Genomic DNA, 57,671 nt, shown 5'->3' on the forward strand with positions numbered 1-57,671 from the left:
ATCTCAAGATCAAAGCCTTGTTCAATAAAGATTTGCGATGGTGTTTTCCCATTTTTGTACTCCGTCACTGCTTTTATCTTAAATTCCGAACTATAGGAGATTGACCTTTCAGAAGTCCTCAACACATTAGGATTCTTTTCAAGCTCTTTCATTTGGAAATCATTATAAATATTCTTACTCATGATAAATCCTCCGTCCCTATTCATTAAATCTATTGAAACACAAAAAACCCCGGATAGGGGCACTTTTTTATCAGTGTCCGCTATCCGGGGTATAGTTCACAGCAAGATGCCGGCTTCTTTTTTTAACTTAGGTTTTGATCATCGCTCGTTTTTCTTTGTGTATTTTCTGGAGCAACCTTTGAAAGCTGGTCCATTGGCTCCATCATTGATTCAAGCAGGCTTCCATCACGCTGTTTGCGATCATCCGATTTATGTGGCTTATTTGAATCAGCATTATTCATTTTTTCACCCCATTTCTCCCGGTAAAAGTCCTTTTGATAGAATAAACAACATGCCGCAAGATTATGCAAAAAATGCTATTGAATAAAATATACGGCCGGTTAAATTCCATTTTATTGGCAATAATGGAAATTAAAAGGCATAGATAGGATTTGGAGAAATGAATATGTCTACTATTCTGATGATAGGGATATTAATTATGGTCTCATTATTATTATTCATTTTATTATTTTTGCTTCTTGGCTGGCGCTGGATTATGAAACGGGTTGTTAAGCAGGCAGGGAAAATTATTATGACAGACAGCTATCAGGAAAATCTTTTGGAATTGATACCGGGTTTTCGGCATATGGGGGTGCAAAATGCACTTGAAAATAACCTCCGCGCCGAAACGGGTGACATTCTCCACCGTCCATTTGGGTCTACGAAAAAGTGGCCTCATTTTGAAGAAATTACTTTTATTCCGGCTCAAACATCGCCCTTTCCGATTGATGGGGATGAGGATGTTGATGTAAAGGTCACCATTGGTCCAAAAGCAAAAAAGCCTATGAAAATAAAAATTCCGCTGATGATCAGCGGGATGGCTTATGGGATCGCATTAAGCGAGGAAGTAAAAATTGCTTTGGCAACAGCAGCCAAGAATACTGGAACGGCCATTAATTCAGGGGAGGGCGGAATTTTGCCTGAAGAGATGGAAAGTGCCGGCAAGTATATTCTCCAGTTTTCAAAAACAGAATGGGGGAAGGAAGAAGAGGTCATCAAACGTGCCGATATGATTGAGCTTAAACTTGGCCAGGGTGCAATAGCAGGAATGGGAGGAAATATTTCTCCGGAAAATTTAACAGGGCGTGCCAGGGAAATCATGGGCCTGAAGGATAATGAGGTCGCCCATATCTTAGAACATTATTTTGAGAACCAGACTTTAAAGGATTTGAAGGAATTGGTGGAGGAGCTTCGGAAACTTTCCGGAGGTGTCCCGATTGGAGCAAAAATAGGGGCTGGCGGAAAAATAGAAGAAGATATTGACAACTTAATTGAAATGGGAGTGGATTTCATTGCAGTTGATGGAGGGCAAGGGGCATCAGTTGGTGCTCCCCCGTTATTAGCTGATGATTTTGGCATTCCTACCTTGCATGCTCTTGTCCGTGCTGCTAACCACCTTGAGAAAAGAAAGAAAAAGGGAGAGATCAGTTTAATTGTATCAGGGGGCCTATTTACGCCTGGACACTTTTTAAAGGTGCTTGCCTTAGGTGCGGACGCTGTTTATCTGGGATCCGTGATGCTGTTCACCGTTTCCCATAAACATACTTTAAATCCTCTGCCTTTCGAACCGCCTACTCAGGTTGTTTGGAACGAAGGGAAATTTAAGGATACTTTTAAAATTGAGGATGGAGCGAAGTCTGCAGAAAAATTTTTAACAGCAAGCACAGAGGAAATTAAAATAGCCTTGCGGGCAATGGGTAAGAAATCGCTTAAAGATCTTACAAAAAAAGACTTAGTTTCATATGATGAACTGACTGCAAAAATGATTGGAATCCCCTTCACTTTTCAGCCCTGGGAAGATCAATCTGACAACAGCGAAAAAGGAAGCAGCTGAAAAGCCTGGCAATTCTTGGCCAGGCTTTTTGCACTTTATTCATCAATATCCCTTTTTACTTTTCGCTTTTCCTGATAAAATCGGTATGGGTTTTGGGTTCTTAAATAAACTGGACGCAATTTATTAAAGGGCAATCTAATAAAGGAATCCTTCAAGTCACGATACCTAGGCGGATAAAATGGTTCCAAAAAGGGCCTTCCAAGGGAAGTAAGCCTTATCATATGGGTTAATAATAGGCAAGAACAAAATAAGACACCGACAAATCCCCAAAGGTTCGCGAAAAATAGGAACGGAAACCGCAAAAAACGGATGGAATTATTCATCTTGTAAACAGGTGTGGTAAATGAGGCAAGTGCAGCCAATGCTATGATAATGAGAAGGACATTACTTGTCAGCCCTGCTTCGACGGAAGCCGTCCCGATAACAATACCTCCAACAATACCAATTGTCTGGCCGACTTTTGTCGGCAATCTTGCCCCGGCCTCTCTCAAAAGTTCAATAACCAATTCAAGCAATAAAGCTTCATAAAAGGGCGGAAGAGGAATGTGCTGCCTTGATGCGACCAATGTTCCCAGCAAATCAGTCGGTATCAATTCCATATGGTAAGTAAGTGTTGCCACATAAATAGATGTTATCTGAATCGAAAAGATAACAGAAAACGCACGCAGAATTCTTACAAAAGATGCTATGATCCAGTTCAGGAAATAATCTTCGAATGAACTGAAAAACTCTGAAAACGTTGTAGGTGAAATTAGCACATGTGGAGAGCCGTCTACAACAATAACTATTTTTCCCTCCGCAAGGACAGCTGCAGCTCTGTCAGGCCTTTCTGTATCCAATAACTGCGGAAAAGGCGATCTGGAGTTATCCGAAATAAGCTGGACAATATAGGAACTGTCTGTAATTTCATCAAAATCGACATTCTCCAGACGCTGCTTTATTGTATTAATATTATCTTCATTTGTTATACCCGCAATATAAACAACCGCTACTGCCGTTCTGGAAATACTCCCCATTGAATATTCTTCCACGGTAAGTTCCGATATGGGCAGCCTTTTCCTAATTAAGTTTAGATTCTGCCCAATGGATTCAACAAAAGCTTCTTTCGGTCCAATTACGGTATGTTCAACCTCTGCATGAGTCAGTTTACGGACAAGTTCGTGCTGGGCAGATATAAAAGCAGCTTTTTTTTCTTCATTTTCCAACGTTACCATTATATAGCCACTTAGAAGCTTTTGCTCAGCATCGGAAAAATCCTCGCAAATATGTATATCTGCAGAAGGGAGAAGTTTTTTTAAGTCATCAATTTTACGGAAATTGCCTTGCTGCAGCCCTGGAAGTATACTCCTGCTAATCATCCTTTGGTCTGTTAATGTCTTAAAGAAGATGAAAGAAAAATCAGTGCCTGTTTGTCTATTTCTATAGCTTAACTTTTTATAATCATGAGATTTTGAAAAAGTTTGGTCCAATCCCTCAATATCAAACTCAGGCAAAGCTCTCTTCGTAATTAACTCTTTTTTCATATGATAATCACCGGTTCGTTTGACATCACCTTTTATTGTTTCCGCTTTTGGAAGGATTATGAATTTATTGGAGGAAAAGAATGGTGAGATGCAATGCAAGAAAAAAGCCTAACCGAAAAGGTGTAGGCTTTGGAGCTAAACAGGTTCTTCTTTTTTTTGTTTAAAACAGGCAGAAGCTAGCTGTTCAAGCATTTCAAATTCTATTTTATCAAAAATATCTAGACTGCTGCGCAAAGACTGGAGTGCACTATCGATTAGAAACTTTCTTGGTTTTTTCGAATGCAAGAGCTCTTCCTGGATAAAGTCCAAGAGTTCAATGCAATGAGTCTGATCCTTCTGCTGAACTGATTTTTTCAGTGTGGATATGGTTTTGCTTAGATTTTGTTTAAATCCCTGTTCTTGATCTTGTAAATGGTTAAAACAATTGTCAATCAATTCCGGTTTTAGAAGCTGTTCACCTGCAGAGCTAACCTCCTCGACAACCTTTGAAATTCGTTCCACACTATAACGGATCACATGATTGAGGCAGGACGGGTGTCCAAAGATTTTCGTATTATACTTTACGTTATGATGAAGTATTCCCAGGAACATAATGGCGCAGTCCAGCAGATATGGTTTCTTGTCTTCTCCAAAGATTTCAATAAAACGCTGAAATATCCAATGGACCATCCTTATTTGTCCTTCTTTTATAAACTGCTTAAGTTCCGGATCGTTTGAAACAAGCACTTCCTCAAACAGAGTGATTAAATTATTTGAGCGATTCATATTCATTTGGAATTCTATCTGCTGAGTAAAAACCTCAATGCTAGATGGATCTTTTCCAATTAGCAGCTGATTTCGCTCATATTCCATTTTTTTGTGCAATGTTTTAAAAATAGACATAAGCAGTTCGTTTTTCGAGGAAAAATAGTTATAAAAAGTTCCTTTTGATATTCCGGTGTATTCTAAAATATCCTGAATGGATGTAGCTTGGAAGCCTTTATCCAGAAATAATTGATGGGCTTTCTTAATTACATGCTGTTTTCTGTCATTCATTCATAATCACCTGTCATCTTATTTGGACCATCGGTATAATTCTATAGTACCTTATTCTGAGGAATTGTACAAACCCCCTATTTTTCAAGTTTTTTTTAGTTGCATTAATTGTACTCATGGTATATTATATGTTTTGTGTGTAACGGGAGTATAAAAGAATGAACTGATAGTACAGGAGGAAAAACAATGGAACATGAATTAAATCATAAAACAGATCGTCCCCCTTATGGCATTCTGGCTGTTTTAATGGTAGGGGCGTTTATTGCCTTTTTAAATAATACATTATTAAATATCGCTTTGCCTTCAATTATGGAAGATTTGGAAATAGAGGCAGCAACAGTGCAGTGGCTAACGACCGGATTTATGCTTGTAAATGGTATTTTAATCCCAGCTACTGCCTTTTTAATTGAAAAATACACTGTCCGCAGATTGTTTATTGTGGCAATGGGGTTATTTACAATTGGTACACTCATTGCAGGAGTTGCTCATGTATTCCCGATTTTGCTGGCAGGAAGAATGCTGCAGGCATCAGGTTCAGCAATAATGATGCCTCTTTTGATGAATGTGATGCTGATCAGCTTTCCAGTAGAAAAACGCGGTGCAGCAATGGGTGTATTTGGTCTGATCCTAATGTTTGCGCCTGCAATTGGGCCGACTCTATCAGGCTGGATTGTTGAACATTATGACTGGAGAATGCTATTCCACTTCCTATCGCCAATAGCAGGAGTTATTCTGGTGCTTGGAGCCATTTTGCTAAAAGATAAAAAGGATAAAGTAAATATCCGCCTGGATCTCTTTTCACTTATTCTTTCAAGCGTCGGTTTCGGAGGGATTCTCTATGGTTTCAGCTCCGCAGGAAACAGAGGCTGGGATAGCCCGCATGTATACTTGACAATTGCAATTGGTGTAGTTTCTTTAGTATGGTTCATTTTAAAACAGTCTAAATCAGAACGGCCAATGCTTAATTTTGGAGTATACAAGTACCCAATGTTTGCATTGTCTTCAGCCATTGCCATGACTGTAAATATGGCACTGTTTTCAGGTATGATCCTGATACCGATCTATGTTCAGACAATAAGGGGGATATCCCCATTGGATGCTGGCTTGATGATGCTGCCGGGCGCTATTGTCATGGCTATCATGTCACCAATAACAGGAAGGCTTTTTGATAAAATTGGCGGGCGTATCCTAGCCATCATCGGCTTATCCATTATTGTTGCAACCACCTACGTGTTTAGCAGGCTTTCTATGGAAACGACCTATACACAACTGATCATCCTTAACTCAATCCGAATGTTTGGTATGTCAATGGTTATGATGCCTGTTTCAACCAATGGGTTAAACCAGTTGCCAAGGCGTTTATATCCTCATGGCACAGCAATGAACAATACATTAAACCAGGTGGCCGGTGCCATTGGTACAGCATTATTGGTAACAGTCATGTCAACCAGGACGGAAACACATGCTGCAGAAATAGCCAAAGAAGCAGCTATGGCAAATGGAGGTACACAAATGACTGAAGCTGCAATGGCTGAAATGCAGCAGCAAGTGTTAATGAAAGCCATGCTTGGCGGAATTAATGACGCTTTCTTTGTTGCTACTTTTATCGCTGCAGTAGCCCTTGTTCTAGCGTTCTTTATTAAACGTGCGACCCCTGCAGAAGATCCAATTGAAGAGACAAAGAAGGAAAAAATGGTGCCAAAGCTTGCACGGAATTAATAGTTTAGAGGAAATCAGGAGGATTTCCTCTTTTTTATGGGTTCGGAGCAATGCTGAATCCGAACCCGTCTGGAAAACGTCTAAATAAAGGAAATATACTTTCGTAGTTGGAGGCTGACAAATGATAAAAGGGTTAAATCATCTTTTATTCTCAGTATCAGATTTAAACGCATCCATTCAATTTTACAAGAACGTTTTTGACGCAAGGCTGCTGGTAAAAGGGAGAACTACAGCCTATTTCGATTTAAACGGAATATGGCTGGCACTGAATGAGGAACGTGAAATACCCAGAAACGAAATAGGCCATTCATATACTCATATTGCCTTTACGATTGATGAGGAAGATTTCGAGAAGATGTACGAAAAACTTAGAATGCTGGATGTTCGTATTTTGAATGGCCGAAAAAGAGATGCGAAAGACAAACATTCTATTTATTTTACAGATCCTGATGGACACAAATTTGAATTCCATACTGGGACGCTTCAGGATAGGATGGCGTACTATCGGGCAGAAAAGGGTCATATGGAGTTTTTTGAATGAAAAAGCCTGCAAATGCTTCTTCGCATTTGCAGGCTTTGTTTTTATCTATTTTTTTCCTGTAAATTTAACTGATTGATGTCCGCTGTGAGGGTGTGGTGAATACAAAATATGGTCAAGATACAGAGCTTCAAGTTTTCGATCGCTAAGCCGAAACAAATTGTAATTATGCTGAAACTTTGAGATTGAAAGGAGCTTGTTTATTAGTGTCTCTCTAGTCATAAGTTTAAAACCCTCCCTATGAATCATGCTTAAAAAATGAACTATTTGTCATATTATAATTCCTATTTATCCTATTAGTCAAGTCGGAATTTAATCTGGATTTGAACCATTTATATAGTAAGCCAGTTTCTGTATTGTATGAATATTCTGCTTTTTATTGCCGTTAAAACATTTTAACATGCTAAAATATAATGGATGATATGTGGAAGAGGTGAATTCTTATGAAGCATACAGCACTGTTTATTAATAATCATTTGCTGGATTTAATATTTGAGAGTACATACTATGGAATCGTGATTGTGGATTCGGATGGGGTTATTCAGTATATGAGCAATAATTATTGTGACTTTCTTGGTGTAGAACGGGATGCTGTATTAGGAAAACATGTAACAGATGTAATAGAAAATACTAAAATGCACTTGGTTGCCCAAACTGGGAAGCAGGATATTGCAGATTTGCAATTTTTAAGAGGAGATTTTGTTATTGCCAACAGGATACCTATCATTGAAAATAATGAAATAGTTGGAGCGGTAGGTACAATTATTTTTCGGGATTTGGATGAATGGAAGAAAATGAATAGCCATATAAAAGGGGTTTTGTCAGAGCTGAATTACTATCGCAACGAATGGATTGAATCTAATGGTTTAAGGTACTCTCTTCATGACTTAATAGGTGAGACACAGGAAATTCAAGATCTAAAAGATAGAGTAATTAGAATCGCAAGAGGAGATATTTCTATCCTTTTAAGAGGTGAAAGCGGTACTGGGAAGGAAATTCTCGCTCAGAGCATTCATCAATTAAGCGAGAGAAGCGATAAACCTTTTGTAAAGGTAAACTGTGGATCCATCCCTGAGCATTTACTTGAATCCGAATTGTTTGGGTATGAAGATGGAGCTTTCACTGGAGCAAAGAAGGGCGGAAAAATCGGGAAGTTTCATTTGGCGGATGGAGGAACCATTTTCCTTGATGAAGTAGGAGACATGCCGCTGCATATGCAGGTTAAGCTTCTGCGTGTTCTTCAGGAAAGAGAGTTCGAGCCTATTGGTGCTTTGCATCCTCAAAAAATAAATGTCCGCGTAATTGCAGCCACTAATCGTCCACTTGAAAAAATGATAGAAGATAAACTGTTTCGAGAGGATCTCTTTTACAGAATAAATGCAGTCCAATTATTTATACCGCCATTACGATCCAGAAGATCCGATTTGCCATTGCTTGTAAATCATTTCTTAAGGAAGGTAACAAAGCGAATCGGAAAACGGGTTACTTGTGCAAGTCCTGAAGTATTAGCACTGATTAAGCAATATGATTGGCCAGGAAATATTCGGGAATTGGAAAATGTTATAGAAGCTTGTGTCCATTTAACGGATAGTGAAATGATAGGTGTTGATGAACTTCCAGACTATTTAAAAGGCCAGAAAAAGAAAATGGAAGTAACTAATTTAAAAAGTCTATTAGAAGAAACGGAAAAAAATGCAATTGAGTCTGCTCTGAAAAAAAATAATTATGATAAAAATAAAGCTGCGGAATCATTAGGAATAGGGAATTCTACCATATACGATAAAATAAAAAAGTATAAAATATCGTATTAAAAACAAAATCCGGGAACTCGGAAATTAATCCGAGTTCCCGGATTTTGTTTTTCGCCTTGATAGGCATGTAAATTACTAGGCTTAACTTAATCATTAATCTATTAATTTTTCTGAAAAATCGGAAAAATAACCAGCTACTCATTTATTAATGGCTTTATTTCAAGGTCTTTAATTTTGGCACGTTATTTGCATATGTAATTAACAAAGGCATGTACGCGCTTACAAGAAAATGGAGGAGGGTGCTTAGAATTGGATATTGGATATTTTACAAGGAGGATGGCTCAGGATTTTAATACTAGTAATCCATCAAAAATTGCAATTAAGGAGGAAGCAGGCAAGGAATGGACATATGAACAGCTAAATAAAATTTCGAACAGATATGCTAATAAGCTGCTGGAGCTAGGTGTACAAAAAGGCGATCGTGTTGGGGTTTTGCTATACAACTGTCTTGAATATTTTGGTCTCTATTTTGCGGTTGCCAAAATTGGAGCTATTGCCGTTCGGCTGAATTTCAGATTGAGCAGCACTGAATTTGAGTATGTATTAAACGATTCTGGTACAAAGGTATTATGTTTTCATTCAAAGATAAGTGATCAGCTTGAAAATATTCGTGGAAATATAGGTGTTGAAAAATATATATGCCTGCCGAATAACGAAGATTCTGTTCCAGTCTGGGCGCATAGTTGGGATTTACTAACTGAAGGCAGTTCAGATGAAATTAGTACAGATTCTATTAGAATAACCGACCCAGTGATGCTCATGTATACCTCGGGAACGACAGGAAGGCCGAAAGGTGCAATTTGGACACATGAAACTACTTTTTGGTTTTCCTCCATGCAGGCCCTGAAATGGGGGTTCAGGGGAAATGAAATAGGCATGACAACAGGGCCGCTCTACCATGTAGGTGCCATGGAGGATATAGCACTGCCCATTTTATTGATGGGCGGAACAGTCATTATAACAAAAAGCAAGGGTTTTGAAATAAGAAGGATCTTATCTGTTATTGAAAAGGAAAATGTCACAGACTGTTTTCTCTTTCCTTTCATGATTTATGAAATGCTGAACCTGGCTACTTTAAATAGCTATAAATTAGAGCATTTAAAAACAATTTATACAGGCGGCGACCCGTTAATGCCATGGGCACTTGAGAAGCTAAAGGAAATGTTCCCCGATGTTGGCGTTGTTCAAGTCTACGGCTTAACGGAAGGGACACCTATTGCAGCTTGCCTGGATCCTGAAGATGCATATGAAAAAGGCAACACTGTCGGGAAGCCATTGCCGCTTACGGAAATCAAAATCTTAGATCATGGAAACAATCCCCTGCCAGCTGGAGAAGTAGGTGAGATTGTCATTAAAAGTCCCGCTGTTTCAGCTGGTTATTGGCGAAAGCCAGATGCAACCAAAGCAACATTTGCTGGCGGGTGGTGCAAAACGGGGGACTTAGGAGTTTTTGATCAAGATGGATATTTATCAATTGCAGGAAGGAAAAAAGATATGATCCGAAGCGGCGGTGAAAATGTATATGCTGCTGAAATCGAGGATGTCCTATATAGGCTAGATGGAGTAAAAGAAGTGTCGATCATTGGTATACCTGATCCTAAATATATAGAAGCCGTATGCGCAGTAATCGTTAAAAAAGAGGGGTGCATCCTTACTGAGGAAGAGGTCATTGCCTATTGCAAAGAGAACCTCGCCAGTTATAAAAAACCGAGGAAAGTAATATTTGCAGAAGAGCTGCCTAGGACACCTTCAGGAAAAGTTCAAAAATTTATACTCCGGAAGCAATATAGCTGATTTAAACGAGGGAGGTACAGAAGTGTTGGAAAAAACGAAAGTAGTGTCTTGGTCTAAACAGAGAAATACCGCCATTATTGTAATAGATAATCCCCCTGTTAATGTTCTGAGCAAAGATGTGATCGAGCAGTTATTACTTGCAACAGAAGAAATTGAAAGCGATTTCAATATAAAAACAGTTATTGTTACTGGAGCAGGCGAAAAAGCCTTCGTTGCAGGGGGAGACATAAAAGGCTTTCCTGATTGGATGGGAAAAGGTGCAGAACTGGCAAAAGCGAAATCACTTTGGCTTCAGGAGCCGCTTAATAAACTGGAAAGACTGCCCCAGCCTACTATAGCAGCTATAAACGGATTTGCTTTAGGCGGAGGGTGTGAAGTAGCTCTCAGCTGTGATATCAGGATCGCAGAAGAACAGATAAAGATTGGTTTGCCGGAAATCAAGCTTGGCCTGTTTCCTGGAGCTGGAGGAACACAGCGGCTTGCAAGGCTCATTGGGAAATCTAAAGCAAAGGAAATGATCTTTACCGGTAAGCAGCTATCTGCAATTGAAGCTATGGAAATAGGACTCGTTAATAAAGTGGTTTCCAAAGGAAAGTCTTTAGAAAAAGCCATCGAGCTCGCTGACTCAATTAGCCATTATTCAATGCCAGCGCTAACTTTTGCTAAGCGTTCAATTGATATAGGTTTTGAACAAAAATTGGAAAACGGGCTAGTTACGGAAGCAGAGTATTTTGGCCAAGTGTTTCAGACAGAAGATGTAAAAGAAGGTGTGGAGGCTTTTATTCAAAAAAGGGAGCCGAAATTTATCGACAAGTAAGGTTTAACAATTAAAAACCAATTAGAGGAGGCTATGACATGTTTGGATTATCGCCATTAATGACTTTTATGTTATTTGGCTTTTGGCCGCTGGCTTTGATCGCCGCTGGAGTTTGGGGAGCTGTTGCATTCAAAAATGAAGAGGAAGAGGAGGATATCTAATGATTTTGGCTATAGGAATTATCTATCTCCTTGTTATTTTAGTAATTGGCATTCTTTCAATGAAACATCAAAAAGACATGGACACCTTCTACACCGGCGGCCGAAGATTTGGTCCCTGGCTTGTGGCTTTGGCTGTATCATCTACAACTATGTCAGGTTATGGATTTATTGGACTGACCGGTCTGGTATACGAGCATGGATATGCTATATTCATGATTGGAATTTTTGCTACTGCAGGTATCTTTGTCAGCTTTCTGATATTGGCAAAACCCATGCGGCGCATTACACAAAAATTTGGTGCATTGACGATTCCGGATTTGCTGGAAATCCGCTATAACAGCAAAAGTGTTCGTGCTATTACAGCTCTTGCCATTCTGGGGGGAGCGATTGGCTACCAAATGGCCCAATATAAAGCATTGGGTAATATGCTTGAAACAGTACTGGGTGTTGATTATAAGCTCGCTCTCTTTATTGGGGTTGCCATTTTAACTGTATATGTGGTTGGCGGGGGGATGATCAGTGCCGTCTGGACAGACTTTATCCAAATGATTGTGATGGTTGCCGGTGCTTTAATTGTTTTCATTGGCGGAATGAAAATGGTTGGCGGGATGTCGCAAATGAATGCAGAATTATCTTCAATAAATCCGGATATGGTACAGGCCTTCCATACAACAGGACCAATTGGGATTTTTGCTTTTATTTCGTACTTTTTTATTTATGTAATTGGCCATCAAGGACAGCCTCATGTAGTTTCAAAGTTTTATATGATCAGAAAGATTTCCATGCTTAAGTGGGCTTGTATTATTGCTGCATCTACGTATGCATTAACGGCGTTATTATGGTTTGTAGGTTTATATACCCGTGTAATGGTCAGCCGGGGGGATATGGCTGCTCCTGCTTCACCGGATATGGTAGCTCCTTTATTTATTGAGAGTTTTTTTCCGCCAGTTATTGCTGGGTTAATTTTTGCAGCTGTCATGGCAGCAATTATGTCCACAAGTGAAGCATTTTTATTAGTGGCCAGCTCCTCTATTGTACGTGATATTTATCAGCAGATTATTAAAAAGGGAGAAAAATTGCCCGAGAAAAAGGAACTTGCACTATCCAGATGGTTCACTCTTGGCATCATTGCTGTAACTTTCTTGCTTTCACTTAATCCGCCTGATCTTGTTGGCTGGCTGGGAAATGCTTCATGGGGAATTTTCTCAGCATCGCTGTTGCCAGTACTAAGTATTGGTCTCATATGGAAGCGTGCAACAAAGACTGCTGCTATCTGGTCTTCTGCTTTAGGATTTATCTCCAGCCTCGGTTTATACATTTTAAAAGTCAAAGGGATCTACGTTCCTGCCCTGGATACAGGCGCAATCGCAATGATCATTTCAACAATCTCATTAATTGGAATTTCCCTTGTCACAAAGCCTGCATTTAGCCCNATTTTTGAAGAAAAGCCAAGAAAAGCGGCAAAAACAGAAGATCCGACAGCAGCCAACCTCACTTAAAACGGTATCAGGCACTTATACCACTCCATTAACTGGTATAGGTGCCTGGTGCTTTTTTCCTGTGTGTAAACACATCAGCCTGTTCAAAATGGAAACACTTTCAACATTGGAGGGTGCATCATGGGTGAAAAGTGTTTTTATTGTACTTATGAGATTGAAGGGAATCAAATGCAAAAAGATTACTTTTGATGTAGCAAATAATGAAAGGGAAGAAGTCATTTGCAAAGATTGCTAAAAGAGAATGGTTTTATGGGATAAAGGGCTGTGCTGATCACCCTCCACATGAAAGGGAATGGCCGAGCTTTTTACAATAAAAGCGGATAAAAGGGTTAAGTAAGAACACCGAATGATTGTTTTTTACTAAAAGGAATTAAACAGCTTAAGTGCTGGATATGCAGAAACCGTTCCTCTGACCACTAATATCATTCCTTTCCCTAAAGATAGAAAAACAAAATCATAATCCAGGATCCAAAAAGTTTTAGAAAATATCTATATAATATTGAATTATATTTATAAATATAATAATATAAAAACAAAGTTAATTTCAAACATTCTAAAAATTCTAAATTAAACCACTTACCAAGGAAGTGCTTAATATGGCAAGCGGTATTGATCACATTGTTATCGCGGTGAAAGATTTAGAGAAAAGCAAGCAGCTTTTCTCTGCTATTTTTAAAGGGAAGTTTTTAAAAGAAGCAGTTCTGCCGGAACAGAATGCCCGGGCTGCTTACTTCTTAGTTGGGGATATTGTAATAGGCCTTGAGGCTCCATTAAGTGAAAAAGGTGATATTCATAACTTTATAGAAAGAAGGGGTGAAGGCATACATCATATCGCTTTTAATATTGATGAGATTGACCATTTACATAGCCATTTACTGGACAGAGGAGTTAAAATTGTTGGATTTGAAAATAGCCATGGAGTAAGGAAAGATTTATTTACGCATCCCAAAAGCTCGTTTGGATTGCTTATGCAGCTAATAGAATGGGAACAGCCGTATAAAGAGTCATTGGAGAAGAGGATTGAGACTTTAGGAAATGAATAATCCAATTAGAAAGGTCTGATTAGATGAACTTTGAATTGAGCAGTGAAAATATTCAGGTGAAGAATATGGCGAGGGCCATTGCAGAAAAAGAGATTCTGGCCAATGTAAAATACTTTGAACAAGAAAGAACATTCCCTAAGGAGATTCTGAAAAAGTTGGGGGAGGCAGGAATATTTGGCGCCTGTTTTCCGGAAAAATATGGCGGGTCGGAGATGGGATTTCTGAACCTGGCAATTATAGCAGAGGAAATTTCTAAAGCCCATCCTTCTTTTGGATACGCTTTCAATATGCAGGCTATGACTTGCCCCTTCACGATATTAAATTGGGGAACAAAGGAGCAAATCCATAAATATGTCCCCGACTTAATAAAGGCGAATCTGATCGGAATGTTTGCTCTTACAGAATCTGGAGGAGGATCTGATCCAGCAGGGTCCATGAAAACATATGCGCGTTTGGAAGGCGATGAATATGTAATCAATGGTTCAAAAACGTGGATTACGTTCGCAAATGAAGCAGATGTCGGAGTCCTTTTTGCTAAAACAGACTTAAAGGCAGGCCACAAAGGATTTTCGGCATTTATAATTGAAACGAACAGGCCCGGCTTTACTGCAAAACCGATTGAAATAAGCTCATTAGGCTATATGATGAGAAGCTGTGAGGTATTTTTGGAAGATTACCGGATACCGAAAGAAAACCTTCTTGGAAAAGAAGGAGAAGGTTTTAAGATTGCCATGAACGCACTTGACTACGGGAGGCTTACGGTTTCAGCCCGCCTTGTTGGTATTGCCCAAGGGTGTGTGGATGAATCGATAAAATACTGTAATGAAAGAATAGTAGGCGGAAATCCAATTGGCGAATACCAGATGATTAAGCATCTGATTGCAGACATGGTTGTTGAAACCGATGCAGCAAGGCTACAAACTTATAGAAGTGCTTACCTGAAGGACAAAGGAGAAACGGCTACAAGGGAAAGCTCCTACGCTAAATATTTTGCCTCAGAAGTTGCTGCCAAAGTTTCCAGGAATGCTCTTGAAATATTTGGGGGTAATGGCATATCAGATGAATATCCGATCATGAAATACGTCAACTATGCCAATATGCTTCATTTCGGAGAAGGCTCTGCCAATATCCAGCGAATATTAATTGCTAACGATGCTTTAGGAATTAAAAATGCAAACAGGCACCATATAGAACGAAGATTTGCTTTAAGCAGTGATATTAGGGACAGTAAAAAAGCAGAGTCTATAAATGGATAATTTTCTTATTTAAAGCCTGTATAAACACTTATTATTGTTTATGTCACCCTGTTGATTGGAGTGGAAGGTTAAGGGACTCCGGCGGGAGAAGCGAGTCAAAGGAAGACCCCGCAGGCGCAAGGGGCTGAGGAGGCTCCCTGCCCGCCCGTAGTTCGCTGATCACATTGAGCGGAAATCAACAGGCTAGTTTAACAGAGCATGTATAAATAAGAATAGATCTCTGAATAGATTATAACTAAAAGAAAGGATTTCAATATGAGTAAATCAGCTATACAGCAGATCATTAACCTTTCAAATGAAGAAAATCGGACGGTCCTGACGGAAATAGAATCAAAACAAATTTTGCAGCATATTGGAATCCCAGTTCCCGATTTCCGGTTAGCCACATCTGCTGATGAAGCAGTAGAACTTGCACAATTTATAGGCTTTCCTCTGGCTATGAAAATAGTTTCGCCTAAGATCATACACAAGTCCGACGCAAAAGGCGTTATGCTAAATATTAAAAATGAGTCAGAGCTGAGAAGTTCCTATGAAGAGATTATCCGGAATGCAAAAAATTACAATCCAAATGCAGAAATTACAGGGGTATCCATCCAGGAAATGATCAAAGGCGATAAGGAAGTAATAGTGGGGATGTACAGGGATGCTGTATTTGGGCCAGTTTTATTGTACGGTGCAGGAGGCATTTTTGTTGAAGTGCTAAGAGACATAACCTTAAAAGTCCTTCCTTTGGCGGATAGAGACATCGAAAACATGTTTTCGGAAATTCAGGCAAGTAAAATCCTAACAGGTTATAGAGGTTCTCCGCCAGCTGATTTATCGAGCTTAAAGGAAATCATTCAAAAAATAGCGAAGTTATCATTTGAGTTACCTGAAATTTCTGAATTTGAATTAAACCCTGTTATTGTTTATGAACAAGGAAATGGTGCTGTTGCGTTGGATGCCCGTATAATTCTTGACCATCGAAAATCGGGGGTGGAAGCAAGTTGAGTAAGTACGATGAAATTGAAAAATTGCTTAATCCTTCGTCTATAGCTGTAGTCGGCGCATCACACAATGTTCAAAAGCACGGCGGAAGGCTGATTGAGCACTTGTTAAAACATCAATACCATGGTGAAATTTTCCCTGTAAACCCAAAGGGTGGGGAAATCCAGGGACTAACCTGCTATCAATCCATTCTTGATATTCCAGTTGCCCCGGATCTTGCATGCCTTCTAATTGCGCCTGGTCTCCTGATGGAAGCACTAAGGGATTGTGCTTTAAAAAATATCAAGATGGTTATGATCCATGCTTCAGGGTTTGCCGAAACAGGCAAAGATGGTGAAGTGCTGCAGCAAGAAATCGTTGATTTTGCCAAGGAACAAAATATACGAATTTGCGGGCCAAACACAATTGGCATTGCGAATGTAAATAACAGAGTGTTTGCCAGCTTTAGCATGGCTATGACGAGCAGCGAGATACCTATGGGGGGGAAAATATCATATATAACCCAAAGCGGAGCAATCGGCGGTGCCATGCTAAGCCAGGGATGGGAAAAGAAAATAGGCATCAATAAATGGATTAGTTCTGGGAATGAAGCTGATTTGAATGCTTCAGATTATCTGGAATATGCCGTAGATGATTCTTCGACCGGAACGATATGCATATTTCTTGAAGGCCTGGCAGATGGAGAAGGCTTTAAAGCTGCCCTGGCCAAAGCGGCAAACAAGAAGAAGCCTGTCATTATTTATAAAAATGGGAGAAGCGTCATTGGCCAGAAATCAGTAAAATCCCACACAGGGGTACTGGCGGGCAATCATGAAGTATACAAGGCAGTATTTAAGCAACTCGGAGCGGTTAACGCTGAAGATCTGGACGATTTATTTGATTATGCAATTGCCTTTGATTCTCCCACTAATCTGAAAAGCAGCCGGATAGGCATTATATCGACTTCGGGAGGAGCATGCACAATTGTAACGGATCAGTGTGTTAAATATGGTTTAAGTGTACCTGATATTACACATGAAAGTATAAAAAAGCTGGCAGACATCTCACCCGAATTTTCTACACCGCAGAATCCGTTTGACACAACCGCACAAATATTAAATGATCCGGGCTCATTTAAAAAGAGTTTGGAAGTGTTTATAAAAGATGAAAATATTGATGCTTTAGTGCTCATGCTGACAACAATTGGAGGGGCAATCGCATCTAAAGTATCTGAGGATATTATAGAACTCTCAAAGAAGACAGAGAAACCCATGTATGTTGCCTGGACGATTGCCGAGTCGCTGGCAAGGGATGGAATGAATAAACTCCGCGAAGCCAAAATCCCTCTATACCCTAGTGCTGAGAGAGCTGTAAAGTCTTTGGCAGCCGTACAGAAGCATATGGCTTTTTTGGAAGAGTGGGAGGAAAAGAAAGAGGAATACAGCAGTTTATTTCTTGCCAGCCGTGAAGAGGAAATTTCAAATAGTTAAGGTCGTGAAGTTATGCAGCACATAATGCCGGTTTTAATATTAACAAGGGGCGTTACTTTATTAACATTGGCATTGTCCTATATGCTTTATTCTTTTTTCTCGCTGCCATTGGATCTTTTTCTCGTTTCTTTGGTCGTTCTTGCATTTATCATTTCTTTACCCTGGATGGCTAACTTCCCCAAAATCATGAGCGGTGCTCTGCTTATTTTTGGCAATTTGATTTTCTTTATCTATAATGGAACCGGCGAATACTGGGTAGACTCCATTCTTAACAATGTGGCTCTGGTTTCATTGTTTATAACCGTTCCCTTGTTATCCTATCCCCTAAAAAATGGCGGTTATATCGAGTATATGGATTATTTTGTGGTGAACTTTCTAAAGAAAGATATGAAAAAGATTGCCTTTGTAACAGCGATTACATGTATTGTAAGCTCATTTCTAAATTTAGGTTCGTTAAGAGTCATGTATGATTTATTCTCAGTACGATTCAAGTATTTGAACAAAGTATTTGTAAGAAGCCTTGTTCAAGGGTTTTCCCTGGCAGCATTTTGGTCCCCATATTTTGCGGGAGTGGCCATCATATTGCATCTAGTCGGGGTGAGCTTTGTATCCTTTTTTGGATATGGATTCATGATGGTCATCATTTGCTATCTGACATCTGTAGCGATCAATTTAAGGTACCTATCCAAAGAAGTAACGACAAATACAGCTCCCTATGTAGCAGTCAGCATTGATGAAGATGGAAGCAAGGAGCAGACAAAAAAGGTAGAGCATAAAAGAGGAATTGAATTAATCATAGCTTTCATAGGGCTATTCCTGGCGTTATTCTTCCTGGAAAAATGGCTTCATCATTATAATGTGCTGCTGCTAATTTCCATACTTGCCATTTCATATTCCATTCTTTGGTCTTTAGCAATAAAGAAAATTAAGGAGTACGCCTTCTCCTTAAAAGATTACTTCACAGAAGTGGCTCCCAATGTCCATACAGAATCGGTCATGATCATTTCAGCAACATTCTTTTCCCAGATGGTTTTGCTGACAGAATTTCCTGCATACTTTTCATCCTTATTTTCCAGCATAAGCGAGATCTCTCTCATCTTAACGGTTATAACCATCATCTTGACTTGTGTAATATCATCTTTTTTCATACATCAAGTGCTTCCCATCTCAATTTTTGCGACTACCCTATCCCCTGACATCATTGGACTTAAGCCCGAACTATACGTTTTGATCCTGGTAATAAGCTGGGGCATCACTCCGCTTTTATCGCCAGTTTCTGCAGCAAACTTGCTCGCATCTGCATTATTTAAGACAAAACCATTTGAAATAGGGATTTGGAATATAAAATATGCCTTTTCTATTATCCTAGTATCATCCATATCGATCTATTTAATAAATATGTTGTTTTAGAGAGTCTTTTTTACTTGCCTGTTGATTTCCGCTCAAGAAGCTCGTTTTCCGTGGACGGTCCGAAGCTCCTCAAGCACTAAGGCTGCTGGGTCTCCCTTTAAATTGATTATCCCGCCTGAGGATGGCTCCTTGCGCTCCAATGAACAGGCGTCATTACCGACAATGAGCTATAACTGAGCTTGAGCAAAAGTGAAATCTATTCCCTTTTTTGAAAGCGGTACCATCATTCTATTCCTTTAGGGAGGTGATTATTGAGAGTAATGATCGAGCTCTTTTTTTACTAATGAACATGATACCAAACTAATAAACGAGGGGAGAAAGAGAGATGAAAAAACTTTTATCCATTTTTATCATTGCATTATTGGCTTTTGCTTTAATTGGCTGCAGCTCCAATAGTACGAGCGGAGGAGGAAATTCGGATTCCGGTTCATCCGGTTCAGATTCAGGGTCATCAGGTAAACCGGATAACTATTCAATCATGTTTGCAACAGGAACAACTACTGGAACTTATTATCCATTAGGAGCTATTTTCTCTGATTACTGGAATAAAAAACTGGATTATGTTCAAGCTTCCTCTCAAGCCACAAATGGAAGTGTTCAAAACCTGATTTTTATTAAACAGGGTGAGGCTCAAGTAGCCCTTACACCAACAGGGACTCTTTATGAAGGATTTAACGGCGAGGCCTCATTTGATGGGAATAAAGTTGAAAATGTCCGCATTTTGGCTGGTTTATATCCAAACGTCAATCATTTAGTGGCTCGAAAAGGAGCAGGTATCGAATCAATTGCTGATGTGGCAGGCAAAAAGATCGTTCCGGGTGCAACTGGAAGTGCAACAGAAATTGAGACCCAGCGTGCAATGGAAGCTTATGACGTCGACTATGAAGGGCTTGGCAAAGATTTCGTTGGATTTACAGAAGCAACCGACTTGATGAGAAATAAGCAGACAGATGTTGCTATGGTCATGGCTGGAGTTCCAACATCCGCTGTAACGGAAATGCTCTCAACAGCAAATGGTATGCTTCTTCCATACACTCAGGAAGCTGTTGACTATCTTAAAGAGAAATACCCGTGGACGATGGAATATACAATCGAAGCTAACAGTTATGAAAATCAGCCTGAAGATGTTTTATCAGTTGCCCAAAATAACTTCCTTGTAGGTTCGGCAGATATGCCGGACGAGGTAGCCTATGATCTGGTTAAGACTTTATGGGAAGGCCTTGAAGAATTAAAAGGATCTCATGCTGTAATCGAGCAATTTGATATTGAAAAAGCGCTTGAAGGAACATCGGGTATTCCTATCCATCCTGGTGCTGAAAAGTACTATAAAGAAAAGGGCATTCTTAAGTAATTAAGAATGAACACTAATATAACTCTATCGATTGCAGTCAGAGTCGATAGAGTTATATTGTTACTAAGCTAAAGGAGGGAAGTAAATGAAGACGGAGGAATTGGAAAAATATAAAGATAGATTAATGGGTTTAATCCCGCCTGAAAGAATTGTAAAAGTGGAATTTACGACGCCTTCCCGGGAAATTATAGATGCCTTTATGGAAATGGATGGGCTGACACCTACAGTTTCAGATGTCCTGGATTCCATGGGCATCAAAGGGGCAATTTCAGCAACCAGGCTGCGTCCCATCATAACAGGCAAAAAGATAGTCGGTCCTGCCGTAACAATTCGCTATATACCTGAAAGCAACACTCCTGACCATGGATATTACAATTTGGAGCGTGCCAAGCTTGCGGACAGAGATGTTTATGCGATTGCAGAAAAAGGAGATGTACCTGTATTTGATGCTGCTGCCTTGGGTGATATTTCTGTTATGGGAGGTCTCTCCACTCTAGTTGCCAAACAATGGGGAATGGCAGGCAATATCGTTGATGGCGGTGTAAGGGATGTGGATACGGTCCGCAAATTGGATTACCCAGTCTGGAGTACTGGCCAAACGCCAATTACAGGCAAATACCGTGTTGAGGCAATGGAAATCAATGGCCCCATTTCAATAGCAGGTGTCAGGGTGAATCCGGGTGATTTGATTATTGCTGACGACAGCGGGGTTGTAGTGGTCCCAGGTTCAAAAGCAGAAGAAGTGCTGGAGAAGACAATTCATGCGGCAAAAAGAGAAGAGGCAGTTGTGAGACTTTTTGAAAGCGGCGCATCCATCAAAGAGATAAGCAGTATCCTGCCGCCAAGCAAATGGTAAAGGGGGATTAGCATGCCTGCATATCAGGATTTAGCATGTGAAGAAATCATTAAGGGCATTGAAGAAACAGAGGCGGATTACTTGCTGACTCTGCCTTGCAGCACGATCGGCAAGGTTATTGAACATTTCGAGAACTCGGATAAAATAACTTCCTTCCCAATCAGCCGGGAAGAGGATGGAGTAGGCATTGCTTCAGGGATCAGCTTGGGCGGACAATTTCCAATTATGCTTATCCAGGATACTGGAATCGGAAATTCAATCCTGGCCCTCACAACGTTTGCGCAGGCCTATCATGTTCCCATGCTTATTTTAGTAACCCGCAGAGGCGGTTTTGGTGAAATTAATTCGGCAGTTAACTTGTTTTCAGAACCGCTGCCTGACATTTTGGATGCTGCCAGGGTGAAAACATTTAAGCTTGATTATCGTGTTCCCTTGAAAGAATGGAGTACAGCCATAAAGCAAGGGGCTAAGTATGCAAAGGATACACATCGCCCTATTATTGTTATGTTCAATATTAAAGGGGGTGCAGAACAATGATGTCAAGGCTCGATGCGCTAAAGATTCTTTATAAATATACCGAGGATATACCTGTCATTACTTCTTGCGGGAATACCTCGAGAGAATGGGCTAGCCTTGGAAGACGGGATAATCATTTATATATGGTGGATACGATGGGGTTAACACCATCTGTTGCAATTGGTGTCAGCCTGACATTGGAAAAGAAAGGATTTAAAAAGTGCATTGGCATTGAAGGGGATGGCGGAGTGCTAATGAACCCCAATTCTCTGGCATCAGCAAGCTATTTAAACCCGCAAAAATGGATGCTGATTGTTTTTGATAATGAATGTTTTGCATCGACAGGTGGCCAATGTTCCTTAGCCAGCCGCATTGATATAGCCAAAGTTGCAGAAGGATTTAATTTAAAAACGATTCAGACGGATAATGCTGAGGACTTTGAAAAGGCAGTTCAGAAGTCGATCGAAGAGGACGGCCCTATTGTTATACATGCAAAGATCAATCAGGAAAATCAAAAAAATCCTTTTATAAACGATGACCCCGCTGTACTGGCATATAAGTTTTCAAGCTTCTTAAATTAATAGAAAACAAAAAACAAAAAAACTGTATAGGGAAAGTTTCTTTCTCTATACAGTCTGTACAGATTGTACCTTTAACTATAAAGCCCAAGGCACCAAATGTAAAATAGAAATCCGGAATAGTTTTTCAGAAAACTTTGAAAATCATAATATTTTAGGGGGAGAAATATGAAAGCTTTAGTCATAGATCATATTCACGAAGAGGGTATCGCGCTTTTAAAACAATATTGTGAAGTAGACGTTAAACATGGTCTATCACCTGAAGAGCTGGCTGCAATTGTTGGGAATTATGATATTTTGCTTGGGCGTGCTACGCATTTAACAGGCAAAATTGAAAAACCTTTATTGGAGAACAGCGGCAAATTGAAGGTCATCGGGATCGCATCTGTTGGCCTGGATCAGTTTGATCAGGACTACATAGCCTCTAAAGGAATCAAATTAATCAATCTTCCTGGCGTCAATTCGGTATCAGTGGCCGAACATACTGTATCTCTTCTTTTGTGCGGCATGAGGCATATTCTCCTTGCCTATCAGCAAATGAAGGAATCAATCTGGAATAAACATGGTTTTACTTCTGCGATGGAACTAAATGGGAAAACCGTTGGCATTATCGGATTTGGAAATATTGGAAAGTGTGTCGGCTCCATTTTGAAAAAAGGGTTTAATATGAATGTTCTTGCATTCGACCCATACATTGATAAGGAGGAAGCCAAAGCAAACGGCGCCAGATTGGTATCTCTTAATGAGCTATTAACACAATCAGATGTCGTTACCATTCATGCCCCGCTGACGGATGAAACGTATCATTTGATTGCGGAAGAAGAAATTAAAAAGATGAAAAAGGATGCCATTTTGCTAAATGCCGGAAGAGGCGGGATCATCAATGAAGATGCACTGTATAAATATTTAAAGAATCATCATCTGCGCTTCGCAGGACTTGACGTTCAGGAGACTGAACCGTGCTGCTATTCACCTTTATTTTCCCTTGATAACTTTATTGCAACCCCGCACATTGCTGGGTTAACATATGACGCCTTGAGCAGGGCGGGCAAAAGAGTTGTAATTGAATGCCTTGAATATCTAAATATTGAAGTTGATGCCATTACTACCGGCGCCTGAGGAAAAAATAGGAGGTCGGAGAACATATGAATTTTAATGAATTGCTTTTGGCTGGAATTGAAAATTACCCCCAAAATATATTTTTAAAATTTGAGGAAGAATGCTATACCTATGCAGATATGTGGAAAATTACGAACAGGCTGGCAAATGGATTTTTAAAAAAAGGAATTAAGAAAGGTGATCATGTTTCCATTATTCTATCAAATCGGCCTGAGTTTATTTGGAGCTGGTTTGCTTTGTCAAAGATTGGTGCAATAACTGTAACGCTTGATACGCGTTTAAAAGGATCCTTATTGCACCATCAATTAAAAAATAGTGAAAGCATGGCAATCATAACTGAGGAAGAGTTTCTTCCTGCCATACTTGAAATGGATATAAAAAATGATTTAGGCATTGATCGATTAATGATCATCTCTGATAAAGATGTTATAGGCATCGAAAAGAAGATGATCCATTTCAATACTCTATTAAATGAAAGTGAAGTTGATTCAGGTTTAATCGAATATACTCTTCAGCCTGGGTGGCCTCTAACGATCGTATATACTTCAGGAACAACCGGTCCCGCTAAGGGAGTCGTGAATCCACACGAAACTTTTGTATTATCGGGCAGAGATATAGGAGATGCAGTCGGAATGGAGCAGACAGATAATTTATATTTGTTTTTGCCCCTGTTTCATGCCAATCCCCAATTAATGGGCATACCCGCTTTGCTTCTAAATGGCGCGACGATCGTTTTGGGAAGGAAATTTTCAGCTTCTTCTTTTTGGGATACGGTTAACCATTATCATGTAACGCTTTTTACCTATGTTGGGACGGTATTAAGCATATTGGATAAAGTGACACCGCCACAGGTTCGCACCAGTTTGAGGGCGGCATATGGCGGGGGTGCTCCAGAGGACATTTGGAGAAGCCTTGAGAAGAAAACAAATGCCCGAATGATGGAAGGTTATGGGATGGCGGAAATCGGCGGCCTTGCTATTATGAATTCCTTGAAGGAATCAAAGGTTGGCAGCATTGGCAAGCCGCGTGAACTCTATGACATTCGCATTTTTGATGATCATGACTGTGAATTGCCTCCCGGGGAAGTGGGGGAAATTGTTGTACGCCCAAAAGTTCCTTATTCGATGTTCACTTCCTATTTTAATATGGAGAAAAACACAATATCAGCAATGAGGAATTTATGGTTCCACACAGGTGATTTGGCTAAGAAAGATCCAAATGGATTCTTCTATTTCAAGGGAAGAAAGAAAAATATGATTCGCAGAAAAGGAGAAAATATTTCCGCCTATGACATAGAAAATATGGTACAGCAGCATCCAAGTATCCTGGAAAACGCCGTCGTGCCGATTGCTGATGAAATTGCCGGACAAGAGATTAAATTAAGTGTTGTCTGCAGAAAAGGAGAAGAGGTTTCCATTGCGGAATTATATAAGTGGCTGCTGGAAAACCTGCCGTCCCATATGGTTCCAAGGTACTTGGAAATCAGGAAATCCTTTGAGAAAACTTCCTCAGAAAAAATTAAGCTGCAGGTGCTTATAGATGAAGGAATTAAACATGTATGGGATAGAGAAAGAAAAAAATATGCAGATAAAAAAGGAGTTTTATGAATGGAAAATAATCATATTGTATTTGAAAACCTTACAGATGAAATAGCCGTGCTGAGATTGAATAGGCCAGATTTTCTAAATTCTTTCAGCCACGAGATGATTGCGGATTGGTATAAATCCCTCGTGGAATTTAAAGAGAATGATCGTTTAAAGGTTCTTATTTTAACAGGAACAGGGAAGGCGTTTTCTGCAGGTGGAGATATTAAAGCTTTATCAAATGGAGAGGGATTTATAGGAGACCCTAAAGAGGATTTATGGAGTGATGCCGTTAAGCGAAAAGCATCTTTATGGGAAAACATCCAGAAAATCCCTCTATTATTAGAAGAAATTGATAAGCCGGTAATTGCATGCATAAATGGCGATGCCATTGGCGCTGGGCTGGATATGGCCCTTATGTGTGATATACGTTTTTGTGCTGACCATGCAAGATTGGGAGAGGGATACATCCATTTAGGACTTGTGCCGGGAGATGGCGGAGGATATTTCCTTCCTAAAATTGTGGGAGAATCAAAAGCACTAGAGTTATTGTGGACAGGTGAAAGATTAAATGCAGACAAAGCTTTGGAGATCGGGCTGGTCGATTATGTTTATCAGAAGGAAGAAGTTTTTGATAAGGCGCAGAAATTTGCAAAGGTTTTATGCTCAAAACCACAGAATGCAATAAGGATGATTAAAAGGCTTGTTAAAAACCATAATAAAGTCAGTCTGAGGAACCACCTGGATATGGTATCTTCGCATATGGCTGTTGTAACAGATACACATGAATATATGGCTTTACTGGAACAAATGAAGAATAAACGAAAGTAAGGTGTATAGCTTGATACTGCAATTGACTGAGGAGCAGCTAAAATTTCAAAAAGAAATTCGCGATTTTACAAAGGGAAAAATAATTCCCACAGCGGATGAAAGAGACCGCGAGGATGTGTATCCAAGGGAAATCATTAAAGAAATGGCTGCACAGGGTTATACAGCCCTGACAGTGCCGGAGAATTATAATGGTTTAAGTGGTACCAAGATCGATGCATGTATTTTAATGGAAGAAGTAGCATACGGCTGTGCAGCTACTGCGATTTCATTGATCACTATTTTTCAGGCGGAAACCATGCTTATGCTTTTTGGAAATGAAAAAGTTAAAAGCCATTACCTTCCCCTATTTAGGGAGGGACTAATTGCTTCCTATTCTTTAACAGAGTCCAAAAGAGGATCGGATATCAGAAGTGTTGATACAAAAGCAGAGAAACAGGGCGGGAGCTGGATCATAAATGGCAAAAAAACATTTATAACTTCCGGCTCTGCGGCCGAATTTTTTATTTTGCTGGCCGAAACAGAAAAAGGGGTATCGATCTTTGCAGTTGACCGCAGCCTACCAGGAATCACGACAGAAATTGGTGAAAATTCACAAACGATAGGCCTTCGCAATGGGCCACATGTGGATGCTTATTTTGAAAATGTTGCTGTTCCGGATTACTGTCTTATTGGAGAAGAAGGAAAAGGGGTTAAGCAAGCAGTCATTACACTGAACAATAGCAGAACTGCAGCAGCGGCTATCAGCGTAGGCATTGCCAGGGCAGCCTATGAACAGAGCTTGGAATGGGTGTCCTCCAGAAAAGCTTTTGATCAGGCCGTAATCGATTTTCAGGGAATCCAATGGATGTTTGCAGACATGCTCATGAACATAAATGCTTCCAGACTATTAACCTATCAGGCTGCTTTCTTACATGATATTGGAAAACCTTCTATCTCTGAATCCAGCCAGGCAAAGCTTTTTGCCGGACAGATGGCAACTAAGGTTTGCTCGGATGCCATACAGGTATGCGGTGCTTACGGAACCACCGTTAATGCCCCATTTGGACGATATTTACGAGATGCCAAATCCTATGAAATTGCAGGGGGAAGCAATGAAATTCTAAGAAATACGATAGGCAAGGAAATAAAGAAAAATCTTTAAAAGTTATATTTAGAAAATTAAAAATAAATAAAATATAGAAAATTATTATAATGTTTAAATAATTATGGATTTTTGTGTACTTTTTATTATAAAATTAAATAAAACAAAGATAATTATTGAAAATGAGAATATTAAATATTAAAGGTGGTTTCTACATGTTAACCGAAAAATTGAAAACGCTCTCAACATCTCCGGTCTGGAATCATATTGGTCTTGAACTTCAATATGCCGATAGAGGGAAGTCCAAGGTGTCCATGCCTGTAAAAGAAGAGTTCCTGCAGATTTTCGAAAAAGTCCATGGCGGAATTTTGGCAACTCTCTTAGATGCTACTATGGCCTCAGCTATTAATTCTGTTTTAGAAGACCATGTTTTTTCAGTGACAGCCGAAATGAAAATTCAATACTTACAGCCAGCAACAGGCAGCATCCTCATTGGAAAAGGAGAGGTTATCCAGAATGGCAAAACGATAACAATCTGCAAAAGTGAAATTTATGATGAACAAGACAAGCTGGTGGCATTTGCAACAGGGACATTTGTTAATAAAGAAAAAACCTAGAATATTGCGATCTACTAAGGAGGAATGAAAGTTGAGTCAATTTGCAAACCAAGTTCAAAATGAAGAAGAAATCTTAAAAAAATATGACAGCGAGTTCAGGACAAGGGACTACATCGGCATCACTGCCAAAGTTGTGACAGGGATATTGATATTCTGGTCTCTTTTTCAGCTATACACTAGCAGCTTTGGAATACTGGAAGCTATTAAAATGCGTGCATGGCATCTTGGTTTTCTCCTAATCTTATCATTTCTGATTTATCCAGCTTCCAAGAAATCAGCATCAAGTCGAAGATTGCCGACAATTTGGGATATGGTCTGCATCTTGCTGACATTGATTTCAATGGGGTATTTGCTAATAACCTATGATACTTTTGCAAGAGAAAGATTTGGCATTCATGTTGATATGGACTATTACATGGCTGCAATAGGGATACTGGTTGTTTTTGAAGCAAGCCGAAGGGTTATCGGAAATGCACTCACAATTATTTGTGCTATTTTTCTAATCTATAATTTTGTTGGAGCCTATATCCCGGGAGCACTCGGGCATGTTGGATTCAGCTTTGAACGGGTTACTGATATTATGTTCTGGGGCAGCCAGGGGATATTTGGGATTGCATTAGGGGTTTCTGCCACTTATATCTTCTTGTTTGTTTTATTTGGAGCGTTTTTGAAGAACAGCGGTTTTACTGATTTCATCAATGATATTGCTTTATCCATTGCCGGCTGGACGGCAGGCGGACCTGCTAAAGTTTCCGTAATCGGAAGCGGATTCATGGGAATGGTAAATGGCAGTGCGGTGGCCAATGTTGTTACAACCGGTGCTGTCACCATACCTTTAATGAAAAAGACTGGCTATAAATCTAAGTTTGCCGGAGCAGTTGAGGCTGTTGCATCAACAGGCGGACAATTTGCACCGCCTATTATGGGGGCAGCCGGGTTTATCATGGCTGAATTCCTGGGAGTTCCTTACAGAACGATCATGCTTGCAGCTATTATCCCTGCAATGCTTTATTATGTAACTGTATTTATGGTCGTGCATTTCGAAGCAAAAAGAATAGGCCTAACTGGCATTTCAAAAGAAAATATCCCAAATATGGTTAAAGTCCTAAAAGATAGGGGCCATTTACTTTTGCCTCTTATCATATTAATTGGTTTGCTCAGTACAGGAGTAACGCCTTTATATGCAGCAGTATTTGCGTTAATTTCAACAGTTTTGGCAAGCTGGATAAGAAAATCAACAAGAATGAATTTTAAAATGATTGTTGACTCTCTAATAGAAGGAAGCAAGGGAGCGATTGGAGTAGGAATTGCCTGTGCCATCGTCGGAGTGGTTGTAGGGACAATTTCATTAACAAGTTTGGGGTTAACACTAGGAAATAATATTCTTGCCCTGGCAGGAGATAATTTGATCATTGCTGCAATTTTGACCATGTTAATTAGCATCATTTTAGGAATGGGGATTCCTGCAACTGCGGCTTACATTATTGTAGCAACAATTGCAGCGCCTTTGCTTGTAAAACTTGGTGTGCCGCCTTTGGCTGCGCATATGTTCGCATTCTTCTACTCGGCACTTTCGAACATTACACCTCCTGTTGCGCTGGCTTCCTATGCTGCTGCAGGACTGGCAGGAGCCTCACCAAACAAAGTTGGAATAGAGGCAATGAGAATAGGAATTACCGGTTTCATTATCCCGTTCTTCTTCCTTTTCAACCCGGTCTTATTATTTAATGGCGAAACAGTTACCGAAAGCCTAATTGCTATGGCAACTTCAACGATTGGGGTTGTTTGTTTGGCAGGGGGCTTGCAAGGCTGGTTTTTAACAAAAACAAATTTAATTCAAAGGCTGTCACTGTTTGTTACAGCTTTCTTAATGATAAAGCCTACGTTATTGACTGACATCATTGGGCTGTCGATCCTAGCAGCCATTATCATCTGGCAAAAAATGACCTCCATTAATATTAAAGACCAAAAGACAAATGATGTAAGCGAAACAACTGGGAATATTTCCGGTTAACGCAAAATACATGATGGCTGCAATTCAATTGCAGCCATAGAATTCTGAATAGTCAAAAAGGCGGGGTGGCTATGAACACCGATCAAAAACAAGTCGTTTTAATTACAGGAGGCAGTTCCGGAATCGGGCAGGCTTCAGCAAAAGTTCTGGCTAATAAAGGATATGCCATTGTGGCAGCCTATCATTCAAATTTAGAAGGTGCCCAAGAGACAAAACGAATGGTAGAGCAGGCGGGCAGTGAGTGTATTATTGTTAAAGCTGATGTAACCATTAAGGAAGAGGTTCAGAGACTGGTAGAAGAAACATTAAATGCCTTTGGCCAGATAGATATATTAGTAAATAATGCCGGAGCCGCTATAAAACGCAGTTCGTTTTTAGAGATTGATGAAGAGCTTTGGGAAAGGACATACGATGTCAACGTGAAAAGTGTATTTTTGGTATCACAGACAGTTTTAAAGCATATGGTTCCCCGAGAGTCAGGAAGAATTATCAATATTTCATCAGTAGCAGCAAGGCTTGGGGGTCCTGGTGAAAGCATTCACTATGCATCAGCAAAAGGAGCAGTTAACACTCTCACTGTTGGCCTGTCTAAGGAATTTGCCCCCCACGGAATTTTAGTGAATGGAATTGCACCGGGCTTTATCCTTACGCCTTTTCAGGATAAGTATTCAACTCAGGAGAGAATTGACCGTATTGTCCCTACGATCCCAATTGGCCGTGCAGGCACTTCTGAGGATATAGCCAAAGTAGTGGCATTTTTGGCTTCAGACTCAGCTGATTATATGATGGGCGAAATCATTACCGTAAGCGGTGGGAGATAGTTTGCCTATCAAGACAGGATAAAAATTAAATGCAGCTTTTATAAAAGGCAAAGCAGAAAAATCATGAAAGAAGCAGAAAAATGACGGGATATAGGAGCACAAACGGTCAACATAACTGCTTCAGCAGAAGAAAGCGCCCCAATATGAAAAGCGGGCGATTGAAGAGGAATTCGACAGACAAGATTAACCAGACAGAACCTAAAAAATACATAGGAGGAATACACATGAAACAGCCATTAGAGGATATTAAAGTTCTTGACTTGTCACGCGTATATGCCGGGCCAGGCGGGTCAATGATTTTAGGGGATCTGGGAGCGGATGTGATTCGCATTGAATCCCCCAATGGAACAGACAGTATGAGAGAATGGGTGCCATTTGTTGGCGGAGAAAGCACCTATTATATGTGTGCCAACCGGAACAAAAGATCCATTACACTCAACCTGAAAAATAAAACAGGTAAAGAATTATTATTAAAAATGGTAAAGGACGCTGATGTTGTCCTCGAAAATTTTAAAACTGGGACATTGGCAAAGCTGGGCCTTGGGTACGAAGAGCTTAAAAAAGTAAATCCAGCCATTATTTTATGCTCAGTAACAGGTTATGGGCAAACGGGCCCCTATAGCCAGGAGCCTGGGTTTGATCCAGTTATTCAGGCGATCGGGGGGCTTATGGATGTTACCGGTTTTTCAGAGGGGGAACCAACACGAGTAGGTGTTCCTGTCGTTGACATTATGACTTCTCAATATGTTGCCATCTGCATCATTTCAGCCATTAGGTTAAGGGACCATACAGGAGAAGGGCAGCATATAGATGTCTCTCTGTTGGATGTTCAGCTTAGTTCACTGGCAAACATTGCCAGCAGCTACTTAAATACAGGATCCATTTCAAAGAGAATCGGAAATAGCCATAGTTATATTGTTCCTTATCAGGTATTCCAATGCAAAGACAGACCATTGATGGTTTGTGCCGGAAATGACCGTCTATATAAAAAGCTTTGCGAGGTGCTCGGGCATGCTGAATGGGCAGAAGATGAAAAGTATAAAACCAATAATAAAAGGATTGAAAACCGCCAGGAGCTGACTAGCCAGATTCAGGATGTATTCTCAGAAAAGACTGCTGATGAATGGTTTCAGCTGCTATCAGATGCCGGTGTGCCAGCCGGACCTGTAAATAATATCGAACAGGTTTTTGAACACCCTCAGGTAAAAGCCAGGGAAACAGTAGAAGAAGTTTCACATCCAACCCTTGGATCAATAAAACTTGTAAAGAGCCCCATAAGGTTTTCTGGTCTTCAAATTCAAACTAAAAACCATCCCCCTTTATTAGGAGAGCATACAGATGAGTTTCTGGAGAAAGAGCTCGGAATCAATAAGGCGGAAATTGATAGATTGAGAGAAGAAGGGATTATTTAAATTTCTTTATTTAAGAATGCAGTTATAAAAATCATGAAAGGAAGTCACGCAATGGATTTAGGATTAAAGGGAAAGGTAGCCATTGTGACTGGCGGAAGCAAGGGGATTGGCTATGAAACGGCCTGCCAGCTATTGAAAGAAGGAGCAAAGGTAGCCATTTGCGGCAGGGGCAAAGAAGCATTAGATAAAGCAGTTCAATCCATTTATGCCGGCACTGGCGAAAAGGTTTTGGGGATTCAGGCAGACGTCTCCAAAGCAAATGATTGTATTAGATTAATAGAAGAAACCATGTCTCATTATGGATCCCTCCATATATTAATAAATAATGCAGGGACATCTTCCGCACATGGCTTTGAGGAAGTTACTGCGGAAATGTGGGAAAAAGATATAAATTTAAAGCTATTTGGAGCTGTAAATTGCTCAAGGGAAGCGGTTAAGCACATGAAAACAGGCGGCGGTTCCATTGTTAATATCACCGCAGTAATCGGCAAGTCACCTCCAGCTTCATCCCTGCCCACATCCGCTACACGAGCAGCAGGGATCGCCTTGACTAAAGCTATGAGCAGGGATTTAGGTAAATACGCAATTCGGGTTAATACCGTATGTATTGGTTTAATTCGAAGCAGCCAAATCGAAGAAAAAAAGTGGAAGAAGACTGCAAGCCACTTAACTTGGGAAGAATTCTCCAGTGATCCAGGGCATGATATACCGCTTGGAAGGATAGGTGAAACATCGGAAGCAGCCAAAGTCATTGCCTTTCTTGCTTCTGATGCCGCGTCATATGTATCGGGAACATCAGTTAATGTAGATGGCGGAAAAGGCGCTGTCGACTAGATTCTATAAAACTAAAAAGGGATACAATATCCATTATCCCTTAGGAGGTAGAACGTGGAGGAACTTACGATTGTAATTGGCGGTGAGCAGGGCGAGGGAATTGAAAGTGTCGGTGAGATTCTCACAAAGGTTTTAAGCCAGATGGGTTATTCACTATATGGATTCCGTAATTTTTCTTCAAGGATTAAAGGGGGACACTCAGATTTTAACTTAAGGATCAGTTCAGGAAAAGAAATCTATGTAAATGCCGAAAAAGTCAACATCCTTGTCGCTTTTGACAGGGCTTCAATAGATCTGTATATAAACCAAATGGATAAAAATAGTATTATTCTTTATGACTCTAAAAGCGTTAAATCTGATAGCCTGCCAATCGCTCCGAACGGAGTCATAATGATTGAGGCTCCCTTTCAGGAATTGGCGTCTGAGCTGGGATCTCCAATTATGAAAAACATGGTTGCCCTGGGAATGATCTGTGCATTGAATAACCATGCAGCCCGCCGTTTCCATAAGGTCATTCAGGAACAGTTTTTAAAAAAGGGAATGAAAATATCACAATTAAATGTTGAAGCTTTTGAGAAAGGTTACGCTTTTATTAAAGAAAAAAACTTGTTCTCTATCCCGATAGTCCCGGCCATAAACTCTAACAAAATGTTTTTATCTGGAAACGAGGCAATGGTTATTGGGGCTCTTGCTTCAGGGTGCCGATTCATGGCCGGCTATCCGATTACTCCTGCTTCAGAAATATTGGAAAATATGATAAACATGATGCCCGAATTTGGAGGAGTTGTTGTTCAGGCAGAAGATGAATTAAGCTCTGTAGCAATGGCAATCGGCGCCAGCTTTGCTGGAAGCCGCTCGATGACAGCAACTTCCGGCCCTGGGATCTCCTTAATGCAGGAGGCGATAGGGTTATCGGGTGCTGTTGAAATTCCATTAGTTATTATTGATACACAGCGTGGAGGGCCCAGCAGCGGACTTGCTACTAAAATGGAGCAAAGTGATTTAACAGCCATGCGAGGAGGAACCCATGGCGAAATACCAAGAATTATTATATCGCCGAGTACTGTGCAGGAAGCTATGTATGATATGAACACAGCTTTTAACCTTGCAGAAAAGTATCAATGCCCGGTCTTCATTGCTGCAGATCTTGTTTTGTCTACATCTAAACAAAGTGCAGAGATACTGGATCCTCTCAGAATTGAAATGGAACGGGGGAAGAGAGTATCAGATAAAGAATTGGCAGAACAAGGCAAGGCTGTATATGACAGGTTTGCATTTACGGATGATCATATTTCACCAAGAACCATACCGGGACAAAAATTCGGAACACATCATGCAACAGGAATAGAGCATAGCCAAACCGGTCATCCAACAGAGGATTATGAAAACCGGAAAAAAATGATGATCAAAAGGATGAAAAAAATCGAAACCGTTACTCTTGGAGAAGATATAAAGGCAGAGGGCGAAGGTGCAGATCTTTTATTAATCGGTTTTGGCTCGACCTATGGGGCGATCAGAGAAGCTTATGAGGCATTCAACAAAGAAGGGATAAAAGCGGGAATTGCTCATATCCGTTTATTGCACCCTTTCCCTGCAGATCAGTTGGAAGGCATGATAAATAAGGCAAGACAGGTTATTGTAGTTGAAAATAATTTTACTGGCCAGCTGGCTGATGTAATAAAACAGCACATACCTGACCATTCCAAAATCCAAAAGCTTTCAAAATTTGATGGTAGGCCATTTGCGCCTTCAGACATCAGGAAATTTTGCAAGGAGCTGGTATAATGTCGACCTTAAAAGATTACCGCATGGATATTAAGCCTAATTGGTGTCCTGGCTGCGGCGACTTTTCCGTGCTAGCCGCCATTCAAAAAAGTGCCGTGAACCTGAATATTGAACCAGAGGATATGGCTCTGATTTCCGGTATTGGCTGTTCGGGGAGAATTTCAGGCTATGTTAACGTGTATAGTATGCATACCATGCATGGAAGAGCGTTGGCTGTAGCCCAGGGTGTAAAGATCGCTAATCCTGATTTGCATGTGATTTGTGCTGGAGGTGACGGTGATGGCTTTGGAATTGGTCTTAACCACTTTGCTCATGCTGCACGGAGAAATGTGGATATCACCTATATTGTAATGGATAATCAGATATACGGGTTAACCAAAGGGCAAATGTCGCCTACAAGCCCACTGGGCATGGAAACAAAGTCAAGCCCGAGCGGAAATCCGGAACAGCCTATCAACCCTCTGCAAATGGCTCTCGCATCAGGTTCCAGCTTTATTGCTCAAGCCTTTTCCGGAGATGTAAAACAGCTAGTATCGCTTATTGAGCAAGGCATGAAGCATAAAGGCTTTTCTTTTATCAATGTTTTTAGCCCTTGTGTGACTTTTAACAAAATATTAACCTATGAATTTTTTAAAAAGAACCTGGTGAACTTGGACGAAAGGGAAGGATACGATCCATCCAATCGGGGCATGGCCTTTAATGTTGTGGAAGAAACCTCCAGCATGTTTACTGGAGTGTTATACAAGAATGAGAGAAAAACATTAACGGAATCATTGCCCAAAGGATCTGGAACAGATATGTTAAGGCAGGGAACTTTTGAACTGAGGGAGAATATGAAAGATAAGCTAATTAAAAGATTTATCTGAAAGATCTGTTAGAGTTCTTTTGGTGGTTTGGCACCTTGATGATTGGAGAGGCAGGCGTGAAATCCTGACGGCTACGGTGCCATGCTGAATGAATATGGCCATCTGCTTAAGGGTGATCTTGAATGGATGGTGCGGCCCAAGAGTTTGCCCAAAGAATACAAATGAAATTGGGAATAGGATGGGGGGAATTAAATGGGCAAACGAAAGCGTCCATATGGAAGAACTTCTGGAAAAGAATCCTGTGAAATAGCCTAGCACTTTAATACTTTAATCTCGAAATTGAATTTAAGGAGCAGATATGAAACCAAAAGTTGTGATTTATAAGAAATTGCCTCAAGAAGTACTGTCTTACATTAAGGAATATTGCCAGGTTAGCTATTATGAAAATCTGGATAGCTGGTTAGATCCGGAATTTTTAACGGATTTACGTGAAGCACACGGGCTGATGGGAAGCGATATGAGCATCAATAAAGAACTGCTTGATAAAGCCCCTCAATTAAAAATTGTCTGCAATGTTTCAGTTGGCTATAACAATTTTGATATGGAAGAACTCACAAGCAGGGGAATAATGGCAACAAATACACCTGATGTTTTAACCGACACTACTGCAGATACCATATTCGGATTGTTGCTTTCTACTGCTAGAAGGATTTGCGAAATGGACAGATTTGTGAAGTTGGGTTCGATATGGAGATTTTATATCATAACAGAAGCAGGAATGAAAGTGCGGAAGAACTTTATGGCGCAAAGAAAACTGAACTAGATGAGCTGCTGTCCAAGTCAGATTTTGTTTGCTTAATGACTCCTCTTACTGAGGAAACGAAAAATTTGATCAGTTATCGTGAGTTTCAATTAATGAAACAGACCGCCATTTTTATTAATGGTTCCCGGGGAGAAACTGTAAATGAAGAAGCTTTGGTCGAAGCTCTGAAGACCAGGCAAATAGCAGGTGCAGGGCTTGATGTTTATAAAGAAGAGCCAATAAACCGTGATCATGCGCTTCTGCAGTTGAAAAATACAGTTACACTGCCGCATATGGGTTCGGCTACCTTAGAAACAAGAGCTAAAATGGCTTACCTTGCTGCTGAAAACCTGGTAAGAGGGTTATCTGGAGAAACACCGCCGTCTCTCATCAATAAATCTCTTTTAACAGCCAGGTAATTTAGAAGAATTCATCATTAAAATCCTGGAGGTATGAATATGGGAAGCACAGGCTATCGTGTAATAAGTGATTTTGTGCGGATTGACCAGAGCATCGTTGATGGCTGCAGAATGATCTCTGCTTCTGTTTTTGGAGATGTGATGGGCAGGATGAGGGTAATGAACTATGCGATTAAGCCTGTCAACGAGCCTGGTGTTCACTTCGCTGGCAGTGCCTTAACGGTCCGGACCCATCCTTCAGACAATTTACTTGTACATAAAGCGATGGACATTGCGCGGCCGGGGGATATTATCGTTATAGATGCAAGCGGTGATACAGAACATGCCATGATTGGTGAAATTATGTCTTTTTATGCTAAAACGAAAGGAATTGGCGGGTTTGTAATAGATGGGGCCATAAGGGACAGATTAGGGATAGCCAAACTGGGGCTGCCTGTTTTTGCAAAGGGAACAACTCCAAGGGGGCCTTATAAAGAAGGGCCAGGCGAGATAAATACAATCATTAGCTGCGGAAATGTTCCCGTTTCCCCAGGTGATATTATTGTCGGAGATGATGATGGCGTTGTTGTCATCCCAAGAGATGAAGCCCGAGTTATTTTAGAAAAAGCATGTGAATTGGCAGCAAAGGAAGAAGAGACTATGCGATCCATTTGCCAGGGACTGTGGGACCGGTCATGGGTCGATGAAACCTTAAAGAAAAAAGGGATTGAAGTAGAAACCGCTGAAAACTGACAATGTCATTGCTAAGTCATATACAGGAAACCATACATATATTATAGGGAGATGAAACTATGCGATTAGCAACGGTAAAAAGATTTGGGGAAGAGAAGGCTGCAATCATAACCGGACAAGGGGCGGTACTGGTAGACTCCATCAATAAAAACGTGAATTCAAATTGGTCAACAAAGGTTTTAGAAATTATCGACTCCGGACAGCTGAGGCATTTAACAGATTGGTATAATAATGGCGGAAAAAGTATGATAGAAGATTTTCATGAGGTCATTCCTGTAAGCAATATTGAATACGGTCCTTTATACCGATTCCCCAAAAAAATTTGGGGAATAGGGTTAAATTATGTAGAACATGCAGCAGATTTAAGTGAATCTGCTCCAAGTACAGAACCAGCAAGCTTTATGAAGCCGACAACATCCATTATTGGCCCTGAGGATACAATAAAAATACCGACCCAATCAAACCGTACAACAGCAGAGTCCGAACTGGGTATTATAATCGGGAAAGAATGCAAGGACGTTACCATTGAAGATGCACCGAATGTGATTGCTGGTTTTACTACGATTATAGATATGACTGCAGAAGATATTCTGCAGCTGAATCCCCGCTATCTAACCCGTTCAAAAAGCTTTGATACTTTCTTTAGCTTTGGTCCGCAGTTAGTGACACCAGATGAAGTAGAAAATGTACTAGGTTTAAATGTCTCTACAGTTATCAATGGAAAATTGCACCGGAAAAATGTTGTTTCCAATATGACCTTTAATCCTTGGCACCTAGTATCTTTCCATTCCAAAGTTATGACACTTCTTCCGGGGGACATTATTTCCACTGGAACTCCAGGAGCGGTCGTGATTCGTGATGGAGATGTAGTAGAATGCCAGATTGATGGATTTGAAACGTTAAAAAATTCTGTGAAGGATTTAAAATTAAATTGAAAAAATGGGCTGTTCTCCATTGCGGGAACAGCCCATTTCTATCAATTAGCGTTTATCGGGATTAGAAACCAAAAAGTCAAAATCACATCCCTTATCAGCTTGAAGAACGTGCTTTTGATACAGAGAGGTATAGCCTCTTTCAAAATATGTAGGCGGTTTCCATTCCATACGCCGCTTTCCCAGCTCTTCATCTGTAACATGCAGCTGAAGGACCCGCTCCTCTACATTAAGTTCAATTATATCCCCTGTTTTAACAAGGCCGATGGGACCCCCTGCAGCAGCTTCTGGTGCAGCATGGAGGATGACAGTACCAAAGGCAGTGCCGCTCATCCTGGCGTCGGAAATGCGAATCATATCACGAACTCCCTGTTTCAAAAGCTTCTGGGGAATCGGAAGCATCCCTGCTTCAGGCATGCCTGGACCGCCTATCGGTCCTGCATTTTGCAGCACCATTATATCGTCCGGTGAGATATCAAGCTGCGGATCATCGATTCTTTCTTCAAGATCTTTTAATGAAGTAAAAACAACAGCTCTTCCTTTGTGTTTTAATAACTCCTTTGATGCGGCCTTCGGTTTTATGACAGCTCCATTCAGTGCTAGATTGCCTTTTAATACGGCTATGCCTCCTTCCTCATGCAATGGTTTTTCGAAACGTGTAATAATTTCTCTGTATGTATCAGAGCATCTGACATCCTTTAAGTTTTCACGAAGGCTTTTTCCTGTGGCCGTCAATTCCTCTGTATGCAGCAAAGATTCAAGCTCCTTCAGTACCACAGGAGCACCGCCTGCTTTATAGAAGTCTTCCATCTGAAACTTGCCAGCAGGGCGCAAATTGGCGATAAAAGGTGTGGTTCTGCTTAGTTCATCAAAAAGCTCCAGCGGCAGTTCGATATTCAAACGCCCTGCAATGGCTATTAGATGTATGACTGCATTTGTTGAACCTCCCACAGCCATTAGCATTCGTATTGCATTTTCGAGTGATTTTCTTGTAATGATTTGTGAAGGGGTAATCTTCTTTTCTACTAATTCAACAATCTTCTTTCCTGTCTGAACAGCATGTTCAAGCCTGCGATTGTGTGTTGCCGGAATGGCAGCGCCGCCAGGAAGCATCATTCCCATTGCTTCTGCACAAACCGCCATCGTACTGGCGCTGCCCATAACCATACAATGCCCCGCAGTAGGAGCCAGCGCCTTATTAATTTCATTAATTTCCTGGTCATTTACTTTTTCACCGCGGTATTCCTGCCAAAAAAACCTGCAGTCAGAACAGGCTCCCAAAGTCCGGCCTTCATACTCTCCATTATTCATAGGACCTCCTGTAATAAGGATGGAAGGAATATTGGCACTGGCAGCACCCATGAGCTGGGATGGGGTTACCTTATCGCACCCGCCGATTAATACAACTCCATCTATAGGCTGGGCGCGGATCATTTCCTCCGTATCCATAGCTGCCAGATTCCTATAAAGCATGGTTGTTGGACTGGTGTTAATTTCTCCTAAAGAAATAGTGGGGAACTCCAATGGGATTCCCCCAGCCATTAAGACACCATTTTTAATAGCTGTAATCAAAGGTTCAATATGGGAGTGGCAACGGTTAATTTCACTCTTAGTATTGCAGATGCCGATAACTGGTTTCGTAAAATCCTCAGGGTCATAGCCAAGATGCCTGTTAAAGGCTTGTCTAATAAATTGGCTAAACCCTTTATCTCCATATGAGGTCAATTTTTTTGTTTTATTACCCTCTGTCATGGTCAATTCTCCTTTTCTATTAAAAATTCACTTTATTATCTTGTCTGCTGATTTCCGCTGCAGGCGCTACCCTTGTGCGGGGCGGTCCTGCTCTCCCCGGCGTATCCGGATCATCTGGGTCTCCCTTTGACACGCTTCTTCTGCAGGACTTTGAATTAGCATCCTCGAATAGACACCGCACAAAGGAAATGCGATTGCTTTTTAAAGGAGCTCACACGCGTTCCAACAAAAACAGAGCCAAAATGAAAAGAGGCTTTAAAATAGCCAAACCCAACACTATTTAATTGAAAATTATGAATATAATTATATTTCATTTTATTAATTTTTTCTATAAAATTTAATAAATTAATAAAGATAATCAATAATTTATTGACTTAATTTTCAGAAATATTTTATACTATTGGTATACAATTGCCTTTTACAATTATGATTTGCAAAAAAAGAAAGGGAGTGGGGAGTTGTTTGAGCTTTACGAAATTGAACAGCAATTTCCAGATGACCGTCTTACTGATATTAAAGGGAAAATACACATCGAGTTAAGTAAATATCTCTCAACAGAAAGTTTGCCTGGGAATGCTGAGATAGCAATTACTGCGGGAAGCAGGGGGATATCCAATATTGTCCAGATCCTGAAAGAAACCGCAGCTTTTCTTAAGGACAGGGGATTCAGGCCATTTCTTGTACCTGCGATGGGCAGCCATGGACGTGCAACAGCGGAAGGCCAGATAGAGGTTCTTAGGCATCTGGGAATCACAGAAGAAACGGTTGGAGCGGAAATCCGTTCTTCCATGGAGGTACAGCTCTTAGGCCACACTCCTAAAGGACAGCCGGTTTACATGGACAAAAACGCGTATGAAGCTGATGGTATCCTGGTTATCAACCGAGTTAAAGCGCATACGGCTTTTAGGGGAAGAGTGGAAAGCGGCTTGAGTAAAATGGTCACCATTGGACTCGGCAAAATAAAAGGCGCTTCTTTTGTCCATAGCGACGGCGCCCTAAAAATGGCAGAAAATATAGAAGCGGTATCATCTTTTGCCTTAAAAAACAGTCCTATTCTGATGGGGCTGGCTATAATCGAAAATGGTTATGATGAAACGGCTGATATAGCAGGTGTAACTGTGGAAAACTGGCATTCCAGGGAAACGGAACTTCTAAATTATTCCAAATCTATGATGCCGAGCCTTCCAGTGAATGAAATGGATTTACTTCTGGTGGAAGAAATGGGTAAATGCTTTAGCGGTACTGGCATGGACCCCAATATCATAGGAAGATGGCGTATTGATGGTGTACAGGAGCCGGAAAATCCAGCTGTCAGAAAGCTGGCTGTCCTGGATCTGGCAGAAAAGTCCTTTGGAAATGCTCAGGGAATTGGGCTGGCTGATTTTACGACACAAAGATTGGTAGACAAAATGGACCGTAAATCTACATATACAAATGCTCTTACGTCAACATATTTAAGACGTGCCATGCTTCCGTTGATATATGACACAGAACAGGAAGCAGTGGAAACAGCCATCTATAGCCTCGGGCCAAAAGTCGCCAAAGAAACAATTAAAATTGTCCAAATCCCAAATACTCTTCATTTAAATCGTTTATTTGCAACATCCCCTGTGATCGAGGAGCTAAAAAAATCAAACCGCAAGTTTACTATAAAAGGATCACATCAGCTAGCATTTGACGAGAACGGAGATATTCAAAGGAAATTGACTGTCCATCAGTACAGTTAACTAGGAGGTTAACAATGGAAAAAACTATTAATCCTCAGAAAGCTGCTCTTGTGATAGATCGCTCAGATAATGTGGCTGTTGCCCTTACTGATCTGAAAACAGGAGAAGAGTGTATTCTGCGCTTTAATGACAGAGAAGAAAAGGTCGTGCTGCTGGAGGACATAGCTTTCGGCCATAAAGTGGCAATCTCTGATATTGAAAAAGATGAAAGCGTTTTAAAATATGGGGAAGAAATTGGAAAAATGATGGTCCCGGTCCAAAGAGGAGCTTATATCCATAACCATAATATGTACTGTGAAAGGGGGCTGAAATAATGGCAGACACATTTATGGGATTCCGGAGAAAAAATGGTTCCGCAGGTGTCCGGAATCAAATAGCCATCATTCCTTCTGTTTTTTGTTCAGCTAAAGTGGCTGAAAGAATAGCTTACCAGGTCCCGGGAAGCGTCTATTTTAGGCATCCGGTAGGATGCAGCCAGGTTGGGGAAGATTTGGAAGTCACAGCCAAAACCTTAATCGCCATTGGAAAAAATCCGAACTTTGCAGGTGTAGTCGTAGTCGGCCTTGGCTGTGAAAGATTCTCTCCATATGAATTGGCGGATGGAATTGCACCCTCAAATAAAATGCTGGAGACCGTAGTCATTCAGTCGGAAGGAGATTCCCTGGCAGCTATCCAAAAAGGAAGCCAGATTGCGAGGGAAATGCAGCAAATTGCTTCAAGGCAGGTTCGAGAAGAAATACCCGTAAGTGAATTAATGATAGGTTTAAATTGCGGAGGTTCGGATATGACCTCCGGTTTAATCGCTAACCCTGCTTTAGGAATCGCTTCCGATAAGCTTGTGTCCCAAGGGGGGTCCTCGATCTTAAGTGAAATTACCGAGTTAATTGGCACGGAGGAGATATTGGCAAGAAGAGCTATTAATGAAGAAGTAGCAACTGAAATAAGGGAAACAATTTTTAGGACAGAAGAGAAACTTAGAAGACAGACTCAAAACTCCAGCAATAAAGAAAGAACACATTTAATTTCTACAGGGAATTACGCAGGCGGCTTATCAAGCGTAGTCGAAAAGTCGCTCGGAAGCATGAAGAAGTCGGGAAATGCTCCTTTTTCAGGTGTTATTCCATATGGACACCAGCCTGATAAAAAAGGCCTGTTTTTGCTTGATTCTCCTGGCCATGACGGAGAAGTATCGACAGGGGAAGTGGCAGCCGGCGCCCAAATAATCGTGTTCCCAACAGGCAGAGGTACGCCAACAGGATTTCCTGGTGTCCCCGTAATAAAAATCACCGGCAACCCAAAGACCTACACAAAAATGAAAGAAAACATCGATATCAATGCAGGACAGGTACTTAATGGAGAAAAGACATTAGAACAAATGGGAAATGAAATTTATCAGGAAATTTTAGAAGTGGCTTCAGGAAAATATGTAAAATCGGAAGTTCTCGGTCATGATGAACAATTCTGCGTGACCCGGCTGCCTTAAAGAGCAAGCAGGTTACTTCATATAATGTGAAAAAGGAAGGCGTGTATAAGATGGAGCTTAATCTAGCAGGAAAAGTAGCTTTAGTAGTGGCATCAAGCCAGGGATTAGGTAAGGCAATCGCAGCAGAATTGGCTAATGAGGGAACTCATGTAATGCTTACCAGCCGGAATGAGGAAAAACTGCGTCAAGTGAAGGAAGAGCTTAATAGCTTAGGTGAAGGCAACGTCTCCTATTTTCCTTGCGATATTACTAAACCGGATGAGATCCAGGCACTGGTGCAAAAAACAAAAGATGAATTAGGGAAGATTGATATTCTTGTAAATAATGCTGGCGGCCCTCCAGGGGGAACCTTCGAGAAATTTAATGATGACAATTGGCAAGAAGCATTTGAATTAAATCTATTAAGCTATGTAAGACTGATTCGGGCTGTTCTTCCGGATTTAAAGGAAGAAGGCGGCCGTATTATTAACATTGCTTCTTCTTCTATTAAAACGCCAATTCCTGGCCTTATTTTATCCAATACTTTCCGATTGGGAGTGGTTGGGCTGGCAAAAAGCCTTGCAGAAGAACTGGCACCATATAACATCCTCGTAAACACTGTCGCCCCAGGCAGAATTGCAACTGACCGCGTTGCGTTCCTTGATCAAATGAAAGCAGATAATCAGGGGAAAACCCGTGAGGAAATAGAGAAAGCCTCTAAAAAGTCGATTCCCTTAGGGCGATATGGCAATCCTGAGGAATTTGCAAAGGTCGTTGCTTTCCTTGCATCTGATGCAAGCTCATTTGTTACCGGAACTTCCCTGTTGGTAGACGGAGGAATGGTAAAAGCAATCTAACCACTGTATATGTTTTACAAACAAGGAATCAAGGAAGTGAAGTATATTGAGCGTTATTTTTCGGGAAAATGGCAAGACGGCAATCTTACAGCTTTATAGGGAAAATGGCTATAACGCACTTGATTATGAAACGTTCTTGCAGCTGTATGATTCGCTGATCAAGATTAAGGATTCTAACTTCTATAAAACAGTTATTATTACAGGTTCCGGATCCAAAGCCTTTACAGCTGGTGCAGATTTAAAAGAGAGGGTTAGCATGGATTCACAGGAAGTTCAGGATTACCTGGAAAAAGCAAGGCAAACTTACTTGGAAATTGAAGCCCTTCCCCAGCCTGTCATTGCAGCTGTTAATGGTTTATGCATAGGCGGGGGACTCGAAATGTCCCTCGCCTGTGATGTAAGAATATCAGCTTCACATAGTTTATTTAGCCTGCCTGAGGTAAAGATAGGAATCATTCCCGGCGTTGGCGGAACACAAAGGCTACTAAGAGCTGTTGGTGATTTATATGCAAAGGAGCTAATCCTCACCGGCAAAAAGATCACTGCAGAAAGGGCTTTAAGCATTGGCTTGATCAATGAGACTGTTGGAGAAAAGCCAGTTTTGGAAAGGGCCCTGGAAATAGCGGAGGAAATTAATCAGAATGCACCTTTGTCTGTACGGGAATCGAAAGCGGCAATCAATTTCGGCCGGTCAGTGACATTGGAAGAGGGACTTCAATTTGAAGCTGAAGCATATGATAGATTGCTGAAAACTGAAGACCGCAATGAAGCACTTTCAGCATTTAAGGAAAAACGGAAACCTGTGTTTAGAGGCAGGTAAAGGAAGCGAAATCCAGTAGATATTTTGACTCTTTAGAATATTGGAGGAATGATTTTGAAGGAATTAACTCTGCCCAGTATCGATTTACCGGAAGAAACTGAATATATGCGTAAGGAAATAAGAGAGTTTTTATATAAGGAAAGAATCCAGGGAAGCTATGAGTCAAAGTGTGACACTTGGCTGGGAGGCTACTCAGCAGAATTCAGCCGTAAAATCGGTAAACAAGGCTGGCTGGGCATGACTTGGCCCAGAAAATACGGAGGCCATGAACGATCAGCATTAGAACGCTTTGTGGTAACTGAAGAGCTTCTTGCTGCAGGTGCGCCAGTTGCAGCACATTGGTTTGGGGACCGGCAAACCGGACCTTTATTGCTCCGTTACGGAACGGAAGAGCAAAAACAGCGGTTTCTGCCATTGCTTGCAAAAGGTGAAATCTTTTTTGCCATTGGCTTAAGTGAGCCTAATTCCGGATCAGACCTTGCTTCCGTTTCCAGCAGGGCCAAGAAGTCCGGCAATAAATGGATTATTAATGGAAGCAAAATATGGACCAGTGGAGCCCACCATGCACATTATATGATTACATTAGTCCGCACTGCCCCTTTAGGAGATAAAAAACATGAGGGGCTAAGCCAAATTCTGCTGGATCTTTCTGCACCAGGGATAACGATCCGGCCGATCCACTTAATGACAGGGGAGCATCATTTTAACGAAGTCATAATGGAAGACGTTGAGGTTTCGGAGGATATGATAATCGGGAAAGAAGGGGAAGGCTGGAAGCAAAGCCTGGCAGAGCTTGCATATGAGCGCAGCGGACCTGAACGGTTTTTGAGTACCTACCCGCTGCTGGAAGAGTTAGTGAGAAGGCTTTCAGATTCTGACAGCGATTATGCCAAAATTGCCGTTGGACGTCTTGTTGCAAGGTTATGGACACTCCGCAAAATGTCTTTGGGTGTAGCCGGTTTGCTTGAACAGGGAAAATCACCGGAAATCGCAGCAGCCCTTGTAAAGGACCTGGGAACAGAATATGAAAACGAAATTATTAAAGTAGCAAGGCTGCTGATTCCAAGCAATCCTTCCGTAACGGCAGAATCAAGATTTGATGCCTTATTGGCACAGGCCATTCTTCATGCCCCAGGATTTACTCTGCGGGGAGGAACGACAGAAATACTGCGTGGGATTATTGCAAGGGGGTTGGGGGTTCGATGAGTGAAATACGGTCTATACTGGAGGATACGGTTAGCAAGGTATTAAAAGATCTTTGCACAAAGGAGTTAGTTACAGATGCAGAAAAAGGCGATTTCCCGGCAAAACTGTGGAAGACACTTGAAGAGCTGGGCGTAAATGCAGTAGGAATAAATGAAGAGAAGGGTGGGGCCGGAGGTGATTTAGGCGACTTTATGGCACTGGTCAAAATCGTGGGATACTATGCTGCCCCTGTGCCATTAGCTGAAAATATTCTCTCTAATATCGCGCTGGAAAAAAGCGGATTGCCAATAAAAGATCAAATTAGTACGTTTTCTTTTGAAAATGATATTGATTTTGACCGGACTAAATCTGGCTGGGTACTATCTGGCACAGCCAAATATGTTCCATGGGCCAGAAATGCCAAAACCATTACAGTCTTAGGCAAAACCTTTGAGAATAAGAGAATGATTGCGAATGTATCATTAGACATTTGTGAAGTCCGCCACCATGAGAACCTGGCAGGTGATCCTCGGGATGAAGTACTTCTTAACCAAATCCGTCTAAATGATCATGAGGTCATGGAAATAGATAAAGGAGCGGTAAGTGAATTTATTGATTTGGCAATCTTAACAAGGGTAATGCTGATGGCCGGTGCCTTGGAAAGAACTTTGGAGCTGTCGGTTGCTTATACAAAAGAAAGAACTCAATTCGGAAGGCCCATTGGCAAATTCCAGGCTGTTCAGCAAAAGCTTGCTGTTTTAGCTGGTGAAACAGCAGCATCTTTAGCTGTTGCCGATTTTATCATCTCAAATATTGATTCAAAGGTTAGCAAGGATGAAACTGGCATGGCAAAAATCCAGCTTGGTGATGCAGCAGACGCCGGCTCCCGGATTGCCCATCAGGTACATGGCGCAATGGGTTTTACAGACGAACATCCTTTGCACCAATTCACCAGACGATTGTGGTCCTGGCGCGATGAATTTGGTTCCGAGAGTATGCTGGCCAGGCAGCTTGGTGAAAGGGTTCTTCAACATTCACAAGATTTATGGGGATTCATTACAAAAACTCCTGGAATTAAAGTGAAAAATAGTTAAAAACCAGCCGGGTCCCTGCTACAACAGGGACCCGGCTGGTTTTTAACTGTGTCCTTCCAAGGAATAAGGCTTGGTATTATGAATGAATTTAACGAAATTTTCAATAGCTCCTGTCATGATTAAATCTTTTTGGTATATTAAATTTGAGTACCGCATGATTTGGGGAAAGTCTTCAACTTTAACCATTTTAATGGTTCCGTTTTCAAGCTCATTTTGGACCGAAATTTGCGGCAAAATGGAAATGCCCATGTTGATTTCAATCATTTTCTTGACTGCATTGATATCATTCAATTCCATTCCTGTTTTAAGGATGTAGCCCATATTGGTAAATATACTTTCAATTTGCGGCCAGAAGCTTGATTTTTTTCCGTAGACGATAAATAGTTCTTGAATAATATCTTCAATTGATACACTAGTAGCCTCTGCAAATCGATGATGCGGTGAAACAACAAAAACAGAAGGATCCTGTCCAATGAGTTCACTATGAAGGAGGTCGTCGCTGAAGTCAGGCGTGCTCGTTCTTGCGATCGCAAAGTGTACTTCACGGTTATAAACCATTTCTATCATTTTGGGTGTGAATTCGGTATGAAGAATAATATCTACTGACGGATACAAGTGACTAAAATTCTCTAATATTTTAGGCAACACCCAATAGCAAAACGAATGCGAAGTAACCAAAGACAATGAACCTGTTTGGCCATGTTTATAATTGGCCAGTGATGCTTCGGCCTCTTTGACAAGGGAAAGAATCTGAGTGGAATACTGATAGAGAATTTTACCTGCATCCGTTAAGTTGCCCATCGCTTTATTCTTTCTGTTAAACAGCTGAAGCCCTAAATCTTCCTCTAAACTTTTTATGTGAGCGCTTACAGTAGGCTGTGAAATAAAAAGCTCTTTCGCTGCATTTGAAAAGTTTTTATGTTTATAGATCGTATTAAAAACCTCTAATTGTTTTATATCCATCTAAATGTCACCCTTATATACAGTTTATAGTTTTTACCTATAATAATTTTTATTGTATCATAAATATTAATAATTTAATAGTACAAAAGCTTATTTTGTTTTATTATATAAAACATTTTATGAATTATTAAAAAGATTCAGAAAAGTATAGACGTTTTTTATTGGATCCAGTATCCTAATATTAGGTGGTTAAATAATCAAGGAATAAGAGAGGAGGACTGCCAATTAACACCATGACAGCTGCCAGTGATATCTTAAAAGAAATGGAGAATCTTTCAAGCGAGGAATTAGATCAAGTTTCACATGTAATCAAGGCGCTTAAAGGATCAAAAAAGGAGCTTCATTATACAGGCAGGCTCTTAGGCATCGGCTTTGAAGAAAATGGAGAAATGAGCATGAAATTGGGTATGCAGAACGCTAATACATATGATGTTGCCCAAGGAGGGGCTCTCTACACATTGGCAGATGTGGCAATAGGTTTCCACATAATGACCAAGATACCAAAGGATTCTCAAGTCTACACCTTGGAATTGAAAATGAATTATATCAAACCTGGCAAAGGGGAAAAGTTGTATGCAAAACCTGTAATCGTTCATTTAGGAAAAAGCACAGTTGTTTCCGAGTGCAGAATAATAGATGAAATGGGGCAGGCGGTGGCAATCGCGTTAGGTACATTCTTTTTAAAACATAGGGTGTGTTAATGCTCAATGTTGATTCTAGCATTAGGCTGATTGGAGCGGGGGGCACAAGCTCCTCGAAAATGCTATCGCATTTTCTTCGTGCGGTGTTTATTCAAGGGAGCTTATTCAAAGTCCTGCGGGAAAAGCGTGTCGTCGGGAGACCCCGCAGGCGCGAATGCGTCGAGGAGCGTTGGACCGCCCGCTGTTCGCTGAGTGCCCGGAGCGGAAAACAACGAACAACATAAATAGCTGAAAAGCAACAATTTATGGGAAAAGAGCCAAAACATTAAATAAAGGAGGATATAAAATGAGTGTGAAATTTGATGAAGGATTGCAAGTGAGGCGTGATGTTTTAGGGGCTGAATATGTTGATAACTCAATTAAAAATGCTACCAGTTTTACAAAGCCTCTTCAGGAATTAGTGACGGAGTATTGCTGGGGAGAAATTTGGACTAGAGAAGGTTTGCCTAAGAAGACGAGAAGCATGATCAACTTAGCAATGCTGACTGCGTTAAATCGCCCCCATGAATTAAAGCTTCACTTACGCGGTGCCATCAATAATGGTGTAACAAAAGAAGAGATTCAAGAGATATTTTTACAGACTGCCATTTATTGCGGAGTACCGGCTTCATTGGATAGCTTTAAGACTGCCCAGGAAATTTTCAAGGAAATGGGAATAGAAGAGTAATTACATTAGCCTTACTTCCAGTTATGAAACACCATTCTGCAAAGGTAAAGAAGAATGGTGTTTCCTTAATTTAATTTTTAGATAATTAATACTATTATAAAACTTATCCTGTCGACAGCCGACAAGTTATCTTTCCTTTAAATGAAAGGGGGGCAAATGTGAGTCAGAAACCTCTTGAGAAGGCACCTCCATTTTACCTGCAAATTCAACAGACAATAAAAGAGCGAATTTGGCACGGAGAATATAAACCAGGAGACCGGTTATACGAAACCCAGCTTGCCAAGCAATTCTCCATCAGCCGAAGCCCCGTGCGGGAAGCGATCCGTACTTTAATTAATGAGGGCCTATTGATCATGGATGAAAAGGCGCAGATAACTGTATATAAGCCTACGCTGAAAGATGTAAAAGATATATATGGCTGCAGGATTTCGCTTGAATCCGCTGCTGTGTCTTTGGCAGCAGAGCGTGCAACCGAGTCGCAAATAGCAGAACTGGAAAGAATTTTAGCTGGAACAGAAACTGCTATCAAACAAAATGATAAGGAAGAAACCGTAATGTGGAACACAAAGTTTCATGAGCAAATCATTTTAATAAGCGACAATATAAGGTTAAAAAAACTGGTGGATGAACTTCATTCTCTAACTTATTATTATAGGCTTTTGAATATTGAGGGCAACGAACGCGGACAAACCATTTTAAATGGGCACAAAGAAATTGTTAATGCTATTCGAGAAAGAGATCCTGAAAAAGCTGCACAAAGCTTAATGGAACATACGCAAGAGGATTTAAAAAACCTGATTAAGCTTATTGAGGGAAAAGGGGAGAATTAAATGAGGATTGTAGATGCTGAGGTTTTAACTGAAAGCGTTGCCAAGCTTTGCTGGGAAGCCTGCTACTATTTGCCGGAGGATGTTTTGGCAGGGTTCAGGCGTGCCGAAAAAACAGAAGCTTCTCCGATCGGCAAATCCATTCTTCAGCAGCTCCTGGAAAATGCTGATGAAGCCAAAACCAATCACATGCCTTATTGCCATGATACGGGGATGGCAGTTGTTTTTGTAGAGATAGGCCAAGATGTGCATATAACAGGCGGCAATTACCTTGACAGCATTCAAGATGGAGTAAGGACTGGATACAGAGAGGGCTATTTGCGCAAATCGGTTGTAGGTGATCCTTTGCTGCGCGTAAACACAGGCGATAATACACCAGCAGTCGTACATACGGACATTGTGCCTGGTGATCAAATTAAAATTACTGTCCTGCCAAAGGGCGGCGGAAGTGAGAATATGAGCGCCATGAAATTTCTGCTCCCAGGAGAAGGTGTTGAAGGTGTAAAGAAATTTGTCCTTCAAACTATCAAAGAAGCTGGAGGAAAGGCATGTCCGCCCGTTGTGGTAGGAGTAGGGATTGGAGGCAGTTTTGATAAAGTGACTTCTCTTGCGAAACATGCTGTATTAAGAGAAATCGGTGTTCATCATCCTGACCCTCACATTGCAGAGCTGGAACAGGAATTGCTTGAAGCCATTAATGATACAGGGATTGGACCACAGGGACTTGGCGGAACCAGCACAGCCCTATGGGTGCCTATTGAAACCTACGCATGCCATATTACGGCTTTGCCTGTTGCAGTCAATATTCAGTGCCATGCTGCAAGAAAGAAAACAATTGTTATATAAACAAAAAGTTAGGAGGGATCAGTTTGCCGGAATACAGGCTGCAAACACCTATTACCAAGGAAGACATTAAAAAATTGAAAATCGGCGATACGATTCTGCTCTCAGGAACCATTTACATGGCTAGAGATGCTGCACATAAAAGAATGATAGAGCTGCTTGAAAATAATCAGTCTTTGCCAGTGGATCTAAAAGGAGAAGTCATCTTTTATGCAGGTCCATGTCCTCCAAAACCTGGTCAGGTAATAGGTCCGGTGGCACCGACTACTGCATTTAGAATGGACCCATATGCACCCGCAATGTACGAATATGGCGTTGTCGGAACGATTGGCAAAGGGCCAAGAAGAGATTTAGTCAAGGATGCCTGCAAAAAATACGGTGCTGTTTCTTTTGCAGCGATTGGTGGCTTATCAACCATTTTAAGCAGGAGAGTGAAAGCTGTCCAGGTAGTTGCATATGAAGACCTTGGGCCGGAAGCAATAAGAAGATTAGAAGTTCAGGATTTTCCTTTGCTTGTTGCTTATGATTCAAACGGGGACGATTTATACCAGCAGGAGATTGCAAAATATGAAAACTATAATCAAAAAACAAATAAAGGAGCTGTATGATTTTGAAAAAATATGAAATCGCCGTAATACCCGGAGACGGGATCGGAAAAGAAGTAGTACCAGTTTCATTAAAGGTATTAGAAACGGTTGCAGAAGTACATGGAGGGTTAAAATTTGAATTTCAATCCTTTCCATGGAGCAGCGAATATTATATTGAACACGGGAAGATGATGCCTGAAGATGGCCTGCAAACCTTAAAAAACTTTGAGTCTATTTTTCTTGGCGCCATAGGTAATCCAGCTTTAGTGCCGGACCACATTTCCTTATGGGGCCTGTTAATTAAAATCAGAAGGGAATTTGAACAATCTATTAATATTCGGCCTGCAAAATATTTTAAAGGGTTAAAGTCGCCTCTGGTCAACCCTAATGATTTTGATTTAATTGTAGTCCGGGAAAACAGTGAAGGAGAGTATAGTGAGGTAGGAGGGAGAATTCACAAAGGTGAGGATGAACTGGCCATCCAGAATGCTGTTTTTACAAAAAAAGGAACAGAAAGAGCAATGCGCTATGCCTTCGAACTCGCGAAGAAAAGGAGAGCCCATGTGACATCAGCTACCAAGTCTAATGGCATTTTCCATTCCATGCCATTCTGGGATGAAGTATTCAATGAAGTCAAGAAAGAGTATCAGGATGTTAAGACCGCTTCATATCATATTGATGCACTAGCTGCATTTTTTGTAACTCGTCCTCAAATATTCGATGTCATTGTAGCGAGCAATCTCTTTGGAGACATATTAACCGATATTGGAGGCGCAATCATGGGTAGCATTGGAATTGCTCCAGCAGCCAATATCAATCTTAACGGAAAGTATCCATCCATGTTTGAGCCGGTTCATGGGTCCGCTCCTGATATCGTAGGGAAAGGGATTGCCAATCCAATCGGACAAATTTGGACTGCCAAAATGTTGCTGGATCACTTTGGTGAAGAAGAATTGGGCAAAAAGCTTCTTGATGTAATCGAGGATGTCACAAATGATGGGATAAAAACTCCTGATATTGGAGGAACATCTTCAACAGAAGAGGTTGGAGATGAGATTTGCAGAAGGCTTAAAAAGGCGGTTTCTGTTTAACTCATAATATAATTAAATGAATTCCAGATTTTAATCTGGGATTCGTTTAATTTAGAAGACAGCAGGGATGTCTGATAGACAGATGCAAGATTTATAATGTTTACCAGCTTCAAAAAAAACAACCGCGGCCCATTGGGCTGCGGTTGTTTTTTTGGCTTTTACTTATTATTTGCTTTCTGCATCTTCAATAATATCTTTTCCGATCACTTCTGTATATTCATCGTAAACAGGTGCAAGAGCTTCTTTGAATGCTTCAATTTCTTCTTCAGTTAATTCATGAATTTCTACCTGGCCATTTTCCTTGAGCTTAGCTAAAGCATCATCGTTAAGTTGTTTGGCAGATTCTCTGGCCAGTTTTGTTCCTTCATCTACACCTTTTTGTACAATTGCTTTTGTTTCTTCGTTCAGGCTATCCCAGAACTTAGTGTTTGTCAGCAACGCATAGTCTACACGAGTATGGCCCATAACTGTCATGTACTTTTGAACCTCATCAAATTTCTTGGACTCAATGTTGCTGAAGGTATTTTCCTGTCCATCAACAGTTCCTTGCTGAAGCGCAGTATATAATTCACCAAAAGGAATGGAAGCAGATCCAGCGCCTAGCTCATCATAAAGCGCTTCCAGTAATTGGCCGCCCTGTGTGCGGATTTTCATGCCTTTAAGATCTTCCGGTTTCGTGATTTGCTTTTTATCATTAGTCATATGTTTTGCCCCGTTAGGCCACATTGATAAACCAAGTACACCGTCTTTTTCTAAGCGCTTAAATATTTCTTGCCCTTTTTCGCCATCCCAGAAGGCATTAGCTGCTTCATCAGTTTCAAAAAGGAATGGCATGGCAGGGATATTAAAACCAGGGTCGTTACCTACAAGCTTAGACATATCAGGCAAAATGAATTGAACATTATCAGCAACCAGGTTCTGATATTCATCTTTATCGCCAAATAAAGAGCTGTTAGGGTAAACTTGGACTTTTATCTTGCCGTCTGATTCTTTCTCAATGACTTCTTTCATTTTAAGGGCACCTTGGTGCTTTGGTGTATTTTCAGCAACAACATGAGAAATTTTAATTGTTATCTCCTGAACTCCATCGCTTTCTGCCCCGCCGCCTGAACCTTCTGTTTTCTCAGAATTGCCGCACGCCGCCAGGGCAAACATCATTACCAGAGCCAGAGCCGCCAGGAACATTTTCTTCATTTTCTTCATCTAAAATCCCCCTTTTTAATAAATAGGCAGAGACAAATTTATTTATCTCTGTATGGTCAGCTTCTTTGTCTAATGCAATGCTTGCTTCACTGAATTTTTGATATACAATTTGAGGCAAAGAAGTGGCAGCATCTGTATCCTTAAAAAGCTGATTAGCAATACCTATGTCTTTTTTGATCAGTTCAAGAGAAAATCCTGAATTGTAAGTTTCTGTCAAAATGAAATTTGGAAACTTGTATTCTGTAGAGCCGCTCCTGCCGGTACTTTGATTAATGACATTGATTGCCTTTTCAGGTTCCACACCAAAGTTCTCCAACAATTGCACAGCCTCACAAGATGCTAAAAGATGGGTAGCTGATAAGTAATTATTAATTGCTTTTATTAAGTGGCCGCTTCCGGATGGGCCGACTAATGAAATATTGCTGCCCATGGCCCCTAGCAAACGCTTACATTTATCGAAATGTTCAGCTAATCCGCCAGCCATAATCGTCAATGTCCCATCAGCTGCTTTTTTGACTCCGCCGCTTACAGGAGCATCAACAAATCCTATATTATAGGGCTCCAGTCTTTTACTGTTTTCTTTCGTTTCAGCCGGATAAGAACTGCTCATATCGATAATCATGAGCAAATTCTGATCTTTCCGAGTGCCGGAAGATATTGCATCAATGATGTCATCTAATACTTTGTTAACGATGGCAGAGGAAGGGAGCATCAACACAATATACTGCACTTTATGAATCCAGTCCTTCATGCTGCCGGTATTTCCGCCAAATGCCTGGAGTTCTTCTAATGCATTTTTATTTACATCTGCTCCAAAAACATGGTATCCGTTTTTAAGGAGATTCTTTGCCATTGGCAGACCCATTTTTCCCAGTCCGATAAAGCCAATATTTTCATTCATAAAGAAGCATCTCCTCCATGCACCTTATGTAAAGAGCCAACCTGATTTTTTCTTTGGACAACAGCAACATTTACGTGATTCGCTTCAGTTCCCTTTAAACATTTTATGAAGGTTTTCTTGATTAATGCTAAAGTCCTGTTTTTAAAGACCACCTTTCGACCTCCTTTTTGGATTTTGGATACAAAACAAGATTGGACCAGGTGCTAATACAGGCTGATGAAAATAGTATAACAAAACAATTGAATATTGTGAATACACAAAAAATAATAAAAAAATAAAATTTTCTGTTTATTTTTATTTTCATTTCTTGTATATTGAAAAAGAAACCAAGCACGGATTGGATACAATCCAAAAAGAGGAGTTGATTGTATGAAGCTCTTTAAATGGCTTGATCGCATCGAAGAGGGAGCAGCTGGATTGCTATTTATAGGAGGAGTACTTGTCAGTTTATATGGTGTATTTACTAGATATGTTCTAAATGCACCGCAGGCATGGGTAACAGAGATTTTTGAATTTCTTCTCGTTTGGGCCATATTTATCGGCTTTGGAATGGCTTTAAAGGACAACCGCCATATTCAAGTAGAGTTATTGTTTGATTTGCTGCCGAAAGGAGTAAAAAGAATCGTTGCCGGTATAAGCAATATTATAGGAGCTGGCTTCTCCTTTTATTTGGCTTTTTCTTCCCTTGAATTGATAACGCTTTCAAAACAGCAGGGCATCACTACTATCGATGTAGGGATACCGCTTTGGATTACCTACCTCGTCTTGCCGGCAGGAATGAGTTTGCTAGGGATTTACTTTATTGTCAAATCATACAGGGCATTTACAGGAGATAAACGTGAAATTACAGGAGAACTCGAACATCTATATGAAGAAATGAAGGAATTGAACACAGAAGCTGAGCAGAAGGGAGTAGGAGCATGAGCCCGGTATTAGTTTTATTTTTGGTCTTTGCCATATTGTGTCTCATTAGGGTCCCGATTGCAGTAAGCTTGGGGCTATCCAGTATCGTGGCTTTATCAATGATCGATTTTACTCTTTATACAGTTATCCAAAAAATGTTTAACTCTTTAAATTCCGCTACTTTAATGGCTATTCCGGGATTTGTATTTGCCGGAATCATCATGTCAAAAGGCGGCATTTCATATCATCTGATTGAGGCTTTAAAATCATGGGTTGGCCATATTCGCGGTGGACTTGCGGTTGTTACGATCCTTGCTTGTATGATCTTTGCCGCCATCTCAGGTTCAAGCCCGGCTACAGCAGCAGCCATTGGGAGCATTATGATTCCTGGAATGGTTAAAGCTGGTTATAGCAAGCGATATGCGATGGGGTTAGTCGCAGCAGCAGGGACGCTTGGAATTCTTATTCCGCCGTCGATCCCATTAATTATCTACGCATCTGTCGCAGAAGAGTCTGTAGGAAAACTATTTGCTGCAGGAATTATCCCCGGTTTATTGCTCGGCGGTATTTTACTTGTATCTGCAATCGTTAATGCAAGGATTAATAACTATGGTAAATTGCCTAAAGAGCCAATGAATGTCCGCTGGAAAAAAACTTATAAAGCCATTTGGGGTTTTCTTCTTCCGGTTATAATTCTTGGAGGAATATACTCTGGAATTGTAACACCGACTGAAGCAGCGTTTGTCTCATGTTTCTATGGAATTATTGTTTCAGTATTTATTTATAAAGAAATGACGTTCCCTAAATTTAGGGAGGTACTTAAGGAATCCATTAATATTACGTCCATGATATTCCTGGTTATTGCTTCAGCAATGATATTCGGAATGTTCTTGACGACAGAGCAAGTTCCGCAGAGTTTTGCTGCATGGATTGAAGAAAGCACAACTAATAAGTGGATATTTATGATTGGTGTCAATCTGATGTTCTTCGTACTGGGCATGTTCCTGGAAGCGGTAGCAATCATCTTAATTACACTGCCAATCTTGCTTCCGGTTCTGGTGATGTTTGATATAAACATCATACATTTTGCGATCATCATGACCATTAATATGGAACTGGCTATGATCACACCTCCAGTCGGATTAAATCTATTCGTTGTCAGCGGCATAACAAGAGAGAAGGTAGGGGAAGTGGTAAGAGGGGTTCTGCCTTTCTTTGCTCTAATGGTAATAGCGCTTGTACTAATTGTTATCTTCCCGCAGATTTCCCTGCTATTGGCCAAATAATTTTCGGAAGTTTGCTAAGGAGTTTTTAAATGAACCAAGTCAAAGAGTTTCATACATTACAAGAAAAAGTGACAGATATGATCAGGGAATCTATATTTACCCAGGTTTATAAACCAGGGGAAAGGTTGATTCAAGATGAATTAGCTTCAAGATTCGGAGTGAGCAGGATGCCAGTAAGGGAGGCGCTTCGCTGTCTGGAGAGAGAAGGGCTGGTGGCATTTCTTCCCCATAAAGGAGCCCAGGTTATTGGCTTTAGAAGGGAAGATATCGAAGAATTATATTATCTGAGGGCACTTCTGGAAGGCATCACAGTCCAAAAATCAATGAACTTTCTTACTAAAAAGGATAAGGCAGAACTAAGCGCATTGGTTGAAAAAATGGATCAGGATATTGAAAACAATGACATGGATTCCTTTATCATCCATAATCATCAATTCCACATACTGCTCCAAAAGGGATGCAATTGGAAAAAAATAAAATTGCTGACGAAGGAGTTTATTGAGGGCTATCCGGCTCATGTTCCAAGCCTGATTCCAAAGACAATGTTTGTTTCAAATGAAGAGCATAAACAAATGTTAAGAGCACTTGAATTGAAG

Annotated in this window: 56 protein-coding genes and 1 pseudogene (1 of these 57 running past the window's edge); 49 read left to right on the top strand and 8 right to left on the bottom strand. The window is 40.7% G+C overall.

Annotated elements, in window-relative coordinates:
* Together L634_RS0106605 and L634_RS33780 are read right to left on the bottom strand one after the other, a co-directional pair.
* A pseudogene (locus L634_RS0106605) lies at positions 1–182 on the bottom strand (IS3 family transposase); the annotation flags it as partial.
* Positions 183–304: 122 nt separating this feature from the next.
* Complete coding sequence (locus L634_RS33780; protein WP_198029708.1) at positions 305–463, bottom strand: hypothetical protein; 159 nt, start codon at positions 461–463, stop codon at positions 305–307.
* 164 nt (positions 464–627) lie between these two features.
* On the opposite strand from L634_RS33780, the gene L634_RS0106615 reads away from it, so the two are divergent.
* Positions 628–2,055 (top strand): FMN-binding glutamate synthase family protein, encoded by a 1,428-nt coding sequence (locus tag L634_RS0106615; protein WP_026581777.1) that lies wholly within the window; start codon positions 628–630, stop codon positions 2,053–2,055.
* Between the two features lie 35 nt (positions 2,056–2,090).
* Here the strand turns inward: L634_RS0106615 and L634_RS0106620 are convergent, their stop codons facing one another.
* Both L634_RS0106620 and L634_RS0106625 read right to left on the bottom strand, forming a co-directional pair.
* Positions 2,091–3,578: a spore germination protein gene (locus tag L634_RS0106620; protein WP_026581778.1), complete on the bottom strand. Its 1,488-nt coding sequence runs from the start codon at positions 3,576–3,578 to the stop codon at positions 2,091–2,093.
* A gap of 135 nt (positions 3,579–3,713) precedes the next feature.
* Complete coding sequence (locus L634_RS0106625) at positions 3,714–4,613, bottom strand: TetR/AcrR family transcriptional regulator (RefSeq protein WP_026581779.1); 900 nt, start codon at positions 4,611–4,613, stop codon at positions 3,714–3,716.
* Between the two features lie 186 nt (positions 4,614–4,799).
* On the opposite strand from L634_RS0106625, the gene L634_RS0106630 reads away from it, so the two are divergent.
* From L634_RS0106630 to L634_RS0106785, 32 genes are all read left to right on the top strand, one after another.
* Positions 4,800–6,332: a DHA2 family efflux MFS transporter permease subunit gene (locus tag L634_RS0106630; RefSeq protein ID WP_026581780.1), complete on the top strand. Its 1,533-nt coding sequence runs from the start codon at positions 4,800–4,802 to the stop codon at positions 6,330–6,332.
* Positions 6,333–6,453: 121 nt separating this feature from the next.
* Entirely contained in the window at positions 6,454–6,873 is a 420-nt protein-coding gene (gene fosM, locus L634_RS0106635) for a FosM family fosfomycin resistance protein (RefSeq protein ID WP_026581781.1), read from the top strand.
* Between the two features lie 440 nt (positions 6,874–7,313).
* Entirely contained in the window at positions 7,314–8,681 is a 1,368-nt protein-coding gene (locus L634_RS0106640; RefSeq protein ID WP_026581782.1) for a sigma-54 interaction domain-containing protein, read from the top strand.
* Between the two features lie 249 nt (positions 8,682–8,930).
* Entirely contained in the window at positions 8,931–10,475 is a 1,545-nt protein-coding gene (locus L634_RS0106645) for an acyl-CoA synthetase (protein ID WP_026581783.1), read from the top strand.
* A gap of 25 nt (positions 10,476–10,500) precedes the next feature.
* Positions 10,501–11,292, top strand: a complete 792-nt coding sequence (locus L634_RS0106650) for an enoyl-CoA hydratase/isomerase family protein (protein ID WP_026581784.1) — start codon at positions 10,501–10,503, stop codon at positions 11,290–11,292.
* A 38-nt stretch (positions 11,293–11,330) separates the two neighbouring features.
* Positions 11,331–11,453, top strand: a complete 123-nt coding sequence (locus L634_RS34615) for a hypothetical protein (RefSeq protein WP_269521464.1) — start codon at positions 11,331–11,333, stop codon at positions 11,451–11,453.
* 77 nt (positions 11,454–11,530) lie between these two features.
* Complete coding sequence (locus L634_RS0106660) at positions 11,531–12,952, top strand: sodium/proline symporter (protein WP_442852689.1); 1,422 nt, start codon at positions 11,531–11,533, stop codon at positions 12,950–12,952.
* A 596-nt stretch (positions 12,953–13,548) separates the two neighbouring features.
* Entirely contained in the window at positions 13,549–13,995 is a 447-nt protein-coding gene (locus L634_RS0106670) for a VOC family protein (RefSeq protein ID WP_026581786.1), read from the top strand.
* A 23-nt stretch (positions 13,996–14,018) separates the two neighbouring features.
* Positions 14,019–15,251: an acyl-CoA dehydrogenase family protein gene (locus L634_RS30690; protein WP_051428266.1), complete on the top strand. Its 1,233-nt coding sequence runs from the start codon at positions 14,019–14,021 to the stop codon at positions 15,249–15,251.
* Between the two features lie 255 nt (positions 15,252–15,506).
* Complete coding sequence (locus L634_RS0106680; protein ID WP_026581787.1) at positions 15,507–16,241, top strand: acetate--CoA ligase family protein; 735 nt, start codon at positions 15,507–15,509, stop codon at positions 16,239–16,241.
* The gene (locus L634_RS0106685) at positions 16,238–17,707 is read left to right on the top strand and encodes an acetate--CoA ligase family protein (RefSeq protein ID WP_026581788.1); all 1,470 of its coding nucleotides are present in this window, start codon (positions 16,238–16,240) and stop codon (positions 17,705–17,707) included. Before L634_RS0106680 ends, L634_RS0106685 begins: the two co-directional genes overlap by 4 nt.
* 12 nt (positions 17,708–17,719) lie before the next feature.
* Entirely contained in the window at positions 17,720–19,117 is a 1,398-nt protein-coding gene (locus tag L634_RS0106690; RefSeq protein ID WP_026581789.1) for a hypothetical protein, read from the top strand.
* Between the two features lie 325 nt (positions 19,118–19,442).
* The gene (locus tag L634_RS0106695) at positions 19,443–20,468 is read left to right on the top strand and encodes a TAXI family TRAP transporter solute-binding subunit (RefSeq protein ID WP_026581790.1); all 1,026 of its coding nucleotides are present in this window, start codon (positions 19,443–19,445) and stop codon (positions 20,466–20,468) included.
* 85 nt (positions 20,469–20,553) lie between these two features.
* A complete protein-coding gene (locus L634_RS0106700) occupies positions 20,554–21,324 on the top strand; it encodes an RraA family protein (protein ID WP_026581791.1) in 771 nt (256 codons plus the stop codon).
* Positions 21,325–21,336: 12 nt separating this feature from the next.
* Complete coding sequence (locus L634_RS0106705; protein WP_026581792.1) at positions 21,337–21,861, top strand: thiamine pyrophosphate-binding protein; 525 nt, start codon at positions 21,337–21,339, stop codon at positions 21,859–21,861.
* Positions 21,858–22,421 (top strand): thiamine pyrophosphate-dependent enzyme, encoded by a 564-nt coding sequence (locus L634_RS0106710; RefSeq protein WP_026581793.1) that lies wholly within the window; start codon positions 21,858–21,860, stop codon positions 22,419–22,421. The genes L634_RS0106705 and L634_RS0106710 overlap by 4 nt, the downstream gene beginning before the upstream one ends.
* Before the next feature lie 165 nt (positions 22,422–22,586).
* Positions 22,587–23,537 (top strand): hydroxyacid dehydrogenase, encoded by a 951-nt coding sequence (locus L634_RS30695; protein ID WP_034262138.1) that lies wholly within the window; start codon positions 22,587–22,589, stop codon positions 23,535–23,537.
* Positions 23,538–23,563: 26 nt separating this feature from the next.
* Positions 23,564–25,144, top strand: a complete 1,581-nt coding sequence (locus tag L634_RS0106720) for an AMP-binding protein (RefSeq protein WP_026581794.1) — start codon at positions 23,564–23,566, stop codon at positions 25,142–25,144.
* Positions 25,145–25,951, top strand: a complete 807-nt coding sequence (locus tag L634_RS0106725) for an enoyl-CoA hydratase/isomerase family protein (RefSeq protein ID WP_026581795.1) — start codon at positions 25,145–25,147, stop codon at positions 25,949–25,951.
* Between the two features lie 10 nt (positions 25,952–25,961).
* The gene (locus tag L634_RS0106730; protein WP_026581796.1) at positions 25,962–27,092 is read left to right on the top strand and encodes an acyl-CoA dehydrogenase family protein; all 1,131 of its coding nucleotides are present in this window, start codon (positions 25,962–25,964) and stop codon (positions 27,090–27,092) included.
* A gap of 155 nt (positions 27,093–27,247) precedes the next feature.
* Positions 27,248–27,649: a PaaI family thioesterase gene (locus L634_RS30700; protein WP_051428267.1), complete on the top strand. Its 402-nt coding sequence runs from the start codon at positions 27,248–27,250 to the stop codon at positions 27,647–27,649.
* A 31-nt stretch (positions 27,650–27,680) separates the two neighbouring features.
* A complete protein-coding gene (locus L634_RS30705; RefSeq protein WP_034262144.1) occupies positions 27,681–29,663 on the top strand; it encodes a TRAP transporter permease in 1,983 nt (660 codons plus the stop codon).
* 71 nt (positions 29,664–29,734) lie between these two features.
* Positions 29,735–30,484, top strand: coding sequence for an SDR family NAD(P)-dependent oxidoreductase (locus L634_RS0106745; RefSeq protein ID WP_026581797.1), 750 nt, complete (start codon positions 29,735–29,737; stop codon positions 30,482–30,484).
* A gap of 224 nt (positions 30,485–30,708) precedes the next feature.
* Complete coding sequence (locus L634_RS0106750; RefSeq protein WP_026581798.1) at positions 30,709–31,896, top strand: CaiB/BaiF CoA transferase family protein; 1,188 nt, start codon at positions 30,709–30,711, stop codon at positions 31,894–31,896.
* 51 nt (positions 31,897–31,947) lie between these two features.
* Positions 31,948–32,730 carry an SDR family NAD(P)-dependent oxidoreductase gene (locus tag L634_RS0106755; protein WP_026581799.1) on the top strand — a complete coding sequence of 261 codons (783 nt, stop codon included), beginning with the start codon at positions 31,948–31,950 and terminating at the stop codon, positions 32,728–32,730.
* A 54-nt stretch (positions 32,731–32,784) separates the two neighbouring features.
* Positions 32,785–34,515 (top strand): 2-oxoacid:acceptor oxidoreductase subunit alpha, encoded by a 1,731-nt coding sequence (locus tag L634_RS0106760; RefSeq protein ID WP_026581800.1) that lies wholly within the window; start codon positions 32,785–32,787, stop codon positions 34,513–34,515.
* A complete protein-coding gene (locus tag L634_RS0106765) occupies positions 34,515–35,381 on the top strand; it encodes a 2-oxoacid:ferredoxin oxidoreductase subunit beta (RefSeq protein ID WP_026581801.1) in 867 nt (288 codons plus the stop codon). Before L634_RS0106760 ends, L634_RS0106765 begins: the two co-directional genes overlap by 1 nt.
* A gap of 88 nt (positions 35,382–35,469) precedes the next feature.
* Positions 35,470–35,631, top strand: coding sequence for a hypothetical protein (locus L634_RS33320; RefSeq protein WP_157452368.1), 162 nt, complete (start codon positions 35,470–35,472; stop codon positions 35,629–35,631).
* Positions 35,632–35,679: 48 nt separating this feature from the next.
* The gene (locus tag L634_RS34760) at positions 35,680–36,144 is read left to right on the top strand and encodes a hypothetical protein (protein ID WP_332249034.1); all 465 of its coding nucleotides are present in this window, start codon (positions 35,680–35,682) and stop codon (positions 36,142–36,144) included.
* Positions 36,069–36,542, top strand: coding sequence for an NAD(P)-dependent oxidoreductase (locus L634_RS34765; protein WP_332249035.1), 474 nt, complete (start codon positions 36,069–36,071; stop codon positions 36,540–36,542). The genes L634_RS34760 and L634_RS34765 overlap by 76 nt, the downstream gene beginning before the upstream one ends.
* Before the next feature lie 39 nt (positions 36,543–36,581).
* A complete protein-coding gene (locus L634_RS0106780; protein ID WP_026581802.1) occupies positions 36,582–37,274 on the top strand; it encodes an RraA family protein in 693 nt (230 codons plus the stop codon).
* A gap of 59 nt (positions 37,275–37,333) precedes the next feature.
* On the top strand, positions 37,334–38,209 hold the full coding sequence (locus L634_RS0106785) for a fumarylacetoacetate hydrolase family protein (RefSeq protein ID WP_026581803.1): 876 nt from the start codon (positions 37,334–37,336) through the stop codon (positions 38,207–38,209).
* A 45-nt stretch (positions 38,210–38,254) separates the two neighbouring features.
* Here L634_RS0106785 and L634_RS0106790 read toward each other — a convergent pair whose 3' ends face one another.
* A complete protein-coding gene (locus tag L634_RS0106790; protein WP_026581804.1) occupies positions 38,255–39,958 on the bottom strand; it encodes a dihydroxy-acid dehydratase in 1,704 nt (567 codons plus the stop codon).
* Between the two features lie 458 nt (positions 39,959–40,416).
* On the opposite strand from L634_RS0106790, the gene L634_RS30715 reads away from it, so the two are divergent.
* The 7 genes from L634_RS30715 to L634_RS0106825 are packed head-to-tail and all read left to right on the top strand — an operon-like array spanning position 40,417 to position 47,103.
* Positions 40,417–41,685, top strand: coding sequence for a lactate racemase domain-containing protein (locus tag L634_RS30715; RefSeq protein WP_034262148.1), 1,269 nt, complete (start codon positions 40,417–40,419; stop codon positions 41,683–41,685).
* A 14-nt stretch (positions 41,686–41,699) separates the two neighbouring features.
* On the top strand, positions 41,700–41,999 hold the full coding sequence (locus L634_RS0106800) for a UxaA family hydrolase (RefSeq protein ID WP_026581805.1): 300 nt from the start codon (positions 41,700–41,702) through the stop codon (positions 41,997–41,999).
* On the top strand, positions 41,999–43,168 hold the full coding sequence (locus L634_RS0106805) for a UxaA family hydrolase (RefSeq protein WP_026581806.1): 1,170 nt from the start codon (positions 41,999–42,001) through the stop codon (positions 43,166–43,168). Before L634_RS0106800 ends, L634_RS0106805 begins: the two co-directional genes overlap by 1 nt.
* Before the next feature lie 50 nt (positions 43,169–43,218).
* Positions 43,219–44,004 carry an SDR family oxidoreductase gene (locus L634_RS0106810; protein ID WP_026581807.1) on the top strand — a complete coding sequence of 262 codons (786 nt, stop codon included), beginning with the start codon at positions 43,219–43,221 and terminating at the stop codon, positions 44,002–44,004.
* Between the two features lie 46 nt (positions 44,005–44,050).
* Entirely contained in the window at positions 44,051–44,824 is a 774-nt protein-coding gene (locus L634_RS0106815; RefSeq protein WP_026581808.1) for an enoyl-CoA hydratase-related protein, read from the top strand.
* 48 nt (positions 44,825–44,872) lie between these two features.
* The gene (locus L634_RS0106820; protein WP_034262152.1) at positions 44,873–46,030 is read left to right on the top strand and encodes an acyl-CoA dehydrogenase family protein; all 1,158 of its coding nucleotides are present in this window, start codon (positions 44,873–44,875) and stop codon (positions 46,028–46,030) included.
* On the top strand, positions 46,027–47,103 hold the full coding sequence (locus L634_RS0106825; protein WP_026581810.1) for an acyl-CoA dehydrogenase family protein: 1,077 nt from the start codon (positions 46,027–46,029) through the stop codon (positions 47,101–47,103). The genes L634_RS0106820 and L634_RS0106825 overlap by 4 nt, the downstream gene beginning before the upstream one ends.
* Positions 47,104–47,145: 42 nt before the next feature.
* On the opposite strand, the gene L634_RS0106830 is transcribed toward L634_RS0106825, so the two are convergent.
* Positions 47,146–48,066, bottom strand: a complete 921-nt coding sequence (locus L634_RS0106830) for a LysR family transcriptional regulator (RefSeq protein WP_026581811.1) — start codon at positions 48,064–48,066, stop codon at positions 47,146–47,148.
* A gap of 233 nt (positions 48,067–48,299) precedes the next feature.
* Here L634_RS0106830 and L634_RS32205 point away from each other — a divergent pair, with 233 nt between their 5' ends.
* The 6 genes from L634_RS32205 to L634_RS0106860 all read left to right on the top strand — a co-directional run bounded on the left by L634_RS32205 (position 48,300) and on the right by L634_RS0106860 (position 52,782).
* Entirely contained in the window at positions 48,300–48,767 is a 468-nt protein-coding gene (locus L634_RS32205; protein WP_051428269.1) for a PaaI family thioesterase, read from the top strand.
* Positions 48,768–49,053: 286 nt separating this feature from the next.
* Positions 49,054–49,434: a 4-carboxymuconolactone decarboxylase gene (gene pcaC / locus L634_RS0106840; RefSeq protein ID WP_026581812.1), complete on the top strand. Its 381-nt coding sequence runs from the start codon at positions 49,054–49,056 to the stop codon at positions 49,432–49,434.
* 158 nt (positions 49,435–49,592) lie between these two features.
* Positions 49,593–50,264, top strand: coding sequence for a GntR family transcriptional regulator (locus tag L634_RS0106845; protein ID WP_026581813.1), 672 nt, complete (start codon positions 49,593–49,595; stop codon positions 50,262–50,264).
* A complete protein-coding gene (locus L634_RS0106850) occupies positions 50,265–51,107 on the top strand; it encodes a fumarate hydratase (protein ID WP_026581814.1) in 843 nt (280 codons plus the stop codon).
* A 23-nt stretch (positions 51,108–51,130) separates the two neighbouring features.
* Complete coding sequence (locus tag L634_RS30725) at positions 51,131–51,712, top strand: FumA C-terminus/TtdB family hydratase beta subunit (protein WP_051428270.1); 582 nt, start codon at positions 51,131–51,133, stop codon at positions 51,710–51,712.
* Entirely contained in the window at positions 51,709–52,782 is a 1,074-nt protein-coding gene (locus L634_RS0106860; protein ID WP_232233721.1) for a tartrate dehydrogenase, read from the top strand. Before L634_RS30725 ends, L634_RS0106860 begins: the two co-directional genes overlap by 4 nt.
* A gap of 165 nt (positions 52,783–52,947) precedes the next feature.
* On the opposite strand, the gene L634_RS0106865 is transcribed toward L634_RS0106860, so the two are convergent.
* Complete coding sequence (locus L634_RS0106865) at positions 52,948–53,985, bottom strand: DctP family TRAP transporter solute-binding subunit (protein ID WP_026581816.1); 1,038 nt, start codon at positions 53,983–53,985, stop codon at positions 52,948–52,950.
* Entirely contained in the window at positions 53,906–54,886 is a 981-nt protein-coding gene (locus tag L634_RS30730) for an NAD(P)-dependent oxidoreductase (RefSeq protein ID WP_051428271.1), read from the bottom strand. Before L634_RS30730 ends, L634_RS0106865 begins: the two co-directional genes overlap by 80 nt.
* A 369-nt stretch (positions 54,887–55,255) precedes the next feature.
* Between L634_RS30730 and L634_RS30735 the strand changes: the two genes are divergently transcribed.
* The 3 genes in view from L634_RS30735 to L634_RS0106890 are tightly spaced (at most 29 nt apart) and all read left to right on the top strand, a layout consistent with a single transcriptional unit that may run on beyond the window.
* Positions 55,256–55,810 carry a TRAP transporter small permease gene (locus L634_RS30735; RefSeq protein WP_051428272.1) on the top strand — a complete coding sequence of 185 codons (555 nt, stop codon included), beginning with the start codon at positions 55,256–55,258 and terminating at the stop codon, positions 55,808–55,810.
* On the top strand, positions 55,807–57,075 hold the full coding sequence (locus L634_RS0106885) for a TRAP transporter large permease (protein ID WP_026581817.1): 1,269 nt from the start codon (positions 55,807–55,809) through the stop codon (positions 57,073–57,075). Before L634_RS30735 ends, L634_RS0106885 begins: the two co-directional genes overlap by 4 nt.
* 29 nt (positions 57,076–57,104) lie before the next feature.
* Positions 57,105–57,671, top strand: partial view of a GntR family transcriptional regulator gene (locus tag L634_RS0106890; RefSeq protein ID WP_026581818.1) — the 5' portion only. 78 nt of this gene lie beyond the right edge of the window; only the first 567 of its 645 coding nucleotides appear in the window; the start codon lies at positions 57,105–57,107; its stop codon lies beyond the right edge, outside the window.

It is taken from the genome of Bacillus sp. J33 (assembly GCF_000518885.1).
Lineage (GTDB): Bacteria > Bacillota > Bacilli > Bacillales > Cytobacillaceae > Cytobacillus.

What these genes read in the sequence shown, in the direction of transcription:
- L634_RS32205 (WP_051428269.1), top strand. Translation starts at nt 48,300, where the DNA reads ATGACAGCTGCCAGTGATATCTTAAAAGAAATGGAGAATCTTTCAAGC.
- L634_RS0106850 (WP_026581814.1), top strand. Translation starts at nt 50,265, where the DNA reads ATGAGGATTGTAGATGCTGAGGTTTTAACTGAAAGCGTTGCCAAGCTT.
- L634_RS0106725 (WP_026581795.1), top strand. Translation starts at nt 25,145, where the DNA reads ATGGAAAATAATCATATTGTATTTGAAAACCTTACAGATGAAATAGCC.
- L634_RS0106765 (WP_026581801.1), top strand. Translation starts at nt 34,515, where the DNA reads ATGTCGACCTTAAAAGATTACCGCATGGATATTAAGCCTAATTGGTGT.
- L634_RS30735 (WP_051428272.1), top strand. Translation starts at nt 55,256, where the DNA reads ATGAAGCTCTTTAAATGGCTTGATCGCATCGAAGAGGGAGCAGCTGGA.
- L634_RS0106820 (WP_034262152.1), top strand. Translation starts at nt 44,873, where the DNA reads ATGATTTTGAAGGAATTAACTCTGCCCAGTATCGATTTACCGGAAGAA.
- L634_RS0106640 (WP_026581782.1), top strand. Translation starts at nt 7,314, where the DNA reads ATGAAGCATACAGCACTGTTTATTAATAATCATTTGCTGGATTTAATA.
- L634_RS33320 (WP_157452368.1), top strand. Translation starts at nt 35,470, where the DNA reads ATGAATATGGCCATCTGCTTAAGGGTGATCTTGAATGGATGGTGCGGC.
- L634_RS0106750 (WP_026581798.1), top strand. Translation starts at nt 30,709, where the DNA reads ATGAAACAGCCATTAGAGGATATTAAAGTTCTTGACTTGTCACGCGTA.
- L634_RS0106615 (WP_026581777.1), top strand. Translation starts at nt 628, where the DNA reads ATGTCTACTATTCTGATGATAGGGATATTAATTATGGTCTCATTATTA.
- L634_RS30690 (WP_051428266.1), top strand. Translation starts at nt 14,019, where the DNA reads ATGAACTTTGAATTGAGCAGTGAAAATATTCAGGTGAAGAATATGGCG.
- L634_RS0106825 (WP_026581810.1), top strand. Translation starts at nt 46,027, where the DNA reads ATGAGTGAAATACGGTCTATACTGGAGGATACGGTTAGCAAGGTATTA.
- L634_RS0106670 (WP_026581786.1), top strand. Translation starts at nt 13,549, where the DNA reads ATGGCAAGCGGTATTGATCACATTGTTATCGCGGTGAAAGATTTAGAG.
- L634_RS0106860 (WP_232233721.1), top strand. Translation starts at nt 51,709, where the DNA reads ATGATTTTGAAAAAATATGAAATCGCCGTAATACCCGGAGACGGGATC.
- L634_RS0106755 (WP_026581799.1), top strand. Translation starts at nt 31,948, where the DNA reads ATGGATTTAGGATTAAAGGGAAAGGTAGCCATTGTGACTGGCGGAAGC.
- L634_RS0106695 (WP_026581790.1), top strand. Translation starts at nt 19,443, where the DNA reads ATGAAAAAACTTTTATCCATTTTTATCATTGCATTATTGGCTTTTGCT.
- L634_RS0106780 (WP_026581802.1), top strand. Translation starts at nt 36,582, where the DNA reads ATGGGAAGCACAGGCTATCGTGTAATAAGTGATTTTGTGCGGATTGAC.
- fosM (WP_026581781.1), top strand. Translation starts at nt 6,454, where the DNA reads ATGATAAAAGGGTTAAATCATCTTTTATTCTCAGTATCAGATTTAAAC.
- L634_RS34765 (WP_332249035.1), top strand. Translation starts at nt 36,069, where the DNA reads ATGGAGATTTTATATCATAACAGAAGCAGGAATGAAAGTGCGGAAGAA.
- L634_RS0106705 (WP_026581792.1), top strand. Translation starts at nt 21,337, where the DNA reads ATGCCTGCATATCAGGATTTAGCATGTGAAGAAATCATTAAGGGCATT.
- L634_RS0106620 (WP_026581778.1), bottom strand. Translation starts at nt 3,578, where the DNA reads ATGAAAAAAGAGTTAATTACGAAGAGAGCTTTGCCTGAGTTTGATATT.
- L634_RS0106690 (WP_026581789.1), top strand. Translation starts at nt 17,720, where the DNA reads ATGCAGCACATAATGCCGGTTTTAATATTAACAAGGGGCGTTACTTTA.
- L634_RS0106625 (WP_026581779.1), bottom strand. Translation starts at nt 4,613, where the DNA reads ATGAATGACAGAAAACAGCATGTAATTAAGAAAGCCCATCAATTATTT.
- L634_RS34760 (WP_332249034.1), top strand. Translation starts at nt 35,680, where the DNA reads ATGAAACCAAAAGTTGTGATTTATAAGAAATTGCCTCAAGAAGTACTG.
- L634_RS0106830 (WP_026581811.1), bottom strand. Translation starts at nt 48,066, where the DNA reads ATGGATATAAAACAATTAGAGGTTTTTAATACGATCTATAAACATAAA.
- L634_RS0106885 (WP_026581817.1), top strand. Translation starts at nt 55,807, where the DNA reads ATGAGCCCGGTATTAGTTTTATTTTTGGTCTTTGCCATATTGTGTCTC.
- L634_RS30695 (WP_034262138.1), top strand. Translation starts at nt 22,587, where the DNA reads ATGAAAGCTTTAGTCATAGATCATATTCACGAAGAGGGTATCGCGCTT.
- L634_RS34615 (WP_269521464.1), top strand. Translation starts at nt 11,331, where the DNA reads ATGTTTGGATTATCGCCATTAATGACTTTTATGTTATTTGGCTTTTGG.
- L634_RS0106710 (WP_026581793.1), top strand. Translation starts at nt 21,858, where the DNA reads ATGATGTCAAGGCTCGATGCGCTAAAGATTCTTTATAAATATACCGAG.
- L634_RS30700 (WP_051428267.1), top strand. Translation starts at nt 27,248, where the DNA reads ATGTTAACCGAAAAATTGAAAACGCTCTCAACATCTCCGGTCTGGAAT.
- L634_RS33780 (WP_198029708.1), bottom strand. Translation starts at nt 463, where the DNA reads ATGAATAATGCTGATTCAAATAAGCCACATAAATCGGATGATCGCAAA.
- L634_RS0106680 (WP_026581787.1), top strand. Translation starts at nt 15,507, where the DNA reads ATGAGTAAATCAGCTATACAGCAGATCATTAACCTTTCAAATGAAGAA.
- L634_RS0106700 (WP_026581791.1), top strand. Translation starts at nt 20,554, where the DNA reads ATGAAGACGGAGGAATTGGAAAAATATAAAGATAGATTAATGGGTTTA.
- L634_RS0106790 (WP_026581804.1), bottom strand. Translation starts at nt 39,958, where the DNA reads ATGACAGAGGGTAATAAAACAAAAAAATTGACCTCATATGGAGATAAA.
- pcaC (WP_026581812.1), top strand. Translation starts at nt 49,054, where the DNA reads ATGAGTGTGAAATTTGATGAAGGATTGCAAGTGAGGCGTGATGTTTTA.
- L634_RS0106630 (WP_026581780.1), top strand. Translation starts at nt 4,800, where the DNA reads ATGGAACATGAATTAAATCATAAAACAGATCGTCCCCCTTATGGCATT.
- L634_RS30730 (WP_051428271.1), bottom strand. Translation starts at nt 54,886, where the DNA reads ATGAATGAAAATATTGGCTTTATCGGACTGGGAAAAATGGGTCTGCCA.
- L634_RS0106805 (WP_026581806.1), top strand. Translation starts at nt 41,999, where the DNA reads ATGGCAGACACATTTATGGGATTCCGGAGAAAAAATGGTTCCGCAGGT.
- L634_RS0106810 (WP_026581807.1), top strand. Translation starts at nt 43,219, where the DNA reads ATGGAGCTTAATCTAGCAGGAAAAGTAGCTTTAGTAGTGGCATCAAGC.
- L634_RS0106785 (WP_026581803.1), top strand. Translation starts at nt 37,334, where the DNA reads ATGCGATTAGCAACGGTAAAAAGATTTGGGGAAGAGAAGGCTGCAATC.
- L634_RS0106720 (WP_026581794.1), top strand. Translation starts at nt 23,564, where the DNA reads ATGAATTTTAATGAATTGCTTTTGGCTGGAATTGAAAATTACCCCCAA.
- L634_RS0106800 (WP_026581805.1), top strand. Translation starts at nt 41,700, where the DNA reads ATGGAAAAAACTATTAATCCTCAGAAAGCTGCTCTTGTGATAGATCGC.
- L634_RS0106745 (WP_026581797.1), top strand. Translation starts at nt 29,735, where the DNA reads ATGAACACCGATCAAAAACAAGTCGTTTTAATTACAGGAGGCAGTTCC.
- L634_RS0106865 (WP_026581816.1), bottom strand. Translation starts at nt 53,985, where the DNA reads ATGAAGAAAATGAAGAAAATGTTCCTGGCGGCTCTGGCTCTGGTAATG.